Source organism: Marinobacterium ramblicola (genome assembly GCF_019084545.1).
GTDB lineage: Bacteria > Pseudomonadota > Gammaproteobacteria > Pseudomonadales > Balneatricaceae > Marinobacterium_D > Marinobacterium_D ramblicola.
On sequence record NZ_JAHREP010000007.1, the window covers coordinates 113,705 to 170,316 of the forward strand.

At 61.2% G+C, this 56,612-nt stretch carries 51 protein-coding genes and 1 other RNA gene (2 of these 52 running past the window's edge); 25 read left to right on the forward strand and 27 right to left on the reverse strand.

What is annotated here, in order from left to right; genetic code table 11:
• A protein-coding gene (gene bamJ / locus KQ940_RS07220; RefSeq protein ID WP_217412762.1) for a BamJ family beta-barrel-assembly machinery protein crosses the window boundary here: on the forward strand, positions 1-250 show its 3' end. 485 nt of this gene lie to the left of the window's left edge; the window shows 250 of its 735 coding nt (coding positions 486-735); its start codon lies beyond the left edge, outside the window; it ends in the stop codon at positions 248-250.
• 90 nt (positions 251-340) lie between these two features.
• Here the strand turns inward: bamJ and KQ940_RS07225 are convergent, their stop codons facing one another.
• The gene (locus tag KQ940_RS07225) at positions 341-1,321 is read right to left on the reverse strand and encodes a WD40 repeat domain-containing protein (RefSeq protein ID WP_217412763.1); all 981 of its coding nucleotides are present in this window, start codon (positions 1,319-1,321) and stop codon (positions 341-343) included.
• Complete coding sequence (gene rsd / locus KQ940_RS07230; RefSeq protein WP_217412764.1) at positions 1,318-1,791, reverse strand: sigma D regulator; 474 nt, start codon at positions 1,789-1,791, stop codon at positions 1,318-1,320. The genes KQ940_RS07225 and rsd overlap by 4 nt, the downstream gene beginning before the upstream one ends.
• Before the next feature lie 152 nt (positions 1,792-1,943).
• On the opposite strand from rsd, the gene KQ940_RS07235 reads away from it, so the two are divergent.
• The gene (locus KQ940_RS07235; protein ID WP_217412765.1) at positions 1,944-2,348 is read left to right on the forward strand and encodes a flagellar basal body-associated FliL family protein; all 405 of its coding nucleotides are present in this window, start codon (positions 1,944-1,946) and stop codon (positions 2,346-2,348) included.
• 54 nt (positions 2,349-2,402) lie between these two features.
• Here KQ940_RS07235 and gshA read toward each other — a convergent pair whose 3' ends face one another.
• The 3 genes from gshA to pyk all read right to left on the reverse strand — a co-directional run bounded on the left by gshA (position 2,403) and on the right by pyk (position 7,781).
• Positions 2,403-3,968, reverse strand: coding sequence for a glutamate--cysteine ligase (gene gshA, locus KQ940_RS07240; protein WP_217412766.1), 1,566 nt, complete (start codon positions 3,966-3,968; stop codon positions 2,403-2,405).
• A gap of 75 nt (positions 3,969-4,043) precedes the next feature.
• Positions 4,044-6,305, reverse strand: coding sequence for a Tex family protein (locus KQ940_RS07245; RefSeq protein ID WP_217412767.1), 2,262 nt, complete (start codon positions 6,303-6,305; stop codon positions 4,044-4,046).
• Between the two features lie 39 nt (positions 6,306-6,344).
• Positions 6,345-7,781, reverse strand: a complete 1,437-nt coding sequence (gene pyk, locus KQ940_RS07250) for a pyruvate kinase (protein ID WP_217412768.1) — start codon at positions 7,779-7,781, stop codon at positions 6,345-6,347.
• Between the two features lie 178 nt (positions 7,782-7,959).
• Here pyk and KQ940_RS07255 point away from each other — a divergent pair, with 178 nt between their 5' ends.
• Positions 7,960-10,254 carry an ATP-binding protein gene (locus KQ940_RS07255; RefSeq protein ID WP_217412769.1) on the forward strand — a complete coding sequence of 765 codons (2,295 nt, stop codon included), beginning with the start codon at positions 7,960-7,962 and terminating at the stop codon, positions 10,252-10,254.
• Positions 10,241-11,617 (forward strand): sigma-54-dependent transcriptional regulator, encoded by a 1,377-nt coding sequence (locus KQ940_RS07260; protein ID WP_217412770.1) that lies wholly within the window; start codon positions 10,241-10,243, stop codon positions 11,615-11,617. The genes KQ940_RS07255 and KQ940_RS07260 overlap by 14 nt, the downstream gene beginning before the upstream one ends.
• Positions 11,618-11,719: 102 nt before the next feature.
• Here the strand turns inward: KQ940_RS07260 and KQ940_RS07265 are convergent, their stop codons facing one another.
• The gene (locus tag KQ940_RS07265) at positions 11,720-13,327 is read right to left on the reverse strand and encodes a methyl-accepting chemotaxis protein (RefSeq protein ID WP_217412771.1); all 1,608 of its coding nucleotides are present in this window, start codon (positions 13,325-13,327) and stop codon (positions 11,720-11,722) included.
• A gap of 384 nt (positions 13,328-13,711) precedes the next feature.
• On the opposite strand from KQ940_RS07265, the gene KQ940_RS07270 reads away from it, so the two are divergent.
• From KQ940_RS07270 to KQ940_RS07285, 4 genes are all read left to right on the forward strand, one after another.
• On the forward strand, positions 13,712-14,698 hold the full coding sequence (locus KQ940_RS07270; RefSeq protein ID WP_217412772.1) for a TRAP transporter substrate-binding protein: 987 nt from the start codon (positions 13,712-13,714) through the stop codon (positions 14,696-14,698).
• A 135-nt stretch (positions 14,699-14,833) separates the two neighbouring features.
• The gene (locus KQ940_RS07275) at positions 14,834-15,391 is read left to right on the forward strand and encodes a TRAP transporter small permease (RefSeq protein WP_217412773.1); all 558 of its coding nucleotides are present in this window, start codon (positions 14,834-14,836) and stop codon (positions 15,389-15,391) included.
• Positions 15,388-16,785: a TRAP transporter large permease gene (locus tag KQ940_RS07280; RefSeq protein WP_217412774.1), complete on the forward strand. Its 1,398-nt coding sequence runs from the start codon at positions 15,388-15,390 to the stop codon at positions 16,783-16,785. The genes KQ940_RS07275 and KQ940_RS07280 overlap by 4 nt, the downstream gene beginning before the upstream one ends.
• A 235-nt stretch (positions 16,786-17,020) precedes the next feature.
• Positions 17,021-17,521, forward strand: a complete 501-nt coding sequence (locus tag KQ940_RS07285) for a hypothetical protein (protein WP_217412775.1) — start codon at positions 17,021-17,023, stop codon at positions 17,519-17,521.
• Here the strand turns inward: KQ940_RS07285 and KQ940_RS23060 are convergent.
• The 3 genes from KQ940_RS23060 to ilvA form a co-directional block, all read right to left on the reverse strand.
• On the reverse strand, positions 17,500-17,952 hold the full coding sequence (locus KQ940_RS23060) for a hypothetical protein (RefSeq protein ID WP_343222629.1): 453 nt from the start codon (positions 17,950-17,952) through the stop codon (positions 17,500-17,502). The genes KQ940_RS07285 and KQ940_RS23060 overlap by 22 nt on opposite strands.
• Positions 17,953-17,988: 36 nt before the next feature.
• Positions 17,989-19,278, reverse strand: a complete 1,290-nt coding sequence (locus KQ940_RS07295) for an NAD(P)/FAD-dependent oxidoreductase (protein ID WP_217412776.1) — start codon at positions 19,276-19,278, stop codon at positions 17,989-17,991.
• A 207-nt stretch (positions 19,279-19,485) separates the two neighbouring features.
• On the reverse strand, positions 19,486-21,030 hold the full coding sequence (gene ilvA / locus KQ940_RS07300; RefSeq protein WP_343222631.1) for a threonine ammonia-lyase, biosynthetic: 1,545 nt from the start codon (positions 21,028-21,030) through the stop codon (positions 19,486-19,488).
• Positions 21,031-21,155: 125 nt separating this feature from the next.
• On the opposite strand from ilvA, the gene rpiA reads away from it, so the two are divergent.
• Entirely contained in the window at positions 21,156-21,833 is a 678-nt protein-coding gene (gene rpiA, locus KQ940_RS07305) for a ribose-5-phosphate isomerase RpiA (protein ID WP_217412778.1), read from the forward strand.
• A gap of 106 nt (positions 21,834-21,939) precedes the next feature.
• Here rpiA and KQ940_RS23195 read toward each other — a convergent pair whose 3' ends face one another.
• Positions 21,940-22,056 (reverse strand): MerR family DNA-binding transcriptional regulator, encoded by a 117-nt coding sequence (locus KQ940_RS23195; protein ID WP_217412779.1) that lies wholly within the window; start codon positions 22,054-22,056, stop codon positions 21,940-21,942.
• Positions 22,057-22,086: 30 nt separating this feature from the next.
• The gene (locus tag KQ940_RS22935) at positions 22,087-22,209 is read right to left on the reverse strand and encodes a hypothetical protein (RefSeq protein ID WP_281419220.1); all 123 of its coding nucleotides are present in this window, start codon (positions 22,207-22,209) and stop codon (positions 22,087-22,089) included.
• Positions 22,210-22,441: 232 nt separating this feature from the next.
• On the opposite strand from KQ940_RS22935, the gene KQ940_RS07315 reads away from it, so the two are divergent.
• Complete coding sequence (locus tag KQ940_RS07315) at positions 22,442-25,333, forward strand: DUF748 domain-containing protein (protein WP_217412780.1); 2,892 nt, start codon at positions 22,442-22,444, stop codon at positions 25,331-25,333.
• Positions 25,334-25,375: 42 nt separating this feature from the next.
• Here KQ940_RS07315 and KQ940_RS07320 read toward each other — a convergent pair whose 3' ends face one another.
• From KQ940_RS07320 to KQ940_RS07335, 4 genes are all read right to left on the reverse strand, one after another.
• Positions 25,376-26,845 (reverse strand): sensor domain-containing diguanylate cyclase, encoded by a 1,470-nt coding sequence (locus KQ940_RS07320; protein ID WP_217412781.1) that lies wholly within the window; start codon positions 26,843-26,845, stop codon positions 25,376-25,378.
• 15 nt (positions 26,846-26,860) lie between these two features.
• Positions 26,861-28,120: a WD40 repeat domain-containing protein gene (locus tag KQ940_RS07325; protein WP_217412782.1), complete on the reverse strand. Its 1,260-nt coding sequence runs from the start codon at positions 28,118-28,120 to the stop codon at positions 26,861-26,863.
• 90 nt (positions 28,121-28,210) lie between these two features.
• Positions 28,211-30,694: an ABC transporter permease gene (locus KQ940_RS07330; protein WP_217412783.1), complete on the reverse strand. Its 2,484-nt coding sequence runs from the start codon at positions 30,692-30,694 to the stop codon at positions 28,211-28,213.
• Between the two features lie 2 nt (positions 30,695-30,696).
• Positions 30,697-31,386, reverse strand: coding sequence for an ABC transporter ATP-binding protein (locus KQ940_RS07335; protein WP_217412784.1), 690 nt, complete (start codon positions 31,384-31,386; stop codon positions 30,697-30,699).
• Positions 31,387-31,535: 149 nt separating this feature from the next.
• On the opposite strand from KQ940_RS07335, the gene KQ940_RS07340 reads away from it, so the two are divergent.
• The gene (locus KQ940_RS07340) at positions 31,536-32,159 is read left to right on the forward strand and encodes an arylesterase (protein WP_246589828.1); all 624 of its coding nucleotides are present in this window, start codon (positions 31,536-31,538) and stop codon (positions 32,157-32,159) included.
• 29 nt (positions 32,160-32,188) lie between these two features.
• Here KQ940_RS07340 and KQ940_RS07345 read toward each other — a convergent pair whose 3' ends face one another.
• Positions 32,189-32,770 carry a superoxide dismutase gene (locus tag KQ940_RS07345; protein ID WP_217412785.1) on the reverse strand — a complete coding sequence of 194 codons (582 nt, stop codon included), beginning with the start codon at positions 32,768-32,770 and terminating at the stop codon, positions 32,189-32,191.
• 251 nt (positions 32,771-33,021) lie between these two features.
• Here KQ940_RS07345 and KQ940_RS07350 point away from each other — a divergent pair, with 251 nt between their 5' ends.
• Complete coding sequence (locus KQ940_RS07350) at positions 33,022-33,306, forward strand: hypothetical protein (RefSeq protein ID WP_217412786.1); 285 nt, start codon at positions 33,022-33,024, stop codon at positions 33,304-33,306.
• Here the strand turns inward: KQ940_RS07350 and nudE are convergent.
• Entirely contained in the window at positions 33,303-33,866 is a 564-nt protein-coding gene (gene nudE / locus KQ940_RS07355; RefSeq protein ID WP_217412787.1) for an ADP compounds hydrolase NudE, read from the reverse strand. The genes KQ940_RS07350 and nudE overlap by 4 nt on opposite strands.
• A 46-nt stretch (positions 33,867-33,912) precedes the next feature.
• On the opposite strand from nudE, the gene yrfG reads away from it, so the two are divergent.
• A complete protein-coding gene (gene yrfG / locus KQ940_RS07360; protein WP_217412788.1) occupies positions 33,913-34,572 on the forward strand; it encodes a GMP/IMP nucleotidase in 660 nt (219 codons plus the stop codon).
• Positions 34,565-34,969, forward strand: coding sequence for a ribosome-associated heat shock protein Hsp15 (hslR, locus tag KQ940_RS07365; RefSeq protein ID WP_217412789.1), 405 nt, complete (start codon positions 34,565-34,567; stop codon positions 34,967-34,969). Before yrfG ends, hslR begins: the two co-directional genes overlap by 8 nt.
• On the opposite strand, the gene KQ940_RS07370 is transcribed toward hslR, so the two are convergent.
• Positions 34,970-35,761: a phosphatase PAP2 family protein gene (locus tag KQ940_RS07370; protein WP_217412790.1), complete on the reverse strand. Its 792-nt coding sequence runs from the start codon at positions 35,759-35,761 to the stop codon at positions 34,970-34,972.
• A gap of 134 nt (positions 35,762-35,895) precedes the next feature.
• Here KQ940_RS07370 and hslO point away from each other — a divergent pair, with 134 nt between their 5' ends.
• Positions 35,896-36,771 carry an Hsp33 family molecular chaperone HslO gene (gene hslO, locus KQ940_RS07375; RefSeq protein WP_217412791.1) on the forward strand — a complete coding sequence of 292 codons (876 nt, stop codon included), beginning with the start codon at positions 35,896-35,898 and terminating at the stop codon, positions 36,769-36,771.
• Between the two features lie 140 nt (positions 36,772-36,911).
• Complete coding sequence (locus KQ940_RS07380; RefSeq protein WP_281419221.1) at positions 36,912-38,486, forward strand: phosphoenolpyruvate carboxykinase; 1,575 nt, start codon at positions 36,912-36,914, stop codon at positions 38,484-38,486.
• A gap of 68 nt (positions 38,487-38,554) precedes the next feature.
• Here the strand turns inward: KQ940_RS07380 and ppx are convergent, their stop codons facing one another.
• Positions 38,555-40,024: an exopolyphosphatase gene (gene ppx / locus KQ940_RS07385; RefSeq protein WP_246589830.1), complete on the reverse strand. Its 1,470-nt coding sequence runs from the start codon at positions 40,022-40,024 to the stop codon at positions 38,555-38,557.
• A gap of 308 nt (positions 40,025-40,332) precedes the next feature.
• Between ppx and trxA the strand changes: the two genes are divergently transcribed.
• The 4 genes from trxA (at position 40,333) to KQ940_RS07405 (ending at position 44,019) form a co-directional block, all read left to right on the forward strand.
• Positions 40,333-40,659 carry a thioredoxin TrxA gene (trxA, locus tag KQ940_RS07390; protein ID WP_217412794.1) on the forward strand — a complete coding sequence of 109 codons (327 nt, stop codon included), beginning with the start codon at positions 40,333-40,335 and terminating at the stop codon, positions 40,657-40,659.
• A 221-nt stretch (positions 40,660-40,880) separates the two neighbouring features.
• Positions 40,881-42,140 carry a transcription termination factor Rho gene (rho, locus tag KQ940_RS07395; RefSeq protein ID WP_188751684.1) on the forward strand — a complete coding sequence of 420 codons (1,260 nt, stop codon included), beginning with the start codon at positions 40,881-40,883 and terminating at the stop codon, positions 42,138-42,140.
• A gap of 99 nt (positions 42,141-42,239) precedes the next feature.
• On the forward strand, positions 42,240-43,724 hold the full coding sequence (ubiD, locus tag KQ940_RS07400) for a 4-hydroxy-3-polyprenylbenzoate decarboxylase (protein ID WP_217412795.1): 1,485 nt from the start codon (positions 42,240-42,242) through the stop codon (positions 43,722-43,724).
• A complete protein-coding gene (locus tag KQ940_RS07405; RefSeq protein ID WP_217412796.1) occupies positions 43,714-44,019 on the forward strand; it encodes a 2Fe-2S iron-sulfur cluster-binding protein in 306 nt (101 codons plus the stop codon). Before ubiD ends, KQ940_RS07405 begins: the two co-directional genes overlap by 11 nt.
• Before the next feature lie 65 nt (positions 44,020-44,084).
• Here KQ940_RS07405 and KQ940_RS07410 read toward each other — a convergent pair whose 3' ends face one another.
• The 5 genes from KQ940_RS07410 to hemC all read right to left on the reverse strand — a co-directional run bounded on the left by KQ940_RS07410 (position 44,085) and on the right by hemC (position 48,989).
• Positions 44,085-44,579: a TIGR00645 family protein gene (locus KQ940_RS07410; protein ID WP_217412797.1), complete on the reverse strand. Its 495-nt coding sequence runs from the start codon at positions 44,577-44,579 to the stop codon at positions 44,085-44,087.
• A 70-nt stretch (positions 44,580-44,649) separates the two neighbouring features.
• Complete coding sequence (locus KQ940_RS07415) at positions 44,650-45,918, reverse strand: heme biosynthesis HemY N-terminal domain-containing protein (RefSeq protein WP_217412798.1); 1,269 nt, start codon at positions 45,916-45,918, stop codon at positions 44,650-44,652.
• Positions 45,915-47,258 (reverse strand): uroporphyrinogen-III C-methyltransferase, encoded by a 1,344-nt coding sequence (locus KQ940_RS07420; RefSeq protein WP_217412799.1) that lies wholly within the window; start codon positions 47,256-47,258, stop codon positions 45,915-45,917. Before KQ940_RS07420 ends, KQ940_RS07415 begins: the two co-directional genes overlap by 4 nt.
• Before the next feature lie 14 nt (positions 47,259-47,272).
• Complete coding sequence (locus tag KQ940_RS07425; protein WP_217412800.1) at positions 47,273-48,049, reverse strand: uroporphyrinogen-III synthase; 777 nt, start codon at positions 48,047-48,049, stop codon at positions 47,273-47,275.
• Positions 48,042-48,989, reverse strand: a complete 948-nt coding sequence (gene hemC, locus KQ940_RS07430; RefSeq protein ID WP_217412801.1) for a hydroxymethylbilane synthase — start codon at positions 48,987-48,989, stop codon at positions 48,042-48,044. The genes KQ940_RS07425 and hemC overlap by 8 nt, the downstream gene beginning before the upstream one ends.
• 184 nt (positions 48,990-49,173) lie before the next feature.
• Here hemC and argH point away from each other — a divergent pair, with 184 nt between their 5' ends.
• The gene (gene argH / locus KQ940_RS07435) at positions 49,174-50,571 is read left to right on the forward strand and encodes an argininosuccinate lyase (protein WP_217412802.1); all 1,398 of its coding nucleotides are present in this window, start codon (positions 49,174-49,176) and stop codon (positions 50,569-50,571) included.
• A 71-nt stretch (positions 50,572-50,642) separates the two neighbouring features.
• Positions 50,643-51,833, forward strand: a complete 1,191-nt coding sequence (locus KQ940_RS07440) for a YbfB/YjiJ family MFS transporter (RefSeq protein ID WP_217412803.1) — start codon at positions 50,643-50,645, stop codon at positions 51,831-51,833.
• An 8-nt stretch (positions 51,834-51,841) separates the two neighbouring features.
• Here the strand turns inward: KQ940_RS07440 and KQ940_RS07445 are convergent, their stop codons facing one another.
• Positions 51,842-52,354, reverse strand: a complete 513-nt coding sequence (locus KQ940_RS07445; RefSeq protein ID WP_217412804.1) for a glycine cleavage system transcriptional repressor — start codon at positions 52,352-52,354, stop codon at positions 51,842-51,844.
• 74 nt (positions 52,355-52,428) lie between these two features.
• Here KQ940_RS07445 and KQ940_RS07450 point away from each other — a divergent pair, with 74 nt between their 5' ends.
• The 3 genes from KQ940_RS07450 to KQ940_RS22940 all read left to right on the forward strand — a co-directional run bounded on the left by KQ940_RS07450 (position 52,429) and on the right by KQ940_RS22940 (position 55,948).
• Positions 52,429-53,340 carry an AEC family transporter gene (locus tag KQ940_RS07450; RefSeq protein WP_217412805.1) on the forward strand — a complete coding sequence of 304 codons (912 nt, stop codon included), beginning with the start codon at positions 52,429-52,431 and terminating at the stop codon, positions 53,338-53,340.
• Between the two features lie 83 nt (positions 53,341-53,423).
• On the forward strand, positions 53,424-55,718 hold the full coding sequence (locus KQ940_RS07455) for an ABC transporter substrate-binding protein (RefSeq protein WP_217412806.1): 2,295 nt from the start codon (positions 53,424-53,426) through the stop codon (positions 55,716-55,718).
• Positions 55,719-55,819: 101 nt separating this feature from the next.
• Entirely contained in the window at positions 55,820-55,948 is a 129-nt protein-coding gene (locus KQ940_RS22940; RefSeq protein WP_268235825.1) for a hypothetical protein, read from the forward strand.
• A 2-nt stretch (positions 55,949-55,950) separates the two neighbouring features.
• On the opposite strand, the gene KQ940_RS07460 is transcribed toward KQ940_RS22940, so the two are convergent.
• Both KQ940_RS07460 and ssrS read right to left on the reverse strand, forming a co-directional pair.
• Positions 55,951-56,583, reverse strand: a complete 633-nt coding sequence (locus KQ940_RS07460; protein ID WP_281419222.1) for a 5-formyltetrahydrofolate cyclo-ligase — start codon at positions 56,581-56,583, stop codon at positions 55,951-55,953.
• Positions 56,584-56,586: 3 nt separating this feature from the next.
• Positions 56,587-56,612: non-coding RNA, 6S RNA (gene ssrS, locus KQ940_RS07465), on the reverse strand; it runs 153 nt beyond the window's last position.

A 56,612-nucleotide genomic window follows, 5' to 3' on the forward strand; every position in this document is an offset into this window, starting at 1 on the left:
CTACTCGCGCAATCAGCCGGTTTCCTTCCCGCTTAACGGCGTGATTCCGGGCTGGACCGAAGGTCTGCAAATGATGAAAGAGGGCGGCAAGGCGCGCCTGGTGATCCCGGCGGATCTGGCCTACGGTCCCGGTGGCATGGGCAACGCCATCGGCCCCAACGAAACGCTGGTGTTCCAGGTCGAGCTGCTGGAGGTTAATCCTGCTGCAGAAGCTGCAGAAGCTGCAGAGGGTGAGGCCAAGGCCGAGTAATCTCGACACACCCCCTGATAGACTGAAAACGGCCGCAATGCGGCCGTTTTCAGTTGTTAACGTTTTCAGTGGCTATCGTTTTCAGTGGCTCTAGGGGGCTGAGCGCAGGACGTTAAGCAGGCCGTTGGTGCCGATCGCGTAGTAGCGACCCTCGCTGCCGAAGCCGACCGCTTCCACACCGGTGCTGGTCGGGCCGTACGCCTCCCGTTTGTCCACCCGCCAACGGCGCAGCTCCTCGCCGGTGCCCACATTCCACAGCTGCACCATGCCCGAGGCGGTGCCGGTCAGCAACTGTTGGCCATCCTCCGAGAAGCGCGCACTGATATAGCTGACCCGGCGTTTCCACAGGGCTTCGTCCCCGCTAAGGGTGTGCAGTACCTCGCCGCTGAGGGTATCCCAGATATAGGCCAGGTCCAGCGTGGCGGAACTGAAAGCGAAGCGACCGTCCTTGGACAGGGCGACGGTATCCACGGTATTACCGAACTCGATGCTGTGCAGCTCCTCCCCGGTGGCCAGGCTCCACAGGCGAGCCCTGTAATCGTCGGCGCCGGTCAGGGCGAGGCTGGCGCTGCCATCGAGGGCAACGCTGCGAATCCGAGCCGGGTGGAGCAGGCTGCGTCGGATGCCGCCGTTCTTGATATCGAAATAGACCGCCTGGTGGTTGGCGAGCCCAAGTAGTGCGAAGTCGCCGCCTGGCGAGAGTGCCGCCGAGAGTATCTCTGCCGGCGCGCGCCAGTACCAGACCGGCAGGCCGTTTTCGGTATCCCACAGTACCAGGTCCAGGCTGCTGGCGGTGACGGCAAAACGGTTGTCCGGTGAGAAGCTGGAGTCGACGATGCTGGTGTATTCGCCCTGCCGGTGATTCCAGTCATACAGCCGCTCATTGCGCTGGATATCCCACAAGCTGCCGCCGTGGCGGTTGGAGCCCAGCACGGCGTAGTGACTGTTGTATGACAGGGTTGCGCTGTACACGCCCTGGCTGGTGTAAACGTGCGAGCTTGCGGGCTCGTCGCCGCTGCTGCAGCCAATCAGCAGCAGCGCGGCGATCGGCGCGATAAACGCTCTGTTCACGCCTCGTTCGCCACCGGGCGGTGCGCGTTGTGGAGGATTTCGATCAGCTGGTCTTCGAGCTCGAAACGGTCTTCAAGCACCTCGCCGAGCTGTGACAGGTCCATCGCAAAATCGCGGATGTCACGCAGAGTGGGGGCTTCGAAGGCGCCGTACTTGTCGTTGAAATCCAGCGCCGTATCGGTGGTCGGCTGGATTTTCGGGAACAGATCCTGTACCTGCTCGACACTGCCGTCACCGAACTCACTGCCTTCGCGCAGCAGCTGTTCGTAAACCTCGAAATGGCCCGATGACAGGTAGTCCATCAACAGGTCGCAGAACAGGGTCAGCTGCGTGTTGAGTTGCTCACCGATCTCACAGTCGGACAGTGAAAACAGCGTCCGGATCAGCTGTTGGCGCTGTTCCAGCCAGTGGTCGATGATGTCGCTGACACCGCCCCAGCGCTCTTTCGCATCGCGGCATTTTTCCAGCATGGCGCATCCTCCCCTTGAAGTGTGGATCCATAGTAATGCCAAGCCCAATTGCGGTGCAACCGCCCTGGAGTAGCGCTATCGGTTGCCACTTCGAGTCGTTATACTCAAACGCTTGACGTCAGGAACAAAGTTAGGACCCAAGGGGAGAACGAATGCTCAGAGTGCTGTCTCTGGTTGTTGCTATCATGTCCGGCCTGCTATCCCCCACGCTTTGGGCGGCGGAGGGGGAGGGAAAGTCTGACTATATCAGCTATATCGAGCTCAAGCCGTTCGTCACCAACTTCGGCACGGCCGATAACCTGCGTTTCCTCAAGGCGGAGGTGACGATTCAGGTGGACTCGTCCGCTGCGCATCATGCGGTGAATGCCCATATGGCACAGATTCGTAACGATCTGGTGTTCCTGTTCAGTGCCCAGACCGAGGAGAGTGTGGGGACGGTGGCAGCCCAACAGGTACTGGCCGGCGACGCACTGAAGCTGATCCAGGATATGCTGCGCGAAGAGACCGGCGAGCCATACGTCACCGATCTGTTCTTCACCAGCCTTGTCGTTCAATAAGAGCGCAGTAAGAGTGCGCTAAGCGGGGAGTCCGTCAGGGCTCCCTGTAGTAGATTACTGGGCCAGGTATTGGGCCAGATACTGATCGAAGTCCAGCGTGTCGCCGGCTTCGATCTCGGCCTGCTCCTGCAGCGAGCGGGCCGATACCTCCTTGAACGCCAGCTGTTGCGCTTGTGACAGCGGTTCGGCACTCAGTGTGCTGCGGTGGCGGCGGCTTTGCGCCAGTGCCCAGGAGGTATAACCCTCGCCATGCTCATGAATCGCAGCCAGTACCTGGGCCGATGGCGTCAGATCCGGCTCCTCCAATTTGGCGTACTGGGCATCTACCGCACCGCGGTAGTGGCTGTTGGTGGTTACGCCATCCAGCACCTCGGCGGTCAGTCGAACCTGGTTGAGGATGATCCGACCCTGTTCGGCAACGCTGCGCTCGCCCTGTTCACCGAACAGGGTCAGGCCGGGCTCGCGGCCGCGATTGACGATCCGTTCGTGGTTGACGGCGATCCGTTCGCACTCGCTGTCGCCGACCAGCTCATCCGAGCAGAGCAGGCAGGTGAGCAGGAAGGCGTCCATGAAGCGGGCCTGCTCCAGATCGATACCCAGCGGCAGCAGCGGGTTGATGTCGGTGTTGCGTACCTCGATATACTCCACGCCCCTGGCGATCAGCGCCTGTACCGGCTTTTCGCCGGAACGGGTTACCCGTTTCGGACGGATGTCGCTGTAGTACTCGTTCTCGATCTGCAGCACGTTGGTGTTGAGCTGATTGTAGTGGCCGTCGACCCGCACGCCGATCCGCTCATAGGCCGGGTGCGGTGTACGGATCGCCTGGCTCAGCGAGTTGGCATAGGTACTCAGATGGTTGAAGCAGATGTTCAACGCCGATTGGGCGCGATTGGAGTAGCCCAGGTCGCTCATACGCAGTGAGGTCGCATGGGGCAGGAAGAGCGTATCCCGACCCAGCTGATGCAGTTGGTGCTGGCGACCCTGCAGGAAACTGGCGCTCAGTGCCGGCGAGGCGCCGAACAGATAGAGCAGCAGCCAGCTGTAGCGGCGGAAGTTGCGGATCAGCTTGAAATACCCGGCCGACTGGAACGCGTTGCTGTCGCCCTCGGCCCCGGTCAGGCTTTGATAGATCGGCCAGAATGCCTCGGACAACGAGAAGTTGTAGTGGATGCCGGCGATGGTCTGCATCATCTTGCCGTAGCGGTGTTCGAGCCCGACACGGTAGATATGTTTCAGTTGACCCACGTTGGAGCGGCCGTACTCGGCGATACGAATCTGGGCTTCCGAAGCGATATCACAGGGCATGCTGGCGGCCCAGAGCTCCTCGTCACCCAGGTTGTCGAAGGCGTAGCGATGCAGGTTCGCCAGCTGCTCCAGTGCCTGTGCCGGAGAGTCACAGACCGGGGTGATGAATTCGAGCAGGGCTTCCGAATAGTCGGTGGTAATCTGAGGGTGAGTCAGTGCCGAACCCAGTGCACGCGGGTGATCGGTCTGTGCCAGGTGACCCTGGGCATCGACCCGCAGCCCCTCCTTTTCGATACCGTGGTTAAGCTGGGTCAGTAGCTTGGCCTGGCCGTTGGCGACCAGGAGGTCCAGATGTTGTTCCAGGGTTGCCAGCACTGGTCAGATTCCTGTAAGTGGTGTTAAGGCCGGGGATTATACAGCCGCCGGGCGGCGCAGGGCCATGCTCTGCTGTCAGCGCTTGGTGTCGATACCCGCCGCACGCAGACGCTCAGCCAGGCTGCCCTCGCGTGCGGCCGGTTGTTCGCGCTGCACCGGTTTGCGGCTGTTGTCGGCTTTCCTCTGCGTATTGTCCTGCTGTTTCATACTCAGGCTTATCCGTTTGCGTCGTTCATCGACCTCCAGCACCCGCACCTGGACGATCTGGCCACTGGTCACCACCTCATGCGGGTCCTTGATAAATCGGTCGGCCAGCTCGGAGATATGCACCAGTCCATCCTGATGCACGCCGATATCGACGAAGGCGCCGAACTGGGTGACGTTGGTTACCACGCCCTCCAGCTGCATCCCCGGGCTGAGGTCGGCCAGTTTGGACACCCCCTCCCGATACTGTACGGAGCGAAACTCGGGGCGTGGGTCGCGGCCCGGCTTCTCCAGTTCGCTGAACACGTCACTGACGGTATAGCGGCCAAAGCGCTCACTGACAAACCGGCCCGGGTCGAGCTGGCGCAGCCGCTCGGGCTGATTCAGCAGTTGGCGCTGGTCCAGTCCTGCCGCCTGGGCGATCTGTTTCACCAACGGATAGGATTCGGGATGGACGGCGGAGTTATCCAGCGGCTCCTCACCGTCGCGGATACGCAGGAAACCGGCGCAGAGTTCAAACGCCTTGGGGCCCAGACGCTTCACCTTGAGCAGCTCGCGGCGGTTGTGGAAGGCGCCATGTTCGTCACGCCAGGCGATAATGCTGTCGGCAAGACCGGCATTGAGGCCGGAGACATGGCGCAGCAGGGCGCTGGACGCGGTATTGAGGTCGACACCGACATGGTTGACGCAGGTCTCGACCACCGCTTCCAGTGAGTTGGTCAACTGCTGCTGATCCACGTCGTGCTGGTACTGGCCGACCCCGATCGAGCGTGGGTCGATCTTGACCAGCTCCGCCAGCGGATCCTGCAGGCGACGGGCGATCGACACGGCGCCGCGGATGGTCACATCGAGATCCGGAAATTCGGCAGCGGCCAACTCCGAAGCGGAGTAGACCGATGCCCCCGCTTCGCTGACCAGTACCGGCTGCAGCTGCAGGCCGGTTTCGCGGCTGGCCAGCTCTCTGGCCAGCTGCTCGGTCTCCCGGGAGGCAGTGCCGTTGCCGATGGCGATCAGCTCGACCTGATGACGACGGCACAGCTGGGCCAGGGTGGCCAGCGACTGGTCCCACTGGTTACGCGGCGCGTGGGGGTATATTGCAGTATGTTCGAGCAGGCGTCCGGTGCGGTCGATCACTGCCACCTTGACCCCGGTGCGCAGGCCCGGATCCAGCCCCAGTGTCACCCGGGCTCCGGCCGGGGAGGCCAGCAGCAGATCGTGCAGGTTGCGGGCGAACACCTCGATAGCGGCGGTTTCGGACTGCTCGCGCAGGCGCTTGACCAGTTCGTTCTCCAGCTGCGGCTGTAGCTTGCGGCTCCAACACTGCTCCAGCGTCGCCTGCATCCAGGCCGACAGGTTGTGCGGACGCAGTCGCCAGTGGCGCTGGATCAGCTCCAGTCCCAGGTTCTCCTGCCCTTCGGGTAGCTCCAGCTTGTATTTGATCACCCCCTCCTGTTCGCCGCGCAGCAGGGCCAGGGCGCGATGGGAGGGGATACGGGCGATCGCTTCGGCGTAGTCGAAGTAGTCGCGAAACTTGCTGTCCGGATCCGCCTTGCCACGGGCGGCACGGGTGTGCAGCAGCCCCTGCTGCCAGAGCGCCTTGCGCAGCGCCTCCACCAGATCGGCGGACTCGGACAGCTGCTCGATCAGGATATGGCGGGCGCCCTCCAGTGCCGAGTCCACATTGGGGATACCCTTGTCGTCGGCGATAAAGGGCCGCGCCGCGCTCTCCGGATTCTGTGCCGGATTACTCAGCAGCGCCTCGGCCAACGGCGCCAGACCGGCCTCACGGGCCTCCTGCGCCTTGTTGCGCCGCTTCGGGCGGTAGGGCGCGTAGAGATCCTCCAGCCGGGCGCGACTGTCGGCGGCGAGCAGGCTGTTTTTCAACTCGTCGCTCAGTTGGCCGCTGTCGCCGAGCTGGCGCAGGATCGCCTCGCGGCGGCTCTCCAGCTCGCGCAGCTGGCCCAGCCGGGTGTGCAGCTCACGCAGTTGGGTGTCGTCCAGGGCGCCGGTGGCCTCTTTGCGGTAGCGGGCGATAAACGGCACGCTGGCGCCCTCGTCGAGCAGGGCGACGGCAGCGCGCACCCGGGCCGCGTCGACACCCAGGTCGGCGGCCAGTCGTTGTTCGATCTGCATCGGCAGTGGATATCCTCAGGCTATGGCTGAGGTGCCCGTTCAGGGCACCTGGATGATCTGCAGGGAGTTGGTGCCGCCATGCACGCCCAGTTGCTGTCCGCGGGTCAGCAGTACGGTATCGCCGCTGGCGATCTTGTCGGCGGCGACAAGCACCGCCAGCAGCTCGCGGTTGAGCGCCTGTTCGCTGACCGCGGTGGCGTCGAAGAACATCGCTTCCACACCGCGATAGAGCGCCACGCGGCGCATGGTCTGCTCGTTGCGGGTCAGCGCATAGATCGGCAGCCCGGAACGGATACGGGACATCCACAACGGCGTGGAGCCGGATTCGGTCAGGCAGATGATCGCCTTAACCGTCGGCAGGCTGTTGGCGGTGTACATCGCCGAGCGTGCGATTGCCTCGTCGGTGCTGCTGCAGGGGGTGTCCGGCTGGGTCGGTGCCGGCCGTGACAGCTGATGCTTCTCGGCACCCTGGCAGATCCGCGTCATCGCTTCGACCACCTCCACCGGGTAGCTGCCGGCGGCGGTTTCGGCCGACAGCATCACCGCGTCGGTGCCGTCCAGAATCGCGTTGGCCACGTCGAACACCTCGGCACGGGTGGGCATCGGGCTGGTGATCATCGTCTCCATCATCTGGGTCGCGGTGATCACCACCCGGTTCAGCTCGCGGGCGCGGCGGATGATATGTTTCTGCACGCCGATCAGTTCGGCGTCACCGATCTCCACGCCCAGGTCGCCGCGGGCGACCATGACGCCGTCGCAGGCAAGGATGATCTCATCCAGCGCTTCCGGCGTGGCCACGGTCTCGGCGCGTTCCACCTTGGCGATGATCTCGGCTCGACTACCTGCGGCATCCAGCAGCTGCCGCGCCTCTTCCAGGTCGGCGCCGGAGCGCGGGAAGGAGACCGCGACGTAGTCCAGGTCCAGTTCGGCCGCGACCTTGATGTCGGCCTTGTCCTTGTCGGTCAGTGCCGCTGCCGACAGGCCGCCGCCCTGGCGGTTGATCCCCTTGTTGTTGGACAGCTTGCCGCCGATGGTGACTTCGGTGTGGATGCGGCTGCCCTCGATAGCGGTGACACGCAGCTGCACCCGGCCATCGTCGAGCAGCAGGATATCGCCGGTGACACAATCCTGCGGCAGCGCCTTGTAGTCGATACCGACCGCCTGCTGGTCGCCGGCATGGGTATCGAGCGCGGCATCCAGGGTGAACGTGTCACCGATGCGGAGCTCGATCGGCCCCTGGGCAAAGCGGGCGATACGGATCTTCGGCCCCTGCAGGTCACCCAGGGTGGCGACCGAGATACCCAGTTTCCGGCTGGCGTCCCGTACCGCCTGTACGCGTTGGCGATGATCGTCGGCACTGCCGTGGGAGAAGTTCAGGCGCACGGTGTTGACGCCGGCGCGGATAAGCTGCTCCAGCACACCGGGTTTATCCGTGGCGGGTCCCAGGGTGGCTACGATCTTGGTACGTTTCTGCATCGGTCGGTCTCTGCTTGGAGGGAGAATCGCCTATTCGGCTAGGCGTGACTAAAGTAAAATCGAGTGTTTTCAATTTCAAGTCACTGCGCTTTCTAACGAATAGCCTAATAACTGCATGCCGTGTTAACTCTGAGATTCACGGCAGGTTTAATTTCTTCATGTTGGGAGATCCGGTTGCATGGCGGTTGAATCCGGCCACCCCCTGACCTCGCTCAGGGCGTACAGACCCCTGTTGGTCGTGCTGCTGCTGATGCTGTTTGTGCTGATGCTGGTCGAGACGGCTGTGCTCAGCCGTCAGCAGGCAATCGCCGAGCTTCAGCAGAATGCGGAGTCCCATCTTGACCGCTACCTGCAAAGCTTGCAACAGCGACTGGATCGCTACAAGGATCTGCCGCATCTGCTGGCGACCCACTCCGAACTGCTGTCGGCGCTCGACGAGCGACCGGATGAGCAGGCGATACAACGTGCCAACCTCTACCTGGAGCAGGTCAACAGCGTGATGGGCACCACCGATGCCTATCTGATGAACGCCAGAGGGGTGACGGTGGCGGCCAGCAACTGGCGCTCGGAGGCTACCTTCATCGGCCGTGACTTCAGTTTCCGGCCCTATTTCCAGGACGCACTGAAGGGGCAGGAGGGGCGCTATTTCGCCCTCGGCACCACCTCGAAACGGCGCGGATACTACTTCTCCTATCCGCTGCACGAGGCGGGTGAGATCGTCGGTGTGGTCGTGGTCAAGGTGGATCTGCATGACGTGGAGCAGCACTGGAGCAACTCGCAGATCGAGCTGCTGGTCACCGATCCGGATGGCGTCATCTTCATCTCCACCCGTCCGCAGTGGAAGTTTCGCGCCCTGCAGCCGCTGTCGACCCAGGATATGCAAAGGATCGTCGATAGCCTGCGCTACGGCGATGTTCAGCTCACCTCGCTGGATATCGTCAAGCGAGAGCAGCTTGAGCGCGATGGAGAACTGATCACCCTGCTCGACAGTCGGCAGATCGAGAACGAGGCGCTGGACGGGCTCAAGCCGCGCCAATTCCTGCATCAGCGAAAAGCGGTACCGGGGTTCGGGCTGTCGGTATCCGTGCTGGCCAGTCTCGAACCGGTCGAAGCGGCGATGTTCGAAACCCTGCTGCTGGTCGGATTCAGTACCGCGGCGATTGCGCTGCTGGTGCTGTTCCTGTTGGCGCGTCGGCGCATCGTCAAGGAGCGCGCCGGATTCCAGCAGCGCGAGATGCTGGCGCTGGAGGAGAATGAGGCCCGCGTGCGGGCGATCATCGACAATACCCATGCCGGGCTGGTGATGCTGGATGAGAGCGGTTGCATCGAGTCGATCAACCCCACCACCGAGCATCTGTTCGGTTACTCCCTGGCGCAGCTTCAGGGGCACTACTTCAGTCAGCTGCTGGCGCAGGAGGATCGCGCCGCCTGCTGGCGCCATATCCTCTCCGATGAGCCGGATCAGCCGGACCTGCTGGCGGTGGAGGCCACCGGTCTGCGCCACGACAGCTCCCAGATTCCGCTGGAGGTGTATATCAATCGGATGCGGCTGGCCAGCGCACGGCACTATATCGTCACCCTGCACGATCTGACCGAACGCAAGGCGCAGGAGCGTGCGCTGAAGGTGGCGCATGAAGAGCTGGAGAGCCGGGTGCAGGAGCGCACCGCCGATCTCAGCCATGCCAACAGCAAGCTGCTGGAGGAGATGAAGCAGCACAGCCAGACCCAGAACGAACTGATTCAGACCGCCAAGCTGGCAGTGATCGGGCAGATGTCAGCCGGTATCAACCATGAACTGAACCAGCCACTGACGGCGATCCGCAACTACTCCGACAATGCCCGTGCCTTCCTCAAACGCGGCAAGCTGGAGACGGTTGACGCCAATCTGGAGGAGATCAGCGGCCTGACCGAGCGCATGAGCCGTATTATCCATCCGCTCAAGGAGTTCGCCCGCAAGAGCAGCGGCAGCACCGATCTGGTCAACCTGCAGGCGGTGCGTGACGGCGCCATGTCGCTGATGTACGGCCATTTTGAAAAGGCGGGAGTCGAGGTCAGCTGGCCGTCGCGGTTGTCGGACTACTACGTATTGGGTGATATCCTGCGCCTGGAACAGGTATTGGTAAACCTGCTCTCCAACGCGGTGCAGGCGATGGAGCAGGTCGAAACGCGCCGGATCGATGTGGGCGTCGAGATCGAGGGCCAGTGGCTGCGCCTGTCGATACACGACCAGGGCCCCGGTATCGCCGAAGCCGATCTGGAGCGGATCTTCGAACCCTTTTTCACCACTAAGAAATCGGGGCAGGGGCTGGGCTTGGGACTGTCGATATCACACCGTATCATCGAGACATTGGGCGGGCGGCTCAGTGCCGCCAACCATCCCCAGGGCGGAGCGGTGTTCACCGTAGAGTTGCGCCGAGGCGCGCGCCCAGAACTGACCACCCATCCGTCGGAGAGAAGCGATGAACAGGAGTGAAAGCATCACCGCCGCGCCGGTGCTGCTGGTCGATGACGAGAAACATATCCGGCTGGCGGCGGGGCAGACGCTGGAGCTGGAGGGGTATGAGGTCGAGACGCTGGAGCGGGCCGAAGGGGTGCTGGAGCGGATCGACGAGAACTGGCCCGGGGTGGTGGTCACCGATATCAACCTGCCGGGGATCGATGGCCTGGAGCTGATGAAGCAGGTCCAGGGGGTGGACCCGGAGCTGCCGGTGATCCTGATTACCGGTCATGGCGATATCTCCATGGCGGTCACCGCCATCCGCGACGGTGCCTACGACTTTATCGAGAAGCCCTTCGCCTCCGAGTTTCTACTCGATACCGTGCGCCGTGCAGTGGACAAGCGCCGGCTGACGCTGGAAAACCGGCGCCTGCGCCAGGAGCTGGAGAGCCAGAACGCACCCGGACCGCGGCTGGTCGGCAACAACCCGCGGATGGTGGCGTTGCGCCGGTTGTGCAACACCGTGGCGGAGACCCCGGCCGATGTGCTGCTGTTGGCGGAAACCGGCTCCGGCAAGGACCTGGTCGCGCGCTACATCCATGAGCGCAGTCCAAGGCGGACAAAAAACTTCGTCGCCATCAACTGCGGCGCGGTGCCGGAAAACCTGATCGAAAGCGAACTGTTCGGGCATGAAGCGGGTGCGTTTACCGATGCCAAAACCAAGCGGATCGGCAAGTTCGAACATGCTCACGGCGGCACCCTGTTTCTCGATGAGATCGAGAGCATGCCGATGTCGCTGCAGATCAAACTGTTGCGCGTACTCGAGGAGCGTACCATCGAGCGGTTGGGGTCCAACAGGTTGATTCCGCTCGATATCCGTGTCATCGCCGCGGCCAAGGTTGATTTGAAGAAACTGGCCGAAGCGGGCGAGTTCCGTGAAGACCTCTATTACCGGCTCAATGTTGTGCGCATCGAGATTCCGCCGCTGCGCGAGCGGCGGGACGATATTCCGCTGCTGTTCCAGCACTTTATGCTGGTGGCGGCCGCCCTCTATGGCCGAGAGGTGGTCGAGCTGTCGGCGGAGCGGATGCACAGCCTGCTGCTACACGATTGGCCCGGCAACGTGCGTGAGCTGCGCAACCTGGCCGAGCGTTATGTGCTGCTTGGCGAGTCCTGTACCTTCGACTTCGATAACCGTCCGATCGTCGACAGCGGCGCCGGCAACGGCCTGACGCTGCCGGAGCAGGTGGAGCGCTTCGAGCGGATGCTGATCCATACCGAGCTGTCCAACCACGGCGGGTCGATCAAGGATACGCTGGAGGCGCTGGGTCTTCCGCGCAAGACCCTGTACGACAAGATGAGAAAGTACGGCCTGGACAAGAACGACTACAAGGCCTGAACCGGGTCCAGACAAGCGCAACCGAAATAGCAAACAGCCCGCTACGTAACGTGCGGGCTGTTTGCTGTTTTGCGGAAGTGGCGGATCTCCGCCACTCTTGGGTCAGACCTTGAAACGTTTGACCATCTGCTCGAGCTGCCCGGACAGATCGCTCAGGTGTTCGGCGACACGGGACAGCTCCTTCGAACGGGTCGAGGCCTGCTCGGTACCGGTATTGATGTCGAGGATGCTCTGCTCCACGCTGGCCGCCATCTGCGTCTGCTCGCGCACGGCGCCGGCCACGTGGTGGTTCATGTCGTTGATCACCCGTACCGCTTCGGTGATGTTGTTCAGCGCATTGGCGGTGCGCTGCACCTGCTCGACACTGTCGGTTGCCCCGTCCATGGCGGAGCGCATCGCGCCAACCGCGTTCTTGGCATCGATCTGCAGGTCGCTGATGATCGTATTGATCTCGACGGTGGAATCGTGGGTACGGCTGGCCAGGGTGCGGACCTCGTCGGCGACGACGGCAAATCCGCGCCCCTGCTCACCGGCGCGCGCGGCTTCGATGGCGGCGTTCAGGGCCAGCAGGTTGGTCTGCTCGGCGATCTTCTGGATCACCTCCAGCACCGTGCCCACCTTCTGGCTCTGGGAGTCCAGCCGTTCGATCACCTCCGTTGCCTGTTCGATACCGGACTTCAGGGACTCAATCGCGTGGATGGCGCTTTGCGTCACCTTGCTGCCTTCCTGACTCTCCTGCAGCGCGCTGTCCGATGCCGAGACGGTATTTTCGGCGCTGGATTCGACGCTCTTGGTCGCCGCTTCCATCTGCTCCATCGCCGTTGCCACCGAGCTTGTACGCATCTGCTGATCGCCGACCGCCTTCAGTGCCCGACCGGAGATGTCACTGATCTGCCTGCTGGAGTCGGTGAGCTTCAGCACCGTGTCGCCGACATGCTGGATGCTGCTCTGGAAGTTGCCCAGCATGGAGTTGAAGGCGGTGGACATCATGCCTATCTCGTCGCTGGAGTCGATCTTGATGCGGTGGCTCAGATCCGAGTTGCGCTCGACCAGATGCATGGTGTCGGACAGTGAGTTGATCGGCTTGATCACGATCCGGCGCAGGATCAGGCCGATCAGCAGCACGCCGCCGACGAACAGCGCCAACTCCACCAACGCCACGTTGCGCAGGTTGACCAGGATATCCCGGTCGATCTTGGCGAAATCGTAGGTCACGCGCACGGCACCGAGAACCGTGCCCTCTTCGACCTGGTGGCAGAGCAGACAGTTGGTGCCCTTGTACTCGCTCATCGCCTTCATCGGCGTGATCACGGTCAGGCGGTGACCCTGCTCGTCGTCGAACTCCTCGACGATATGCTCGCCCTTCATGGCGCGGCGATCGAGATCGTCCATCACCACTGCATCCTTGCTGCCTGGGCCGTATACCTGGGTCACGGCATCGCCACGGATGATGCGGGCTTCGGTCAGTGATTCATTGCTGAGGATCTTGTTCTGCAGGGCACCACGATTCTGCATGGCGCCGCTGAGCATCAGGATATTGGTGCTGTCGAAGTAGGAGTCGGCGGTGGCCAGGGTCGTGAACTCGGCTACATCGCGGCTGAGTGACGTCTGGCTTTGGTAGATTGCGGTCAGTGAACTGACAAATACAACCAGGAATACAACGACAAGGGAGAGATTGACTTTAGTCTGGATGGATAAGCTTCTATTCACTGCGCACCTGTTCCCTGTAATACGGGCTTCTTCTTCTGGATTAACGGCATGTTGCGCAAATTCTAAACATGAATCAACCGAATAAACGATGATCTGGTGCAAATCAACAACACTAATTGATCGGCATTCCCAGATTGGTTGGCGAAAATCCACTCATTTTCTCGTGATGGATGTGTGGATTTCCGCCGATTTTCAAACGAGCCTGAGAGATTGATACCGAGTGAGAGCCGATTGATGAATTTTAATTAACTGATTCTAAAGATTATTTTAACTATTTTTTCTGATGGATCCGGTGTTGGTATCAATTCTGCTTATCTAGGTTTGCCCACGGGTCGAAGACAGGCCCGAACGATAACTTTAAGAATGCAACACAGGAGAACTCCCATGCGTCTACTGACCGCTGCTATGGCAACCGTCGCGCTGACCTTCGGTGCCCAGGTCGTCACCGCTGCTCCAATCGAAATCAAGTTTTCCCACGTCGTGGCCGAGAATACCCCGAAAGGCAAGATGGCGATTCGCTTCAAGGAGCTCGTGGCCGAGCGCCTGGGCGACAAGGTTGTGGTCGAGGTGTTCCCGAACTCTCAGCTGTTCGGCGACGACAAGGTGCTGGAAGCGATGCTGCTCGGCGACGTGCAGATGGCGGCACCCTCCCTGTCCAAGTTCCAGAAGTACACCCCGGCGCTGCAGATCTTCGACCTGCCGTTCCTGTTCAATGACATGGCTGCCGTCGACCGCTTCCAGCAGAGCGAAACCGGTCAGGAGCTGCTGAACTCTCTGCAGAGCAAGGGCTACGTGGGCCTGGGTTACCTGCATAACGGCATGAAGCAGCTGTCCGCCAACGAGCCGCTGCGCGTACCGGCCGATGCGAACGGCAAGAAGTTCCGTATCCAGACCTCCGACGTGCTGGCTGCCCAGTTCGAGGCGGTCGGTGGCGTGCCGCTGAAGAAGCCGTTCTCCGAAGTGTTCACGCTGATGCAGACCAAGGCGATCGACGGTTCCGAGAACCCCTGGACCAACATCTACTCGAAGAAGTTCCACGAAGTGCAGTCCTACATCACCGAAACCGATCACGGCGTACTCGACTACATGGTGGTGACCTCGGCCGAGTTCTGGAACGGGCTGGACGACGACATTCGTGGCGAAGTGAAGAAAGCGCTGGATGAAGCGATCGCCTACGGTAACGAAGAGGCCGCCAAGCTGGCCGCCGATGCTCGCCAGAAGGTCATCGACTCCGGTCGTACCGAGGTGATCCAGATCACCGAAGCCGAGCGCGAGCAGTGGATCGAAGCGATGAAGCCGGTATGGAAGAAGTTCTCCGGCGATATCGGTCAGGAGCTGATCAACGAAGCACTCAAGGCCAACGCGAAATAATCACCGACCGGCGCTTATCCAGAGGGGGCGTGTCATCGCCCCCTTTCACCACCAGTGGGTACACTGGATGTACAGGAAAGGCCGGGGTCTCCCCTGTGCGTCTGACGCACGCCCAAGTCGGATAGAGGTTTCATCATGGCTCTACGTAATCTGGTCTCTCAGCTTGAGGAGGCGATCCTGTCGCTTCTACTGGTCGGTATGACCTTACTCGTATTCGCCGAAGTGGTTGCCCGCTTTGGTTTCAACGCCGGGATTCACTGGGCTCAGGAAGCCACGCTGCTGATGGCAGGGTGGTTCGTCCTGTTCGGTGCCTCCTACGGCGTCAAGGTGGGTGCGCATATCGGTGTCGATGTGTTTGTGCGCCTTTTGCCGCCTCCGGTGTACCGGGCGGTGACGCTGTTCGCCATTGCACTGTGTATCGGCTACTGCGTTCTGTTTCTGGTCGGCTCCTGGGAATATGTGATGAAGATGCGGATGATCGGCATCGAGCTGGAGGATATCCCGGTGCCGAAATGGACCGCGTCCACCATCCTGCTGATCGGTTTCGCGTTGCTGATCGTGCGTTTCGCGCAACTGGGCTGGAAGGTGTTCAAGGGCGAGTTCGAGGGTTTCCATTTTGCCGACGAAGCGAAGGAGAGCATGGAGATCGCCCGTGAGTTGAAAGAAGCGGAAGAGAAGGAGGCGCGCTCATGACCACGGCGATGCTGTTTATACTGTTGTTCGGCTGCATGCTGATGGGGATGCCGATCGCGATCGCGCTGGGCCTGTCCAGCGTGACCACGATCCTGCTGTTCTCCAACGACTCCCTGGCGTCGATCTCATTGAAACTGTTCGAGGCGACCACCTCGCACTACACGCTGCTGGCGATCCCGTTCTTTATCCTGTCGTCGGCGTTTCTATCTACCGGCGGTGTGGCCAAGCGGCTGATCAACTTTGCCGTCGACGCCATTGGTCATGTCCGCGGCGGCCTGGCGATGGCCTCGGTGATGGCCTGTATGCTGTTTGCGGCGGTCTCCGGCTCCTCACCGGCCACGGTGGCCGCGATCGGTTCCATCGTCATCGCCGGTATGGTGCGCTCGGGTTACCCGGAAGCCTTTGGCGCCGGCGTCATCGCCAACGCCGGTACCCTGGGGATCCTGATCCCGCCGTCGATCGTGATGCTGGTCTACTCGGCGGCGACCGAGGTCTCGGCGTCACGCATGTTCATGGCCGGTTTCATCCCCGGCATCATGATGGGGCTGCTGCTGATGATCGCGATCTATATCGCGGCGCGGATCATGAAACTGCCGGCCCAGCCTTTCCCGGGCTTCGGCGCCCTGGCCCGCTCCGGCGTGATCGCGCTTGGCGGTCTGATGCTGATCGTCATCGTGCTGGGCTCCATCTACGGCGGTATCGCCTCGCCGACCGAAGCTGCATCGGTGGCGGCGATCTACGCCTACCTGATCGCGGTACTCGGATACCGCGATATCGGCCCGCTCAAGGGCGTTGCCTGGCGTAATGGCAACGAAGGCATGGGCAGTGCAGTGGTGCGCAACGGCGTGCTGATGCTGCTGGCCTTCCCCCGTTCGGTCTGGCATCCGGAGGTACGTAAGGTGTTGGTCGATGCCGCCAAGGTATCGATGATGCTGCTGTTCATCATCGCCAACGCGATGCTGTTCGCTCACGTGCTGACCACTGAACGCATCCCGCACCAGATCGCCGAGGTGATCATTCAATGGGGGCTGCCGGCCTGGGGCTTCCTGATCGTGGTCAACATCCTGCTGCTGATCGCCGGTAACTTCATGGAGCCCTCGGCAATCCTGCTGATCATGGCGCCGATCCTGTTCCCGATCGCTATGCAGCTCGGTATCGATCCGATCCACCTTGGCATCATCATGGTGGTGAACATGGAGATCGGCATGTTGACGCCGCCGGTGGGGCTGAACCTGTTCGTTACCGCCGGGATCACCGGCCGCGACATGGTCTGGGTGATCAAGGCCTGTCTGCCCTGGCTCGGCCTGCTGCTGTTCTTCCTGATATTGATCACCTATATCCCGCAGATCTCGCTGTTCCTGCCGGAGTATATCGACAAGCTCCGGGGGTACTGATTCGTAACAGGAGATCCGGCACGAAGCGAAAGGATTCGCTTCGTGCCAGCTGCGACTCTGCTTCAGCCGCCACTCTCCCAGGGGTGGCGGTTTTTTGTGTGTGATCCTTGGTGGCGGGGACGTAATCCCGTTCCCTATTCAGGACAATACTGTACTCCGCTGGTCGGATACCCGATCCACCACCATGGCGGTATAATCGCCACGCTTGATGAGTTGGCCATCTGGAGTGGAGTGAATGTTGGGCGCTGTTGCTGCAATCTGGGGTTTTGTCGGTATCTGTCTGTTGTTCGGCAGTGCTATCTACAGGCTTGGACCCATGGCGCTGGATCTGTCTGTGCAGGGGTTCAGCTGGTACCACTGGGCGGCACTGATCTTCAGCATCCTGTTCATGGGCTTCGCCGAGGGCTACAGGGGCTTTCAACAGAATTTTTCGCCGCGGGTCGCCGCGCGTATCCGCTACCTGTCGCGCAATGTCACACCGATGCGGGTGATCCTGGCGCCGATCTTCTGCATGGGCTTCTTCCACGCCAAGCGCCGGCGACAGATCATCAGCTTCTGCCTGACCGGCGGTATTATCGTGCTGGTGCTGCTGGTGCGTCATCTCGACCAGCCCTGGCGCGGCATCATCGATGCGGGCGTCGTGCTCGGGTTGAGTTGGGGCGTTCTGTCGCTGGCGGTGTTCACTTACCAGGCGTTTACTCGTAGCGATTTTGATTATTCGCCGGAAACCCCCTGATCGAGACGAAAAATATCCCCATCCCAAGACGCGGACTGGGGACAAGTGTTGAACGCCAGAGGGATCAGGCGAGGACGTAGCCCAGGATCAGGAACAGGATGAAGGTGATCGCCGCCCCCAGTACCGCATAGGGGATCTAAGTCCAGGCGTGCTGCATCCACCGCCATTGGTAGCAGGAAGTTGATCAGGCCCACGGTGGGCGAGACCTTCTTGATTCTGGAGGTGTCGAAACCATCCATGATCGTCCCCGGCGCGGCGGTGGAGTCGACCAGGTAAGCCAGCTTCTCGCGGGAGATCCTGTACTTGTCGGTCAGCGTCTTCATCGACGCGGAGACCGCCAGCGAGTTGAGGTAATCGTCGATAAACACCAGGATGCCGAGCACACAGGTGGTCAGCATGGTGCCGCGCTTGCTCTTGATCCGGCGGGCCACAGCCCGTCGGGTTGGGCTGTGGGCCTGCCGGCCGGGTCAGATACCGAGTTTGTCCCGCAGGTTGTAGTAGGCGGCACCGATCGCGGTGTAGGGCACCCGCAACATCCGCCCGCCGGGGAAGGGGTACTGGGGCAGGGAAGCGAAGATGTCATAGCGCTCCGCCTGGCCCTGAATCGCATCCGCCAACACCTTGCCCGCCAGATGGGAGCAGGTGACGCCGTGGCCGCTGTAGCCCTGCGCGTAATAGATATTGGCCCGGGCGCTGACCCGGCCCAGCTGTGGCAGGCGCATCAAGGTGAGCAAGAAGTTGCCGGTCCAGGCAAAGTCGATCTTGACGCTGTTCAGCTGCGGGAAGGTCTTCAGCATCTTCGGCCGGATCAGCGATTCGATCTTGCCCGGTTCGCGGGCGCCGTAGGTGACACCACCGCCGTAGATCAGGCGGCCGTCACCCGACAGGCGGAAGTAGTCGAGCAGATAGTTGCAGTCCTCCACGCACTGATCCTGCGGCAGCAGTTCCCGCTGCTGCGCCGCGCTCAGGGGAGCGGTGGTAACTACCTGAGTGCCGCAGGGCATCGCCTTCGCCTGCAGCTTGGGTAGCAGATCGCCGAGATAGGCGTTACCGGCCACGACCAGGAAGTTGGCGGACACGCAGCCCTTTGGGGTATGGATCTTGACCCGGTCACCCTCGACCACTTTAACCGCGGGGGAACCTTCATAGATGGCGCCGCCGAGGGATTCGAACGCCTGCGCTTCGCCAAGGACCAGGTTCAGCGGGTGGAAGTGACCGCCGGAACGGTCCAGCAGCGCGCCCTTGTAGCGGTTGGTACCGATATAGCGGCGGGTTTCGCTGGCGCTGAGCAGCTCGAGATCTTTGTGACCGTGGCTCTGCCACAGCGCCTGCTTCTCCTTCAGTTCGTCAAACTGCTTGTTGTTGCATGCGGCGAAAATGCCGCCATCCTTCAGATCGCACTGGATGTCGTAGTCCTTGACCAGGCGGCGGATGATGCGGCCGCCCTCGAACGCCATGGCGCCCATCGCCCTGCCCGTGGCCTGGCCATAGTGGCGCTCGATAAAATCGATATCGCGGCTGTAGCTGTGTACGATCTGGCCGCCGTTGCGTCCAGAGGCGCCGAAACCGATGCGGGTTGCTTCAAGCACGACAACCTTGAACCCCTGCTCGGCCAGATGCAAAGCCGTGGAGAGCCCGGTAAAGCCTGCGCCGATGATGCAGACATCGGCCTCAACCTGATCCTTCAGCGGCGGGCGAATGCGCTTGTCGTTGGCAGACGCCGCGTAATACGAAGTGGTATGTGAAAGCGCGGACATGATCTTTTCGAAACCTCACCTACCGGCCCAGCGTCCGGAGATTGATGGAGTTTGCAACCGTCGGCGACGATTGCCCTTGCTCGCACACAATAGGTTTCAGGCGAGCAGTCGCGATATACCCTTCCGGGGATATTTTTCATGGCCTGGCGCTGTGGTGTGACGCGGAGGAGGAGTCCCCGAGGCGTTGCCCCGGGGGGAGGGCGGAATCTAGCCCAGAAACAGCTTGTACGCGGTGTTGTCGGTCTCCTCGAAGTAGGTGTAACCGATCTCCTCGAGGAACTGTCCGACCTGGTCGTGCTCGTCGCTGGGTACCTGCAGGCCGACCAGTACACGGCCGTAGGCGGCGCCGTGGTTGCGGTAGTGGAACATGGAGATGTTCCAGCGTCCGCCCAGTTTGTTGAGGAACTTCATCAACGCGCCCGGCCGTTCCGGGAACTCGAAGCGGTAGACCACCTCGTTGTCCACGCTGGCGGGGGCGTGTCCGCCGACCATGTAACGTACATGCAGCTTGGCGGTTTCGTTGTCGGTGAGGTCGACCACATCCTCGATATGCTCGTGCAGTTCGGCCAACAGCTCTTCCCGGCCGCCGTTGTTGGGGCGGATCTGCACCCCGGCAAACACGATCGCCTGGCTGTCATTGGCGTAGCGGTAGTTGAACTCGGTGATGTTGCGCTTGCCCAGTGCCGAGCAGAACTGCTTGAAACTGCCGGGACGCTCCGGGATGCGCGCGGCGATGATCGCCTCGCGCTGTTCGCCCAGCTCCGAGCGCTCGGCGATGTGGCGCAGGCGGTCGAAGTTGACGTTGGCGCCGGAGTCGATGGCGATCAGCGTTGTGCCTTCGACCTGCTCGCGGGCGACATACTTCTTCATGCCGGCCACGCCGAGGGCGCCGGCCGGCTCGCACACCGAGCGGGTGTCGTCGAAGATATCCTTGATCGCGGCGCAGATCTCGTCGGTGCTGACGGTGATCACCTCGTCGACGTAGTCCTTGGCCACCTCCCAGGTGTATTCGCCGATCTGCGCGACGGCGACGCCGTCGGCGAAGATGCCGACCTGATCCAGCTTGTCGCGGAACCCCTTCTCCATCGCCAGCGCCAGGCAGGCGGATTCATTGGATTCGACGCCGATCACCTTGGTTTCCGGACGCAGGTATTTGACATAGGAGGCGATACCGGCGATCAGGCCGCCGCCGCCGACCGGCACGAAGATCGCGTCGATCGGGCCGCTCTCCTGGCGCAGGATCTCCATCGCGATGGTACCCTGGCCGGCGATCACGTCCGGATCGTCATAGGGGTGTACGTAGACCAGTCCCTTCTCCGCCATCAGCTTCTCGGAGTGCGCGCGCGCCTCGTCGAAGGTGTCGCCGTGCAGCACCGCCCTGCCGCCGAGCCGGCGGACGTTGGATACCTTCACGTCCGGCGTGGTCTTGGGCATGACGATGGTGGCCTTGATCCCCAGGTGCCGTGCAGACGCCGCCACGCCCTGGGCGTGGTTGCCCGCCGAGGCGGTAATCACCCCACGCGCCTTCTCCTCGTCACTCAACTGCGACATCTTGTTGTAGGCGCCGCGAATCTTGAATGAGAACACCGGCTGCTCGTCTTCCCGCTTGAGGAGGACGCGGTTACCAAGGCGTTCGGACAGACCACGCGCTTCCTCCATCGGCGTTTCGACGGCGATGTCGTAGACACGGGCTTCGAGGATTTTCTTGATGTAACGCTGCATGGGGCCTTCTGAGTCTGCTGTGACAGAAATTGGCGCGAAATTCGCGCAGAGTGAGGGGAGAGATGGTATCGGCTATGCCGCGTAGCGTCTATAAGGATGGTGTAGTGTTGCGTATAATCGCGCCATCCCAGAACCCTATCAGATCAGGACAGGCGATGACCCAGGACGAGATGAAACAGGCCGTGGCAGAAGCGGCCGTCGCACGAATCCGCCCCTTGCTGCAAGACGACACCATTGTCGGTGTCGGTACCGGCTCCACCGCTAACTTGTTTATCGATGCCTTGGCCAGCGTCAAACACCTCTTTGCGGCAGCGGTGGCCAGCTCTGAAGCTACCGCCGAGCGCCTGCGCGGGCACGGCATCGATGTAGTGGACCTCAACAGCGTCAGTGAACTAGCGGTGTATGTCGATGGCGCCGACGAGTTCGACTCCCACTTAAACCTGATCAAGGGTGGCGGCGCAGCGTTGACCCGCGAGAAGATCGTTGCCGCCGTGGCCAGGGAGTTTGTCTGCATCGTCGACAGCACGAAACGGGTCGATCTGCTCGGCGAGTTTCCGCTCCCGGTGGAGGTGATCCCGATGGCACGCTCCTATGTGGCGCGTGAACTGGCCAAACTGGGCGGTATGCCGATTTACCGTGAAGGTGTGGTGACCGACAATGGCAACGTGATCTTGGATGTCCACGATATGGAGATCCTCGATCCCAAGGCGCTGGAACAGCAGATCAACAACATCGTCGGGGTGGTGACCAATGGCCTGTTTGCGCGGCGCCCGGCCGATGTGGTGCTGATGGGAACTCCGGACGGGGTTGAGGTACTACGCGACACCCACTGACCAGCTGTTGCCGGATCCTCAGGGTGGATGCGGCCGTTGACGCAGCTATTGTTGAACAGTCCCAGCATCGGGCAGTCGGATCGGCTGCCTGTGAGGGGAGGTGGCGCTAGCCGGAGGCGAGGTGTTCGGGGAAGGGGGGCAGGCCTCTACGTTCACAATACCTTAGGGTTTCGACGCTGAGGCCCTGGCGCTTGGCGAGTTCACCATTCCTGAGTCTTGTCATGCGTCTCAGTCGGGCAAACCCTTAGCGCTTTTACCACTGTACGACCTGGGTCAGTACCAGGGATACCGGCATGGTCACCCACGCCAGCGCCACCAGGTTGATCAGAATCCAGCCGAAGCCGCTGTCGTCGCGGAAGTTTTCATTGTGAGCCATCGAATATTCACCCTTGATTAGAGATAAAACTAAGCAAAATTTTATATGCTGTTGTTATCGTTGGAATTTCAAATGAACAGCATAGAGCGGGACAGAATTCTACCAGAGCTTCGGGATTCTGAGTATCAGCCTTCCGACGCAAGCAGTAACGGAAACGCCCCAGCCGGGGGGCTACACTGAGGGACGTGCCAAGCCTCTGGCACAGCGACAGGCAGAACGGGGAGAGTGCGTAGTGACTAGATGGATGAAATGGAGTGCGGCTGCCTTGCTGCTGGTGATACTGGTGCTGTTTAGCGCTCCCTACATCGCTCGCGATCAGCTGGTCATCTGGCTCTATCAACAGGGGGCCGACGACGCCCGCCTGGACGCCCTGAAGGTCAACTGGCTGACCGGCCGGGTGCAGATAAGAGGTTTGCGGGCGGAGCGTGAAGGCTACTATCCGCTGCAGCTGGACCGTTTGCAGCTGGCGCTGGATTATCGCTCGCTGCTGCAGCAACAGATCCGCATTCTCGCCCTGGAGCTGGACGGGCTCCGCGGAGGCCTGGCATTGCGCGACGGCGATCAGTGGCTGGGGCCGATCAACCTCAGCGCGCTGACCGGCGGACCGGCACCGGAGCAGCTCGCGGCCGACGATGACGTGGCGAGCCCCTGGAGCTTCGGGGTCGACAAGCTGCAGTTGAGTGCCATCGACTGGCATCTGGCGCTGGCGCGGCAGGAGCATCGGTTGGAGTTGGATAATCTCCACCTCGGGGCGATCTATCTCTGGGCACCGGAGCTCGAGACCGCACTGAACCTCAGTGGCCGCATCAACGGCGCCCCCTTTGCGCTCGACTCTACCTCCGTGCCGTTGCCGGCACAGAAACACGGCAAACTGAAGCTCAGTATCGACCAACTGCCGCTCAAACCTATCCTGGGCGAGTGGCTGCCTCAGTTGGATGCCAGGCTGACCACCGATCTGAGCCTCAGCGCCCAACTCGACGGACAGCGGATCAGCCTGCTGCCAGAAGGTTCGATCTCCATCGGCGCCCTGACCTGGCAGGACACCGGGCTGAGCTTCGCCGCTGAGCGCATCGATTGGCAGGGGGCGGCGGCCCTGGGCCTGGACGCACTGCGCCCGGACCGTATCGAGGTCAACGGCAAGCTGGATCTGCCCAGGGGTGTTGCCCTGGGACAGCCAACACTGAACCTCAGCCTGGCGCAGCTGGGCTGGCAGGGTGGGCTGGTGCTGCAGATGCCCGAGCAGTCACCGATGACACTGAGCCTGGAGGGTGCCTTGGGTAGTGACCGGCTCGATGTTGTGCAGCAAGGCGAGCAGGCGCTGGCCTTGAGTCTGGCGGATGTGGCCTGGCGGGGTAACAGTCGGCTGAGCTTTGCCGAGGGGGAGCAGACGGGGATCGACCTGTCCGGACAGCACGCGCTGCGCCTCGGCGCACTGGCGCTGAGCCAGGGTGACAGCCTCGCTCTGCAGCTGGACAGCCTGAGCCTCGATACCGCGTTGACTGGCGAAGCGTTGCAGCGTTGGCAGCTGGAGAATACCCAACTGGCATTGGGGCCGTTGACGCTGCGCCAGGGCAAGGCGCTAGAGCTGTCGCTGGCGAGCCTGAATGGCAGGCTGAGTGGCCGATATGACCAGAGCTCCAATCAGCTTGGGTTGCAGGCACCGGCGCTCTCCACCGGTGCGGCGGTCGTCCGGCTGGCGCAGAAGCCGCTGGCCGCGCTCGACTCGCTAAGCCTGGCACAACTGAATCTGGCGCTGCCACTTGAGCTGGAGCTCTCCGGTGCGCAGGTCAAGGGGGTGACGCTGGCGCGAACGGAACAGAACGGACCGCTGCTGGCGCTGGCCGGTGTGGATCTGAAAAGCCTGGTACTGGATCGACAGCAGCTGCAGATCGATCGTATCGATCTGAACGGATTGGATAGTGCGCTGACCCTGAACGAGGAGATGGTGCCGGTGGATATTCAGGCCCTGCAGCATCAGCTCGACGCCCTGGGCAGCGAGGAGCCCGGGGGGCGGTCGGTGGCTGGGGAGAAAACCACCGAACAAGCGAACGAAACGCCGCTCAGAGTACGGATCGGTGAGCTGGCGCTGGCCGGTGACAGCCGGTTCCGCTTTACCGACCGCTCCACCAAACCGGCGTTCAACGCCCTGCTGGCGATCGATCATGCCAGTATCAAGGCGATCGACACCGCAGGCGATACCCAGAGCGACTTTACCCTGTCGGCTCAGGTCAACCGCTTTGCCAAGCTCACAGCGGAGGGCGCGGTCAACCTGGTCGGTTCGCCGCGCAGCGGGCACTGGAACGCGGAACTCGCCGGCATGGATCTGCCCAGTCTGAGTCCCTACAGCATCAAGTACACCGGTTACTTCCTCAAGAACGGTCAGCTCAACCTGAAGCTCGACGGCTCGCTGGAGCAGGACCAGCTCGATGGCAGCAACCATATCCGGCTCAACCGGCTCGAGGTCGATCCCGTTGATCAGGACCAGGTCGGCAAGTTCCAGCAGCAGATCTCGATGCCGCTGGGCACCGCGGTGGCGGTGTTGCAGGACGGTGATGACAATATCGACCTGGACGTGCCGATCAGTGGCTCACTGGACGACCCCGAGTTCGATTATCAGAGCATCATCAGGCGTATCGCCGGCAAAGGGGTGAAGCAGGGGGTGATGAGTTATCTGCTCCAGGCGATGCAGCCCTATGGCGCGCTGATCTCGCTGGCGCAGACGGCGATCGAGGCGAGCCAAACCGGCGCGTTCATTTCTCTGGAGCCGGTGCTGTTTGAACCCGGTACGGCTACGCCAAAGGGTGAGGTGGATGGCTATCTGGCCAAGCTGGCGGAGCTGATGAACGCGCGTGATGGGTTGCGGTTGAACCTGTGCGGGATCAGCGTGGCGCAGGACCGTGGCTTGCTGGATAGGGCCTTGGTCGAGGAGAACGCCAAGCGGGACAAGCCGCTGGAGGGCGAGGCGTTGGCGGCAGAGCTTGACGGCCGCCTGCAGCAGCTGGCCAATGGCCGTGCCGAACAGCTCAAGCAGCGGCTGCAAGCGAGCGTTGCGGCCGATCGCCTGTTTCTCTGTTATCCCCAGATCGACAAGGAGGGACAGCCGCGGGTGGAACCGGCACTTTAACCGGCCGGTTTTCTACTACAGCATCTGGTCTGGGAGTAGAGGTCAAACAGAGGCGACCTGGTTCCGTCCACGGGATTTGGCGAGGTACAGGTTTTTATCCGCCCGGTTAAACAGCGTCGCAAAATCATCCTCGGGCTTGGCCTCTGCAACACCGAAACTGCAGGAGATCTTCAGCCCGGCTTTCAGCCTGAGTCTCAGTACGTCGGCGCGAATACGCTCCGCTGTTTCAATGGCACCCTGCAAGGGGGTGGCCGGTAGCAGGATAACAAACTCGTCGCCGCCAAACCGTCCGATAGTGTCGGTTGCACGCAGGCTTGTGCGTACCGTATCGCACACGCTGATCAGTGCCTTGTCACCAATGACGTGGCCAAATTGGTCGTTGATCGTCTTGAAGTTGTCGATATCCAGCACGATCAGCGAAAAGGGTTGTCTGCTCCGTACGCAACGCTGTAACTCTATTGCGGACTGATTCAGCAGCATGTGACGTGACGCGGCCCCGGTCAGGGCATCCTCCAACACCCTTTTACGCAGCTGCTGGTTGTCGGCGATCAGGGTCGGCACGGAGAGGCCGAAGAAGGCGCTGGCGGCAATCACGCTAATGGCAAACTGATAGACCATCACATAGTCCATCAAGCCAAACAGGTTGACGCCGAGGGCGATCAAAAAGCTGCCCAGCGCGACGCTGATGGCGGTGCGAACCGGGCTCTCGGTATAGGTGATCCACATCTGTGGCACGATCAGGAAGAACACCGCAAAGGCACTCTCCTGGGTACGGACGACCGACGCCAAAATCAGGGTGGCCAGCAGTAAAACCGAGTTCAAGGCCAATTTATAGCCGAAGCGGTTGGTCGCATGCTCGCGGGCAAAGCTGTACAGGTCGCCGACCCAGAATTTCGGCGTGGGGTAGATACGGGTCAGCAGACTGATGAACAGTGGGCTCATGACGAGCACGCCGGCCATGTCACCGATCCAGAACGGGAACCAGGTGCTCGCCAGATCCTCCGCCGGCATCATATCGGTCAGTATCAGGCCCTGCAGCACGGCAAACACCGTCAGTAGCGAGGATAGCGCGGCAATCAGCAGGAAACTGATGATCAGGTGGTAGAGCTGAAGCGAGCGGTGGTTGGCCAGGTAGCGCAATAGGCGCGCACCCAGATAGTAGGGGGTAATATGGGTGACGCCGAACACCAGTCCTGCTGCCAGCAGCTCACCAGGCGGCAGGTTGAGCTGATACTGGTAGTCGGTCCAGATGGTGCTGATGACGGCACAGAGCATGATATGGGGAATGACCCGGCTGCCGACTACCAGCAACCCGGCGAAGGTCATGCCCGCTGCCGGAAACCAGACGCTGGCGTGGCTGGTGTACTCGACCAGCAGCCCCAGCGCCCAGACCGCCAACCAAGCGCCGACAAAACCCAAAGACAGCCGCCAGCGGCCGAAATCGAATCGATTCGCTATCAGTTGAGAGTCCCCGGTATGGGATGGCGTTGCCGGTTTCATGTCATTGTGCATGTCATATGTCGGCTGTCAGCCGGTCGCTCCCCAGAAAAACAGTTCACCGGTGTCACTGCCGCCGATTATGGCAGCTCCGTTTGCCGATATCATCATGGGCCAGTTCATGATCTTCGTTGGATATTGCCATAGCTGTGCCTTCGCCGGGATATCGAACAGGTAGAAATTGCCCGGGCTCTCATCGGTGTTGCCCCCTGAATGTTCATCGGCCGGCTTGCCATCTGTTGCAGTGACATAGTTTGCATCGGTATCGAGGCTGACCCCTGGATTGGGCGAGTATTCGATATCGGCGATCATCAGCAGTTCTGGAGCTTCGTGTGCTGACGTTTTAACGGATTCGACCAAATATAGTCTACCCAGCGGATCTTGGGATGAGGCATTGCCATTTTCCGCAAGGTTGACGCCGACCGCCAATATCACCTTACCGGCGGCTGTTTTGGTGATATCGAAACCGTAGGCCAGGCTTAGATCCAGGTCTGGCGGCTGATAGGTCCACAGGGGTGAGTCCGGCGTCGTGCTGCTGTCGGTAAACAGTGCACAGCTGCCGTCATGCAGGGAGGCGCCCCAATAACTGCCGTCGGCTACCACAGCAACGCGCATGGAGCCAGCCGACAGGGCTGCATCACTCTGCCGGTAAAGTTTGCCGTTATCGACATTGAACGCGATCACTTTGCCATCGGTCTTGTCGTCATCGGTGTAGGCGATGGCCGAGACCGCAGCGCGAGTGCCGTTGGTCGAGATTTCGCAGCTGTTGAAACCGTATCCGGCCAGGCTGAAGTGGTCGGTCAGTTGATACGCGGTTTTTTCGTTGTCGAGTTGATAGAGCTGAAGCACACCGGATTCGATGTTATCCAGGTATTCGGTGAAGGTGGCCAACAGGTAGGTGCCGTCTGCAGACAGGCTGACCTGATTGACCCGGCCCGGCAGGGTTTCGTTCAGCAGACAGGGTGCGCCGGTCGTGACCGCGTACGCCTGAAGGAAACCATTATTGGGGCCGGATTTGCTGGTTTCGCCTCCTGCAGCGGCAATACCGCCCTGTTCGCTGACCGCAACCCAGAATACACCCTGGTAGCAGCTTTGCTTGCTGATGGGGACGGCAAATATGTTTTGTCCTTCGGCATTGCAGGCATAGAAGGTGAAGTTACCGGAGTCGAACTCGCTTGAAGTGCCGTAGACTACGATGGAACCGTCGCCATTGATTGCCGTACTGTTGATCTGTAGTCCCTTCTCGGACTGGTGGGTCCAGGTCGGTGTTTTATCGATTATTGCCGTCATCTTCCATGTTCCTTGACGCTTGGGGGCGGGTCTTCTGGGATCATACGACCGCCTTACAGCCCTGTCATCCGTCATATCGGGCTGATCTCCCTAGCTCTGCGCCTTGAGTAGCCGGTAGCACTGATCCAGTTGCAGTGGGCGGCGGATCAGGAATCCGGTGACGACAAAGAACAGCGATGAGAGTGCAGGTAGCGTAATCCACAGCCAGGGGTGCAGTTTGGGCTCCACGTGCAGCAGCGCCAGGTGTAGCCCGGCCAGGGTCAGCTCGGCACTCAAGCCGGCCAGCAGGCCGCAGACCAGTCCCAGCAGCAGAAACTCGAGTAGATCCAGCCGCCGGGTCTGCTCGCCGCTGGCGCCCAGTGTCTGCATCAGCGCTGCTTCGAAACGGCGCTGTTCCAGCGCTTGTAGCAGGGTCACCGCCATCAGGATCAGCCCGCAGACCAGGGTCAGGCCCAGCACCATGGCCGAGCTGTCACCGAGCCGTTTCAGCCAGGTGGCGAGTTGGCTCAGCAGCTGGTCGATATCGATCAGGGTCAGCGATGGAAACTGCTGCAGCATCTCGGTGGCCAGGCGCTTGCGCTCGCCGTCGAGGCGGAAGCTGGTGATCCAGGTGGAGGGGTAGGACTCCAGCGCACCGGGGCTGAAGATGACATAGAAGTTGGGTCTAAAGGAGGTCCATTCGACGCCGCGGATGCTGGTGATCTCGGCGTCCACCTGCTGGCCGCCGATATCGAAGCCGAGGCGGTCGCCCAGCTTGAGCCCCAGGTCGTCCATCATATCCTGCTCCACCGAGATCTGCGCCAGCTCCGGCGCGTCGTCCCACCAGTGACCGGCCAGCAGCTCGTTGTGCTCCGGTTGATCCAGTGCCCAGCTCAGGTTCAGCTCGCGTCTTAGCGTATTGTCGCCGAGCTGGTCCGGTGTCAGCTGGGGGCGGATCGGCTTGCCGTTCAACTGCGTGAGGCGGCCGCGGATCATCGGGTAGAGGGCGCTGTCGATGGCGTTGGCCTGCATGAAGCGATCCAGGTCGGACTTCTGCCAGGGCTGAATATTGATCACGAAGTAGTTGGGTGTGTCGGTCGGAAACTTCGCGCGCCACTCGCTCAGCAGATCGGCACGGCTGATCCAGACCACGGCGAGCAGGGTCAACAGCAGCACGATCACCGCCGACTGCAGGCGGTGCCAGCGCCGTTGCTGACGCAGTCTCAGCCGCAGCAGACGTCCCAGCAGCAGGCGCCGGGCCAGGGGTTCCGCAACCCGGACCAGCATCGCCTGGGCGATATAGCCGAACAGCACGCCACCCACCAGCAGCAGTGCCAGCAGGATCAACGCCGCAACCGGTGCGCGCAGGAACAGCAGCAGCGTCAGCGCCAGCAGCACCAGGCAGCTGATCTGCAGCAGGCGGGCGCGCCGATCCTGTGGCGGCGTATCGCCGCGCAGCAGGTGGGCCACCGGAACGCGTGCCAGCGACAGGATCGGCGGTAACCCGAGCAGAATCAGCATCACCAGTCCCAGCGCCGGGCCACTGAGCCAGGCGAGCGCTGCCGCCTGGGGTAGCTGCTGCGGCAGTAGCCTGGACAACCAGCTCTGCACCGCCGAGTCGAGGCTTGCCGCGGTGGCCAGGCCAAGCAGGGCGAGTACGACCCAGGCGATCAGCAGCTGGTACAGGTAGATACGCAGCAACTGTCCGGGGTTGAGTCCCAGGTTGAGCAGCAGCGCGCTGCGTGTGTACTGCTGCTGACTGAAGCGACGCAGGCTGAGCAGGATGGTCAATGCCGACAGCAGCAGCGCGGTCAGTGCCGCGAGCTTCAAGTAGGCCAGGGCATTGCCCAGGGTATCGCCGGTGAGCGGTTGGTCCAGTTGCAGCGAGAGCAGACGTTCATGCTCTGCCAGTGTCGGCTGCAACTGCGCCTCCAAGGCGCCGATCTCTTCCGCCGTGCCGGCGATCAGCAGGCGGAAGTTGGCGCGGCTGCCGGGGGCCAGCACGCCGCTGGCCTCCAGGTCGCTGCGGTTGATCAGCAATTGGGGGCTGAAGCTGCGGAAGCCGCTGCCGCGGTCGGGTGAGCTGATCAGCTCGGCGGTGATCCTGAACTGGCTGTAGCCCAGCTGCAGTTGATCACCGATCCCCAGCCCCAGTTGCTCCAGTATTCGCGCTTCTACCCAGGCCTCACCCTTGCCGGGCAGCGCCTGGCCCTGTGCCGGTTGGGTGAGGATCTCGCCGCGCAACGGGTAGGGGGACTCGACGGCACGTACCGACGTCAGCATCGGCGGTGTCTCGGTGGCTGCCGGGTTGGATATCATACTCGGGAACTGGACCACCGGTGTCGTCTGTACGTCGTGTGCGCTGATACTGTCGAGCCGCTCATTGCTCAGCGGACGGCTGCTGCTCAATACCAGGTCGGCGCCCAGCAGGTTGGCGCTCTCGCGCAGCAGTCCGCGCTCCAGGCGATCGCCGAGCAGGGTCAGCAGGGTGGTCAGGGTGATCGCGATCCAGGTCGCCAACAACAGTGCGCGCCACTCGGTGGTGCGTAGCTGGCTGCGCAGCTGACGCAGCGCCAGACGAGGTAAGAGGGGCATCGTTAGACCTCCGTCAACACACCATTATGCAGGCGCAGACGACGCCGGCAGCGCATCGCCAGTTCCTGATCGTGGGTGATCAGAATCAGTGTCGTCTCCTGTTGGGCGTTGAGCCGAAACAGCTGATCGATGATCGCGCCGCCGGTATCCTCGTCCAGGTTGCCGGTGGGCTCGTCGGCAAACAGCAGGCTGGGCCGGGTGGCGAAGGCGCGGGCGATGGCAACGCGCTGCTGTTCGCCGCCCGACAGCTGTGAAGGATAATGCCCAGTGCGTTCACCAAGGCCCACTTCGGCCAGCCATTGGCGAGCGTCCTGCTCAGGGTTGTCGGTGCCGCGTATCTCCAGCGGCAGGCGCACGTTGTCCAGCGCGGTGAGTTCAGGCAATAGATGAAACGATTGGAAGATGAAGCTGATCTTGCGCGCACGCAGCTCGGCCCGCTGTTGATCATCCAGCGCTTCGATCCGGTGGCCGTCGATGCTGACGCTGCCGCTGCTCGGGGTATCGAGACCGGCGAGCAGACTGAGCAGGGTGGATTTGCCGGCGCCGGAGCGGCCGATGATGGCCAGGCTCTCGCCGCGGGCGATCTCCAGGTCGAGCCCGGTGAACAGTTCCACACGACCCGCTTCGGTATCGAAATGCTTGCTGAGTGCCCGTGCTTCGATCATTGTCGGACTGAGGGTAGACTGATCCATATCGCTCCTTGCTGGCCTTATAGGTAGATCTACGCGAAACGCGCTCGTTCGGATCACCGCTCTTGGTAGGAACGTGGCGGCGTCGAAAGGTTCTAAACGATGTTGTCCAGGGATGCATACTCTAATTTAGTAATAACAGGACACCAACGATGCGAATAGTGATCTTTATGCTGGTACTGCTGTCGAGTCCCGCGTTTGCCGGTTCCGTGCTGGTGCTGGGCGACAGCCTGTCGGCTGCCTACGGCATACCGCTTGAGCAGGGTTGGGTGAACCTGTTGCGTCAGCGGGTGGAGCAGGAGCGTCTGGACGTCGAAGTGGTGAATGCCAGCGTCAGCGGCGAAACCACCAGCGGCGGCCTCTCCCGCCTGCCGGGGCTGCTGGCTACGCATCAACCGACGATTGTCATGATTGAGCTGGGCGCCAATGATGGTTTACGCGGCACCCCATTGGATATCGTACGTCGGAATCTGCAGCAGATGGTCGATCACGCGCAGCAGGCGGGCGCGCGCGTGGTGTTGATCGGTAATCGTCTGCCGCCCAACTATGGGCCACAGTATACCCAGGCGTTTTTCGATCTGTTCGCCGAGGTGGGGGGAGAGAAGCGGGTGGCGCTGGTACCCTTTCTACTCGACGGAGTCGCCGAGGATTGGGAGCTGATGCAGGATGATGGCTACCACCCGCGGGCGGAGGCGCAGGAGTACCTGCTGGATACCGTCTGGTCTGGCCTGCAACCGATACTTGAGCAGACGACAGGACCGAAAAAGGCGCCTTGAGGCGCCTTTTATATGGATATAAACCGAACTTACGCGAAGTTCTGGTTCACGAAATCCCAGTTCACCAGTGCCCAGAACCCTTTCAGGTAGTCCGGACGCACGTTGCGGTAGTCGATGTAGTAGGCGTGTTCCCACAGATCGACGGTCAGCAGTGCAGTCTGGCCGCTGGTCATCGGGGTACCGGCGTTGCTGGTGTTGACGATCTCGATGGAACCGTCGGCATTCTTGACCAGCCAGGTCCAGCAGGAGGCGAAGTTGTTCACCGCCTTATCGTTGAACTCCTCCTGGAACTTCTCGAAAGAACCCCACTTGGCGTTGATCGCATCAGCGATGGCACCGGTCGGCGCACCGCCGGCGTTCGGTGCCAGGCAGTTGAAGTAGAAGGTGTGGTTCCAGATCTGGGCGGCGTTGTTGAATACGGGGCCTGCCGGAGCGGTCTTGATGATCTCTTCCAGAGACTTGCCTTCGAACTCGGTGCCGGGAACCATACCGTTCAGCTTCACCACGTAGGTGTTGTGGTGCTTGCCGTGGTGATATTCCAGGGTTTCGGTGGAGATGTGCGGCTCCAGTGCATCCTTTGCGTAAGGCAGTGCTGGCAGTTCAAAGCTCATAGTAATTCACCTTATATGTTTGACAGGTTTCGAAAGCCCTCGGACTCTAAGTGCCTTGGCTTTCAAGCATAAAACCGGGTTTATCGTTCGCTCACCCTCGGCGGTTCGCAAATCATAGCACCCTTTATGGGTCAGAATCATGGCACAGACTGTAGTGTTATTACGGTCTCGTCTGCTACTAAAGTTAGCTGAAACAGTGCCTGAGTCTACATAGAATGGGGGCCTCGATAACAATTACAAGGTTCCAACCTATGGGTAAGGTGTTTCTGTGGATGGGTGTGGTGTTGCTGGCCATCTATCTGGTTAAATCCCAGTTCTTGAGTTCCAAGACCTGGACCCCCTTCCGCGATGGCTGCGTTGCCTCCGGCAACGCCAGTGAGGCACAGTGTGACTGCCTGTCCGATTATGTTCACGAGCGCTTCAGCGATCAGGAGGTGCAGCGGATCATGGATACCCGGATCACTGACCCGGTGTTTGCCGACAAGGTCAATCGGACGGTGGTGGCGGGCACACTGGCCTGCCGTAATCCCGATTAAGAACCTGCCGCTTCCGACTCCTGGTTGAGCCAGTGGCGCGCCAGGTAGAGGGCGGCGATCGCCCGACCCTCGGAAAAGTCGTCGCGCACGATCAGCTCTTCGATATCGTCGAACGGCCAGGGCACCCGCTCCAGCGGTTCCGGTTCGTCGCCTTCAAGTTTGCTCGGGTAGAGGTCGCGGGCCAGGATTACGTTCATGCTGTGGCCCATGTAGTTGGGCGCGGATGACAGGTTCTTCAGCAATACCATTTGACGGGCGCCGAAGCCAACCTCCTCCTGCAGCTCGCGGTTGGCCGCTTCCAGAGGCGTTTCGCCGGCGTCGATCAGCCCCTTGGGCAGGGTCAGGACATAGTCATGCAGGCCGGCGGCGTATTCGCGGATCAGCTGGATATTGTTGTCAGCATCGATGGCGACCACCATCACCGCACCGTGACCGCGCAGGGCCAGTCGCTCGAAGCGCCGCTCGACGCCGTTGCTGAACTTCAGGTCCAGCGCTTCGACCTGGAACAGCCGACTCTCCGAGACCGGTGTTACCTTCAAAATTTCGGGCTTTGTCGGCATACTCGTATTCCGTTGATCTCTATCCACATCTGAGTGTTCCCTGATTATGCTGGATTGGCAAGCCGTGGATACCGTTCTGCTCGACATGGACGGTACTCTGCTCGACCTGCACTTCGATTCCCACTTCTGGCTCGAGTTTCTGCCCCAACGCTACGCCGAACGTCACGGTCTCGACCCGGAGCGGGCGCGCGGGCCGCTGATCGAGCGGATCATGGCCGAGCGTGGCTCGCTGAACTGGTACTGCCTCGACTACTGGAGTCGCGAACTCGACCTGCCCGTGGCCGAGCTGAAGCGGGAGGTGGCGGACCGTATCGGTTACCGCCCCGGGGTTGAAGAGTTCCTCGCCGCGTTGCGCCTGAACGGCCGGCGGACGCTGATCGTGACCAATGCGCACCGCGACAGCCTGAGCCTGAAGGTGGAGAAAACCGGTATCGATCAACTGGTCGATCTGGTGATCTGTTCCCACGACTTCGGCCTGCCCAAGGAGGATGTCCTCTTCTGGACTAAGCTACAGGAAGTGGAGCCGTTCAATCCGAAACGTACGCTGCTGGTCGATGATAGTCTGCCGGTACTGGAGTCGGCCAAACGCTTCGGTATCGCGCATCTGCTCTGCATCGCGCAACCGGATAGCCGGCAGCCGGCGCGGGCGATAACCGAATTCAATGCTGTAACCGATTTTGCCGAGGTAATGCCGCCGAATGAGTAAACACGCGGACAAGCACGAGGAGCACGAGCATAAGATACGTCTGGATAAATGGCTTTGGGTCGCACGCTTCTACAAGACCCGGGCGATCGCCAAGGCGATGATCGAGGGCGGTAAGGTGCACTACGACGGTCAGCGCACCAAATGCAGCAAAGTCGTCGAGATCGGCGCCAAGTTGCAGATCCGCCAAGGCAACGAAGAGAAGACCGTCGAAGTGATCGCGCTATCCGATCAGCGGCGCGGTGCGCCGGAAGCGCAGAAGCTCTACCGCGAAACCGAAGAGAGCATCCGCGCCCGCGAGCAGTGGGCCGCCGAACGCAAACAGCTGGGCAGCGGTCCCGATCACCGCCCGGACAAGAAGAGCCGGCGTGAGATACTGCGCATCAAAGGACACTTCTAATCAGCGGCTGGCGGCAAAAAAGGGCAGCCGGCCGAGCAGTGGAATACGGCCGCACAGTCTGAACAGCGGTGTCATCAGCTTCTGGATACCGCGGTTCAACCAGAACGCCAGCGGTGAGGCGAAGGCCCAGCTCAGCGTGACCAGTGCCATCACCAGGCCGCCTACCGCCACGTCGGCAAACCAGTGGGCACCGCCGATCAGTCGCGGCAGGATCAGCCACAGGGTGATCGCGCCCAGGATCAGCCCCTTGATCCAGTGACGGCTGTTGAAGGCCAGAAAGCCGAACCAGATCAGCAGGACGCTGGCATGATCGCCCGGGAAACTGGCCGATGCACTATCCTTGGCCGGTATCCCGGGGCGCAGCTCCGAGAACAGGTAGGCCGGCTGCAGTACACGCGTCGGACTGGGGCCGCTCAGCCCGTAATGCTGGGTGACCTCGCTGAGCAGTTCGCGGGCCGGCAGCATCAGGATCATCAGACTCAGAAAGCCGCAAAGGGCGGCCTGTAGGCGCTCCCTGGGTATTACCAGCGGAAAGGTCAGGAACAGCAACAGCAGCAATCCCGATGCGGCGTCCACCTCGCGGGTGTTCATCCAGGCCCAGAACCAGGTCCATGAGCCGTTGCTCTCTAACGTGCCGTTCAATGTGTAGAACAGGCTGGCACCCATCGACTGCCAGACGTTGTGTCCGGTCGGCAGTGCGTAGCTCAGCAGCAGCAGGAGGGCGGCGATATGGCCAAAAACGAGGCCGGGCCAGTGCCAGCGAGTGGAAAATAGAGTCGGCGGGGTGATCATCGAATGCTCAATCGGTTAAAATCGGTCCCTTATTCTAAACACCCCCGAGTTTCGGCTCCAGCGTCTAATCCGACTGGCCGGGTCCGGATCCCTTGCAACAGCCCCCTTTTGACAGGCCTTTTTGTAGGTGAGATGTGAGTAACAGCGATCAGATCCAGCGTATTCTTTTTGACCAGATCGATGTCCGTGGCGTGGTGGCACGGGTGGAGGAGAGCTATCGCGAGGTGTTGTCCCGCGCCAGTTATCCACCGGTGATTCAGCGCGTGCTGGGTGAGATGCTGGCTGCCGTCAGTCTGCTCAGCTCCAATCTGAAGTTCGAAGGCCGGTTGCTGCTGCAGGCTCAGGGTGAGGGCGCACTGCGGGTGCTGATGGCGGAGTGTCGCCATCACCATGATCTGCGCGCCATAGCGCGCTTTGACGGTGAGATCGATGACGAAGCGGCGTTCAACGAACTGCTGGTCAACGGCCGTCTTGCGCTGACCATCGAGCCGGATGACGGTCAGCGCTATCAGGGCGTGGTGCCGCTTGAAGGCGCTACGCTGGCCGAGTGCCTGGAGAGCTATTTCCGGCAATCTGAGCAGCTTGGCACGACGATCAAGCTGGCCGCTGACGGGCGGCGTGCGGCCGGGATGCTGCTGCAGGTGCTGCCGGCTGCGGGCAGCGGCGATGAGGATTGGCAGCGGATCGCGATGCTGGCGTCGACGTTGAGCGACGAAGAACTGCTGACGCTGGATAACGAAACCATGCTGTTCCGTCTGTTCCATGAGGAGCAATGCCGTCTTTATGAACCCGAGCCGCTGCAGTTCAACTGTGATTGCACCCGCTCGCGCAGTGCCAATGCCCTGCAGATGATGACCGAAGAGGAGCTGCTCGCTTTGGCCCAGGAGCATGGCGGCGTGATCGAAGTGAGCTGCCATTTCTGCAACCAGCTATACCGCTTCGACTCGGCGGATATCCGGGCGCTATTCAGCAATGGTGGACCGCTGGAACCGCCGGAACAGGTGCATTGAGGCTGTCCGGCTCTTATCCGAAATGAGAAATCTTCCGGGTTATGCTGTCGGGCAAGATGTGCGATAATGCGCCTCCCCAGAATAACAATTAACGTGGGTCGGATCCGGCTCGCGAAAGAACTTATTGCTTTCAGGTAAATTTGGCGTGCAGCCAAGGGAATCAGGTAATGACCACAGAAAACGTCAATCGCGTACACGTGAATCCGACCCCGGCCGAACTGGTTGAGCAGGCGATCTCACGCAATGAGGGTGTTCTGGCGGACACCGGCGCATTAGTCGTCACCACCGGCAAGCGTACCGGTCGCTCTCCGATGGATCGCTATATCGTTGAAGAGCCGAGTACTGCCGATGCCATCGATTGGGGCAGCATCAACCGTCCGTTCGATGCGGACAAGTTCGACGCCCTGTGGGAGCGTGTTCAGGCGTATGTAGCCGACCAGGAACACTACGTGTCGCACGTTCACGTCGGTTCAGATCCCAGCCACTATCTGCCGGTCGAGATGACGACCCAGACTGCCTGGCAGAACCTGTTCGGTCAGAACCTGTTCATTCGTCCGCACGAGTACAACCCCAAAGGCAAGGAGGAGTGGCAGATCCTCAACGTATCCGGTTTCGAGTGCGTGCCGGAGCGCGACGGTACCAACTCCGATGGCTGTGTCATCCTGAACTTCGCCAAGCGCAAGGTGCTGATCGCCGGTATGCGCTACGCCGGCGAGATGAAGAAGGCGATGTTCTCGGTGCAGAACTTCCTGCTGCCGGAGAAAGATGTGCTGCCGATGCACTGCTCCGCCAACATCGGTGAAGATGGTTCCACCACCCTGTTCTTCGGTCTCTCCGGCACCGGTAAAACCACCCTCTCGGCTGACCCGACCCGTTACCTGATCGGTGACGACGAGCATGGCTGGGGCAAGGGCGTGGTGTTCAACCTGGAGGGTGGCTGCTACGCCAAGACCATCAACCTGAGCAAGAAAAACGAGCCGATCATCTGGGACGCCATCCGTTTCGGCGCCATCGTTGAAAACGTACACCTGGACGCCAAGCGCCATGCCGACTACAACGACACCCACCTGACCGAGAACGGCCGCTGCGCCTACCCGCTGGAGCATGTGGAGAAGCGTTCCGCAACCAATATGGGTGGCGAGCCCGACTCCATCGTATTCCTGACCTGCGACCTGACCGGTGTACTGCCGCCGGTTTCCGTGCTGACCAAGGAATCGGCGGCGTACCACTTCCTGTCCGGCTACACCGCGCTGGTCGGTTCCACCGAGATGGGCTCCGGCGGCGGTATCAAGTCCACCTTCTCCACCTGTTTCGGCGCGCCTTTCTTCCCGCGTCCGGCGCATGTCTATGCCGATCTGCTGATCAAGCGTATCGAAGAGTTCGGCTCCCGCGTCTACCTGGTCAACACCGGTTGGACCGGTGGTTCCTACGGTACCGGTGAGCGTTTCAGCATCCCGACCACGCGCGGCATCATCAGTGCCATTCAGAGCGGTGCGCTGAAGAACTGCGAAACCGAGCATCTGCCGGGTATCAACCTGTCGGTGCCGCTGGAGGTACCGGGTGTTGATTCTGCGCTGCTGAATCCGCGCAAAACCTGGGCCGATCCGACCGCCTACGACGCGGCGGCGGCGAAGCTGATCGAGCAGTTCGTCAACAACTTCAAGAAGTTCGACGGCGTCTCCGAAGCGATTGTTGCAGCGGGTCCGCAACTTTAAGCCACGCGAGCGAAATAAAAACGCCCCGTTTCGACGGGGCGTTTTTATTTGTGCTGTCGGTCGGGGTGTTACTGGATATTGAGTTCGAAGCCGATGGCGTGCAGGTAATCCGCTTCGTTATCGAGATCGGCACGGGTCAGCGGGTGATGCTCCAGCCAGTCGGCGGGAAAGCGCAGGTTGAGAGTTTTTTCATCCACCTTCAGCTCGATCGCCGGCAGCCGTGCCGAGCTGCGGCTGCGGTGCAAGATAACGGCCAGGCGCAGCAGCAGGCAGAGTTTGCGATAACCGCTCTGGCGCTGTTCCGGCAGCAGGCGGTACTCCTCCTTGGGGAACTTGCGCCGGTGGCCGCGGACCAGGAAGGCCAGCAGCTGCTGCTCGGTATTGGTGAAGCCCGGCAGGTCGGAGTGCTGCAGCAGGTAGGCACTGTGTTTGTGGAACTGAGTGTGGGCGATGGTCAGGCCGATTTCGTGGGTGCGCGCCGCCCAGCTCAGCATGTCGTGAAATTCGCTCTCCTCCAGCTCCCATACCTGGCGTACCTGGGCCAGCAGGTACAGCGCCGTGGCCTCGATCCGCTGTGAATGCCCGGCGTCGACATGGTAGCGTTTTTTCAGCGCCTTGATGGTGCGCTCGCGCACATCCTCATGGCGCAGTCGACCGGCCATGTCGTACAGCAACCCCTCGCGCAGGGCGCCGTCGGAGTAATCCATCGCCTCGATACCGAGCAGTTCGAAGATGGCGAGCAGTATCGCGACGCCTGCGGGCAGTACCGCGCTGCGTGTCGGCTTGACCCCTTCGATGGCGATCTTGTCGGTATGGCCGAAGCCGATCAGGTGCTCCTTGAGCGCGACCAATCCCCTGTAGGTGATCTGGTCGCCCTGATTCAGGGTGATGCAGGCCTGGCGTATCGCCTTGGCAGTACCGGAGGAACCGATCGTGTTGTCCCAGCTCAAGCGGCGATAATCGCGTCGGATGGCCAACAGCTCGCGGGCCGCCGCGGTACGTGCCGAATCAAACGCCTTCTGGTTGATACTGCCGTTGGGGAAGAAGCGCTGGGTGTAGCTCACGCAGCCCATATGCAGGCTCTCCAGCTTCAGCGGTTCGAAGCGGGAGCCGATGATGAATTCGGTGCTGCCGCCGCCGATGTCGATCACCAGGCGGCGGTCATTGTCGTCGGCCAGGGTGTGGGCAACGCCGAGGTAGACCAGGCGCGCTTCCTCGCGGCCAGCGATCACCTCGATCGGTGTCCCCATCACCTGCTGGGCCCGGCTGATGAATTCATGGCGGTTTTTCGCCTCGCGCAGTGCGTTGGTGGCCACCGCACGGATGGCGCTGCGCGGCAGCTCCGATACCCGCTGTGCGAACCGGCGCAGGCACTCCAGCCCCCGCTGCTGAGCCTCCTCGCTAAGGTGGCTGTTGGCATCGAGCCCGGCGCCAAGCTGCACCTTTTCCGACAGCACATCGATCGGTTTGAGCTCGCCGTCGACAAGGCGGGCGACTACGATGTGGAAACTGTTGGAGCCCAGATCGATGGCAGCCATCAATTTGTCCTGTTGGCCGCTATCCGCAGTTCTGTCTTGTTCGAGCATGCTGTGGCGGATCTCCGTTTGCTACTTCATTCCACTCCGGTGTGTCGCCGGATTTCGATACAGACAGCAGCCCGGTGTGGCCGGCACCAATGACCGGCGCGGGGTGCGAGAGCGAAAGATTACCAGAACTTATTGACCGGTGCAGGCGCAAAAACCCTGCATTAGGCGTGATTATTGGGCTGTTCACATTGGTTTGATGCTGGTGGTATCATCACGGGTCAGATTTTTCAACGCACCAGGTGCACTGGAGAGCAGAGCCAATGAGCGAAAACATCGTAAGCGTCACCGATGCCAGCTTCGAAGAAGAGGTATTGAAAGCAGACGGCGCCGTCCTGGTTGATTATTGGGCTGAGTGGTGTGGTCCATGCAAAATGATCGCACCGGTACTGGAGGAGATCGCCAAGGAGTACGCCGGCCGTCTGAAGGTCTGCAAGCTCAATATCGATGAGAACAATGAGACACCGCCAAAATTCGGTATCCGTGGTATCCCCACCCTGATGTTGTTCAAGGGTGGCAACGTAGAAGCAACCAAGGTCGGCGCGCTGTCCAAGTCGCAGCTGGCTGCCTTTGTTGACGCCAACCTCTGATCCTTTGGCGAACTGACGCGATGAGCCGGATTCCGGCCATTGCGTTTTCTTGATTCGCGTGCTGGACAGCTCTTTCCTTAGGCTTTATAGTGTTTTTCACTTATCTGTCCGGCCTTAGGGCGCGCTTCAGGTGCTGGCACCTGGGCACTTAATTTTTCTTCCGACTAACCTTTCCGGTCTCCATCCCGACTATCGGCCAACTTTAGGCTGCTTCCAAAACTATGAATCTTACCGAACTTAAAACGAAAAGTGTTCCGGAACTTCTGGATATCGCCACTGAAATGGGTCTTGAAAACATGGCCCGCTCCCGCAAACAGGATGTGATCTTCGCGATACTGAAGAAACACGCCAAGAGCGGAGAGGATATCTATGGCGACGGTGTTCTCGAGATTCTGCAGGACGGCTTCGGTTTCCTCCGCTCCGCAGACTCCTCCTACCTCGCCGGTCCCGACGACATCTACGTTTCCCCCAGCCAGATCCGCCGCTTCAATCTCCGTACCGGGGATACCATCTCCGGCAAGATTCGCCCGCCGAAGGATGGTGAGCGCTACTTCGCGCTGCTCAAGGTCAACGAGATCAACTACGACCGGCCGGAGAACGCGAAGAACAAGATTCTGTTCGAGAACCTGACGCCGCTGTTCGCACAGAAGCGTCTGCGCATGGAGATCGGCAACGGCAGTACCGAGGATATCACCGCCCGTGTGATCGACCTGGTCTGCCCGATGGGTAAGGGTCAGCGCGCACTGATTGTGTCGCCGCCGAAGGCCGGTAAGACGCTGATGCTGCAGAACATCGCCAACAGCATCACCCGCAACAACCCGGAGTGCTACCTGATTGTACTGCTGATCGACGAACGCCCGGAGGAGGTGACCGACATGCAGCGCACCGTGCGCGGCGAAGTGGTTGCCTCCACCTTCGATGAGCCGCCGTCACGCCACGTGCAGGTCGCCGAGATGGTGCTGGAGAAGGCCAAGCGCCTGACCGAGCACAAGAAGGATGTGGTGATCCTGCTCGACTCCATCACCCGTCTGGCCCGTGCCTACAACACCGTGATTCCCTCCTCGGGCAAGGTGCTGACCGGTGGTGTCGATGCCCACGCGCTGGAGCGGCCGAAGCGTTTCTTCGGTGCCGCGCGTAACATCGAAGAGGGCGGCAGCCTGACGATCATCGCCACCGCGCTGGTAGACACCGGCTCGAAGATGGACGAGGTGATCTTCGAGGAGTTCAAGGGTACCGGTAACTCCGAGGTGCATCTGGATCGCAAGATCGCTGAACGCCGCGTGTTCCCGGCGATCAATATCCGCCGTTCCAGCACCCGTCGCGAGGATCTGCTCACCACCGAGGAGGAGCTGCAGCGGATGTGGATCCTGCGCAAGCTGCTCGACTCGATGGAGGATACGGCGGCGACCGAGTTCGTCATCGACAAGCTGAAGGACTTCAAGACCAACGACGAGTTCTTCATGTCGATGAAGCGCAAGTAACCGCGCGACCGTTTGGTAACAGGGTGAGTATGGGGAGCCTGGTTCAGCGCTTCGCTACTCACCCTTTTTATTTTCTACCGGCAAAGAGCCCGATTGCTGATGAGTAACCCCAAGTACAAGGATCTGCGCGACTTCATCAAGATGCTGGAAGCGCGCGGCGAACTGAAACGGATCAAGGTCGAGGTCGACCCCTACCTGGAGATGACCGAGATCAGCGACCGCACCCTGCGTGCCGGGGGGCCTGCGTTGCTGTTCGAAAATCCCAAAGGCTACCGATACCCGGTACTGACCAACCTGTTCGGTACCCCCGAGCGGGTGGCACTGGGGATGGGCGAGGAGTCGGTCACCGCGCTGCGTGAGGTGGGCAAGCTGCTGGCCCAGCTCAAGGAGCCTGAACCGCCAAAGGGGATGAGGGACGCTTGGGAGAAGCTGCCGATCTTCAAGCAGGTGCTGAACATGGGGCCGAAGGTGGTCAAGAACGCGCCCTGCCAGCACACCTTGATCGAAGGTGATGACGTCGACCTGTACAAGCTACCGATCCAGACCTGCTGGCCCGGTGACGCTGGTCCTCTGGTGACCTGGCCGCTGGTGGTAACCAGGGGCCCCGAGAAGCCGCGACAGAATCTGGGGATCTACCGTCAGCAGCTGATCGGGCGCAACAAGTTGATCATGCGCTGGCTCTCACACCGTGGTGGGGCGCTGGATTTTCGTGAGTGGAAACTCAAGCACCCCGGTGAGCGCTTTCCGGTGGCGGTGGCGCTCGGCGCCGATCCAGCGACCATTCTCGGCGCCGTGACGCCGGTGCCCGACACCCTGTCCGAATACGCCTTTGCCGGGCTGCTGCGGGGCGGCAAGACCGAGGTGGTCAAGTGCCTGGGCAACGACCTGCAGGTGCCGGCCAGTGCCGAGATCATCCTCGAGGGCTATATCGATCCCGAGGAGATGGCCGACGAGGGTCCATTCGGCGACCATACCGGCTACTACAACGAGGTCGATCGCTTCCCGGTGTTCACCGTGGAACGGATTACCCAGCGCGAGGTGCCGATTTACCACAGCACCTACACCGGTCGTCCCCCGGATGAGCCGGCGGTGCTCGGGGTAGCGCTTAACGAGGTGTTTGTGCCGATCCTGCAGAAGCAGTTCCCGGAGATCGTCGACTTCTACCTGCCGCCGGAGGGCTGCTCCTACCGCATGGCGGTGGTGACGATGAAGAAGCAGTACCCCGGCCACGCCAAGCGGGTGATGATGGGGGTCTGGTCCTTCCTGCGTCAGTTCATGTACACCAAGTTCGTCATCGTCTGCGACGACGACGTCAACGCCCGCGACTGGAACGACGTGATCTGGGCGATCACCACGCGGATGGATCCGAGCCGCGACACCCTGCTGATCGACAACACGCCGATCGATTACCTCGATTTCGCGTCGCCGGTGTCCGGGCTAGGTTCAAAAATGGGTATGGACGCGACCAACAAGTGGCCGGGCGAAACTGACCGTGAATGGGGCGTGCCGATCGAGATGGACGCCGCGGTGAAGGAACGTGTCGACCGGCTCTGGGATGAGCTGGGCATCTTCGATGAGCGCTGAGAGCTGGCGAGTTGCGCTGCCGGAAGATGGCTTGGTGCTGCCCCTGGCGGCGGATATCACCCTGCTGGAGGGGCTGCGCGACGCCGGGCTGGCCCTGCGTCACGCCTGTTGCAACGGCGTGTGCGAGATCTGTGCGGCCGAGCTGCTCAGCGGCGAGGTCGATCAGCGTTATCCACAGGGGCGGATTCGCGGCGCAGAGCTGAATCCGCCGCTGATCCAGCTCTGCACCTCGAAACCTCGTTCTGACCTGATTTTACGCCTGGCTCCTTACGCGCGTCGTCGCTGCGACTCATAGACGCGGCTCATAGACGCGACTAGGCAGCGCGGCGCTGACTCGGATTCGATGGTGTTAGGTCGGGCTCAGTGCGGCTTTTTGGTCAGTTTGTCCAGAATGCCCATGGCAAAGGCGGACACTACGAAGGTCAGATGGATAATGACATACCACATCAGTTGGTCACTATCGTAGTTTTTGGCGTCCATGAAGATCTTCAGCAGATGGATCGACGAGATCGCCACGATCGACGCGGCGACCTTGTTCTTCAGGCTGTTGGTGTCCAGTGTGCCCAGCCAGCTCAGCTTCTCGGCGCCCTCGTCGAGGTCGATGCGGGAGACGAAGTTCTCGTAGCCGGAAAACATCACCATCACCAGCAGGCCGCCGACCAGGGTCAGATCGACCAGCGACAGCACCACCAGTACGAGATCCGCTTCCCCGATCTCCAGTACGTGGGGTAGCAGATGGAACACCTCCTGGAAGAACTTGATACCCAGAGCGACCAGCGCCAGGCTGAGTCCCAGATAGATCGGAGCCAGTATCCAGCGCGACAGATACATCAGGCGCTCAAGCTGTTTTTCCATGTGTCGTAAACCTCGTCCCCTTGCCTATGGATCAGCCGATATGAGGTTGATCCAGCCGAATTTCAATCCCTTAGTCGCTGCTGTTGTGCAAAGGTTCCGACTTGGCCGCGGGCAGGGGCAGGCTGGGCAAAGAGCCGTTGACCAGCTCGAAGCCTCGAGTCGCGACCGCTGCCGCACGCTCCCGCTCGCCCAGGTGATTCAGCAGGCGCCCCAGTTCCGCATAGGCGTCGGCGCCGGGTTGCAGCTCGATGCTACGCTCGAAGTGCTTGATGGCGGCACCCCAGTGCTGATTCTGCATCGACAGGCGGCCGAGTGTCAGCTCCAGCGCCGGACTCTCTTCATGCTTTTTCAGCCAGCCCTTGGCGGTTTCCAGCTGTTTGTGCGGTGTGCTGGTGATGATGCGGCCGTAGAGTGCGACCAGCTTCTCGTCCCAGTTGCGCCTGATCTGTTCGCGCAGCATCTTCTCTGCCTCGTCGCTGCTGCCCGCCTCGATCATCAGCGCGCTGTACTGCTCGATCAGCTGCTGATCGTGGGTGCAGTCTGGGGGCAGGGATTGCCAGGTGTGCGCCACCGCTTGCAGGCGGGTTTTGCTGTCCGCTTCCGCAGGCTGGTTGCTCAGACTCTGTTTGAGCAGGTTCTGGGCGGCCAGGTTTTCCAGTTTGCGGATCTGTTCGGTCGGTAGCGCCTGGTGTCGTTTAATCTCCGGCAGCAGCTGATTCAGACCCGGCCAGTCGTTCAGGCGCAGGTAGGTCTCCTTGAGCAGCTTGAGCACGTAGCTGTGCTTGGGTGCCAGCTGTTTCAGATGCAGCAGTGTCGCCAACGCTGGTTCATTCTGGCCCCGAGCGAGCTGGATCTGCGCCTGTACGATACCGATGGCGACCTCGGCTTTGGGTGTGGCCTCCCGCGCCTTCTGCAGCAGATTATCGGCGGCGGATGCGTCGCCCTGTTCATGGGCCGCTTTGGCGGCGGCAAGGTAGTTGATCAGCGGCTGTTCACTGCGCTCTGCAGCGCGGGTCAGGTAGCGCTGTGCTTTCCACCAGTTGCCCTCGGACAGGGCCATCAGCCCCTTGAGTGTCTTGTTCTGGGCGATGCGCTGATTGCGCTGTCCGCGCCAGCTGCGCATGCGGCGGGCCGGGGTGCGGGCGCGGGCGATCAGGTTGATCAATGTGTGCAGCACAGCGAAGGCGATAATCGCCATCAACAGCAGTACCCAGAGGCTGGTCTCGATGGTGGTCTCTTTGTAGGCCAGCAGGACGTAGCCAGGATCCTGTACCATCAGCTGACCGAGCCAGGCGCCGGCCAGCAGCAGGATCAGCAGCAGGATAAAGAAGCGCTTCATTGCCCGGCCTCCTGTTTCAGCCGTGCCATTTCACGCAGATGCTCCTTGAGCGCCTTCAGCGATCCGGAGATGTCGGGCAGCTCGGGGGCGATATTCAGCGCCGACATCTCCTCCAGTGCACGCAACAGCGCCTGGCTGGTGGCGTCCTTCTGGTCAAAGTAGGTGGAGATCCAGTTCTCGGCCTTGTCCAGGCTGGCGTCGAACGCCTGCTGCTTGCGCTGCAGCAGCGCAAGCTGCGCCTGCTCCAGCATCAGGTGCAGATTTTGTTGCAGGTAGTAGGTCTGCTCCGGCGACATCAGCGGCTCAACCGGCTCGTCGCGATGCTGGATCACCACCAGTTTCTCGAACTTGTCCACCGCCTTGTTCCAAGCCGCTGCTGCGCCTTCGGTCCAGCTTTGCTCGACCGCTTCGGGGGTGATCTCCTCCAGCATCGAGGGCAGCTTGCGCTTATCGGTGACCGGCGTGACGCGCAGGTCGTCGACCTGTCGGTTGATTGCGGCCAGTTTCAGGTAGGTGCCCTCGGTATCCAGTACCGGCACCGCTTCCAGTGCGGCGATATCCTCGGCCAGGGCCTGACGCACGTTGTACAGTGCGACATCGTCGCTTTCACGCAGGATGTTGTCGGTGGCCTTGAGCAGGGTCAGTGCACCGTTGGCGGTCTGCTCCATCAGCACGCGCTGGTTGGCCAGGCGCAGCAGGTATTCGGCCTCAGCCAGCAACCAGTCCTCACGCGAGGTATCGCGGGTGGCGTTGACCTGCTTGATGGCATCGGTCAGGCGCTGCTGCAGTTGGTCGATGTTCTGCTTCTCGGCCTGAGCCTGAGCCTGCAGGCTGCCCAGCTGCTGGGACACACCGCCGACACGGTCGGCGACCTCGGCACGGGCATTGGCCAGCGCGGTTTCCACCTGCTGGTTCAGACTGGCCTGGGCGCTGCTGCTCTCCTGCTTGAGTTGCCAGCCCTGCCAATAGAGGTAGCCGACACCGCCCAGTGCAACCAGTGACAGCAGCAGGCCGAGCTTGCCGGGCCAGCCGGCCGGTTGCTTGCGGGTGGCTGCAGGCGATGAGGGCGGGGTAGAAGCCGCCGATGGCTGGGGTTGCTGCTGAGCCTGGGGCGTTTTCGATTGCTCGGTGGTCTGCTCCGCAGGCGTTGCGGCTGCGGCTTCGTTCTTGGCGTCGCTGGGGCTTTCGCTGCTCGCCTTTTCGGCCGCGTTGTCAGTGCTGGTGCTTCCGGCAACCTCCGGTTTTGCAGTCGTGCTGTTCCCTGCGTCATCGGTAACGGGGGGCTGCTGGTCGGGCGTGTTGTCCTTGGATTGCTCGTCGGGCTTGCGGGTATCGTTCATGCCATCGGTTCCAGTCAGTCGGCAGGTCGTAGTGCGCGGAGCATGGACGCGTCATCCGGTCCGTCCGCTATCCTGATTCGAGTAAAGCCCCTCGCCTTGGCGATTACCGCGATGCGCTGGCTCGGGACGATCAATTCTGTGCTCAATAGTTCCGGCTCAGTACCTGCAAGTTCCAGCAGGTTGTTCAGAGCCTCGCCGCTGGTTATCAGAATAGCGGATAACCCTTGGGCAAAAACAGTCCTTTTGATCTGCTCGCGGCTGTAGCGCGGGCAGGTGCGGCGATAAAGGTCGGCATAGTCGACCTGGGCACCGCGTGCGCGCAGGGTGTCGGCCAGCAGTTCGCGGCCGCCTTCGCCACGCATGATCAGGAAGCGCTGCTGCGCCACCTGTTGCAGCAGCGGATCCGCCAGCAGCGCTTCGGAATCGAAGCCGCCGGCCACATGCCGGGCCGGGATGCCACACTCTTCCAGAGTGCCTGCGGTGGCCGCACCGATCGCCAGCCAGTGCACGCCAACCGGTAGCTGCGGCCAGTACTCATCTATCCACTGTGCACCGATCCGGGCGGCGTTGGCACTGACGAAGATGATGCCGGTATACAGATCGAGATCGAGGATCCTGCTCTTGATGGCGTTGTACGCCTCGTGCTCCGCCTCGGTGACAGGCACTATCTCCAGTAACGGCAGGGCCAGCGCCTCGGCGCCGAGCGCGTGCAACTGTTCTACCTGGCGCTGGGACTGATGGGACGGGCGGGTCACCAGCACTCTGGCCCCCTGGAGCGGTTGCTCAGCCACGCTCGGCGTACACCTCTTGCAGAATCTTGTCGGCGCCGGCGGCGAGCAGGCGCTCGGCCAGAGTGATGCCGAGCTGTTCGGCCTGATCGACGGGGCCGCGAATCTCGTCGCGCAGCACCTCGGTACCGTCGGGACGGCCGACCAGGCCGCGCAGCCAGAGCTGGTCGCCGCTCTCGTTCAGGGTGGCGTAGCAGCCGATCGGCACCTGGCAACCGCCTTCAAGACGGCGGTTCATGGCACGCTCGGCCAGCACGCGGTAGGCGGTCTCGGTGTGGTTCAGGGGTTTGAGCAGCTCCAGCAGTTCGCTGTCGTCGGTGCGGCACTCGATGCCGACCGCGCCCTGACCGCCTGCGGGCAGGCTCTGTTCCGGCGGGATCTCCTGGCGAATCCGCTCGCCCAGCTCGAGCCGGACCAGCCCTGCTGTGGCGAGGATGATGGCGTCGTAGTCGCCGGCATCGAGCTTGCCCAAACGGGTCTGCACGTTGCCGCGCAGGAAACGTACCTGCAGGTCGGGACGACGCTCGCGGATCTGCACTTCACGGCGCAGCGAGGAGGTGCCGACCACGGCGCCCTGGGGCAACTCATCAAAGCTTGCGTAGGTGTTGCTGACAAAGGCATCGGTGGGTTTTTCACGTGGGCAGATCACGGCCAGGCCGAGACCGTTTGGAAACTCCATCGGCACATCCTTCATCGAGTGCACGGCGATATCGGCTTCGCCCTCGAGCATGGCGGTTTCCAGCTCCTTGACGAACAGGCCCTTGCCGCCGATCTTGGCCAGCGGCGTGTCGAGGATCTTGTCGCCCCTGGATTCGATCTTGACCAGCTCGACCTGCAGTCCGGGATGGAAGCGTTCCAGCTCCGCCTTGACGTACTCGGCCTGCCAGAGGGCGAGCAGGCTGCGGCGGGTGGCAATACGGATGGTTCTGTTGAATTCAGTCACTGGCGATCTCCAGGGGCGGTGGCCGGCCCCACATACTGTACGGAAATGGCGTTAAGTGTATCAGAAACTGGTGCCGGGTTTGGTGTCTGGATCTGACAAAGCGGGGCAAAAGGACTGTATAATCCCGGCATCGAATTTCACCGGTCCGCGTTGCGGGCCGATACAGCGTCAGTGAGGTAGAGGTATGAGCAAAGAGACCAATCAGCAGTGGGGTGGCCGTTTCAGTGAGCCGACAGATGCCTTCGTGGCGCGTTTTACCGCCTCTGTCGACTTCGATCGCCGCCTCTACAAGCAGGATATCCAGGGCTCGATCGCACACGCCAAGATGCTGACCAAGGTCGGTGTGCTCAGCGACAAGGAGCGTGACGACATTATCCGCGGCCTCAGCGAGATCCGGATCGAGATCGAACGCGGTGAGTTCGAGTGGTCGGTGGCGCTGGAAGATGTGCATATGAACATCGAGGCGGCGCTGACCAAGAAGATCGGTATCACCGGCAAGAAGCTGCACACCGGTCGCTCCCGCAACGACCAGGTGGCCACCGATATCCGCCTCTATATGCGTGATGAGATCGACCTGATCCTGTCCGAGATCAGCCGTTTGCAGCAGGGCCTGCTGGATCTGGCCGAGCGCGAATTCGACACCATCATGCCCGGCTTTACCCACCTGCAGACTGCGCAGCCGGTCACCTTCGGCCACCACCTGATGGCCTGGTTCGAGATGCTGTCGCGCGATTACGAGCGCTTTGCCGACTGCCGCAAGCGGGTCAATGTGATGCCGCTGGGCGCCGCGGCGCTGGCAGGCACCACCTATCCGATCGACCGTCACTACACCGCTGAACTGCTGCAGTTCGATGCCCCGGCCGGCAACTCGCTGGATGCGGTCTCCGATCGAGATTTCGCCATCGAGTTCTGCGCCGCGTCCAGCGTCCTGTTGATGCATATGACGCGGATGTCCGAGGAGCTGGTACTGTGGACCTCGGCTCAGTTCAACTTCATCAACCTGCCGGACCGCTTCTGCACCGGCTCGTCGATCATGCCGCAGAAGAAGAATCCGGATGTGCCGGAGCTGGTGCGCGGCAAGAGTGGTCGGGTCTACGGTCACCTGATCGCGCTGCTGACGCTGATGAAGTCACAGCCGCTGGCCTACAACAAGGACAATCAGGAGGACAAGGAGCCGCTGTTCGACGCCGTGGACACCGTCAAGGGCTGCCTGCGCGCCTTCGGCGACATGGTGCCGGCGATTGAATCACGCAAGGATCAGATGCGCGAGGCGGCCCGCCGAGGCTTCTCCACCGCCACCGACCTGGCCGACTACCTGGTGCGCAAGGGGGTGGCGTTCCGCGACGCGCACGAGATCGTCGGTCTTTCCGTGGCTTACGGCATCAAGAGCGGCAAGGATCTGTCCGAGATGTCGCTCGACGAGCTGCAGCAGTTCTCCGACGCCATCGGCGAGGACGTATTCGACGTTTTGACACTGGAAGGATCGGTCGCGGCGCGTAACCATATCGGCGGTACGGCTCCGGATCAGGTGCTCGCGGCAGTTGCCCGCGGTCGCGATCTGTTGGCGGCCCGCGGCGACTGAGAGTTTGGTAGAGGCTCCCGCATAACGCTTGCCGCGTCATTCATGCCCAGACGGGCAGACAAGGAGAGGGGATGGACAAGCGTTGGCAGGTGCTGGGGGCCGGTATTCTCAGCCTGATCGTGACCGTCGGCGTGGCGCGTTTTGCCTACACGCCGCTGCTGCCGGTCATGCTCTCCGAAACGCCGCTCGATACCGCCCTCGGCGGTTGGTTGGCCAGCTTCAACTATATCGGTTATCTCGGCGGTGCGCTGACGGCGGCAGGCGTGTCGGATCTGCGTCTCAAGGACAGGCTGTACCGCTTCTGTCTGCTGCTGGCGGTGGCCACCACCGCGGCCATGGCGTTGACCGAACACTATCTGCTCTGGTCGATACTGCGGCTGATTGCGGGTTTCAGCTCCGCAGGTGGCCTGCTGCTGGCCAGTGCACTGATCCTGAACTGGCTGATCCGCCATCAATACCGTTCCGAACTGGGTATCCATTTTATCGGCATGGGGGCGGGCATCGCACTCTGCTCATTGATCGTCGAGCTGTTCGCGGCTTTATCGTTTGACTGGCGTGGTCAGTGGCTCGGCTTTGCATTACTGGCAGCGCTACTGGCGATTCCTGCCTGGCGCTGGATGCCGGCGCCCGATACCGGTGGGCGCACCCGGGCCGGTGAGGCGCTGGTCGATTGTCCACCGACACCGCTGTTCAATCGTCTGCTGCTGGCGGCTTACTTCTGTGCCGGTTGGGGCTACGTGATCAGTGCCACCTTCATCGTCGATATCGTGGCCCGCCAGCCGGGTCTGGCGGCGAGCGGCAACTGGGCGTTCCTGGTGTTGGGGCTGGCGGCGGCTCCGGCGGTGATCGTCTGGGACCGGATTGCGCGTCGAACCGGCTACGTACCGGCGCTGTTTCTCGCCTACCTGGTGCAGTTGCTGGGGATATTGCTGCCGGCGCTGTCGCCGACCCTGGCCGGGGCTCTGGCCGGGGCCGCCCTGTTCGGCGCCACCTTCATCGGCTGCGTGGGCCTGGTGTTGACCATGGCCGGGCGCTTCTATCCCACCAAACCGGCCAAACTGATGGGGCGGATGACGCTGTCATACGGGGTGGCACAGATTCTGGCACCGGCGCTGACCGGGATGCTGGCCAAGGAACTGGGCAACTATGATCTGGGGCTCTATATCGCTGCGGTGGTGGTGGCAGTCGGTGCGCTGTTGATGACGCTGCTTTGGCGTCTGGAGCAGCATGAGCCGGCACTGGTGCGCAGTGCCGGCCGATAAATGGTGGATCAGTTCAGCGTGATGTCCACCATCAGGTCGGAGGCGATCGCCTCCAGCTTTTCCTGGAGCTCATCGAGATCCACCGGTGTCGGTACCTGCAGTTCGGCGCTGGCCTTGAACAGCAGCTCACCGGACATGGAGCCCGAGGTTAGTTCGGTCTGCATCTTGTGCACGTTAATCTGCATCTCGGCCAGGGCACGGGAGATGTCGCGCACGATCCCGGGTTTATCGTGACCGATCAGGTCGAGGGTGACGGCGCGAACCGAAGCCTCGGTTTCCGCTTGCTCGCTGCGTTCGACACTGACCTTGAGGCCCTGACTCTCCAAGCCTCTCAGTGCCTGGATCAGTGCCTCCTGCTCCTCCACCGGGACCTGGATCACCAGGATACCGGCAAACTGCCCGCCCAGCCGGGACATGCCCGATTCCAGCCAGTTGCCCTTGTGCTCGGCGACGGTCTTGGAAAGCAGGCCAACCAGACCCGGTTTGTCGCGGCCGATAAAACTCATTACCAGAGATGTCATTGTTAGGGGCTCCGTGTAGGCTAAATACACCCTGTGAAGGTGTTGTCGTCATTGTTCCCTGAGTATAAACAACTATGGACAGTATTCTCACTGCGCTTTGGCCCCTGTTTGCACTGCTGATCATCGGCTACCTGGCGCGGCGGTTCGATTTTCCTGGCGCCGCATTCTGGCCGCCGGCGGAGCGCGCCACCTACTACGTCCTGTTTCCTTCGCTGCTGGTCAGCCGTCTCAGTCGTGCCGAGTTCGGCGGTGAGCAGACACTGCAGATGGTGCTGTCGGTACTGGCGTTGTTGCTGATCATTACCCTGTTACTGCTGTTGCTGCGGCCGCTGCTGCGGCTGAAAAACGCCCAGTTCACCTCGGTCTACCAGGGCAGTCTGAGGTTCAATACCTATGTAGCGCTGGCAGCCAGCGCGGCGCTGATACCCGGTCAGGGGGTGGCGTTGGCGGCGGTGGTGACAGCGGTGATGATTCCGACGCTGAACCTGCTCTGCGTACTGATATTCGCCTGGTTCGGCGCCGCCCGCCCGACCCTGCGCGGCGTAATGTGGACCCTGATCACCAATCCGCTGATTCTCGCCTGCCTGCTGGGGATCCTGCTCAACCTGTCGGGACTCGGGTTGCCATCGCCGGTCCGTTCGGTGCTCGACCTGCTCGGCTCTATGGCGCTGCCACTCGGCCTGTTGGCTGTAGGCGCTGCGATCGACCTGCGCATGCTGAGAGGGAGTGGTCGAGGCGTGCTCATCACCATTGTCGTTAAGCTGCTACTCTTTCCTGTACTGGCGGTTTTGCTGGCACGTGTGAGTGGTCTGGATCTGGCGGCGAGTCAGGTTCTCCTGGTATTTGCGTCGGTACCGACGGCGACAGCCTCCTATATCCTGGCGCGTCAGCTGGGCGGTGATGCGCCGATGATGGCCAACATTATTACCGCACAAACACTGGCTGCGCTGTTGACGATGCCGCTGATGTTGAGACTGTTGATCTAGGTAAGACGAGTAGGTTGCAGGTTAGCTTGCGCGCTGAAGAAACGGTGCATACTTAACTGAGTGTGGTTTTATGGAGCGACGGCATGCGTGCCAGCCTTAGCCTGTTGGTTGGACTGTTGATTCTGTTTATCGCGAAGCCGGGTCAGGCTGAGGATCAGCTTGAGCAGGTGCGTCTGCAGCTTGTATGGAAGCACCAGTTCCAGTTCGCCGGTTACTACATGGCCAAGGAGAAGGGGTTTTACCGCGATGCCGGGCTGGATGTGGAGCTGGTGGAGGTCGAAAACGGGATCCTGCCCATCGATGAGGTAATGAGCGGTCGCGCCCAGTTCGGCGTCGGTCGTTCCTCACTTTTGCTCGACAGGCTCAAAGGCCTGGATGTGGTCGCGTTGATGGCGGCGTTTCAGCAGTCGCCATTGATGCTGTTGACGCGCGCCGACAGTGGTATCAGCAGCCCCGGGGATCTGCGCGGCAAGCGGATCATGGTCACCGATGATGCGGTGCAGGTGTCGGAGATCATCGCCATGCTGCTGAAGTTCGGTATATCGGTCGACGACGTACTGATCCAGCAGCCTACCTATAGCGTTCAGGATCTAATTGATGGGCGCACCGATGCGGTAGCCTCCTATGTATCCAACGAGCCGTTCCAGATGCAGCAGCGAGGGGTGGACTACCATGTAATCCACCCGCAGGATTACGGCTTCCCGATGTATTCCGATATCCTCTTTACCAGCGGCCAACTGGCGGACAACCGCTTCGACATGGTGCTCAGGTTTCGCGACGCCTCCATGCGCGGCTGGCGCTACGCCCTCGATCATATCGAGGAGAGCGTCGATACCATCTTGGCTCACTACAACTCCCAGCGGCGCAGTCGTGAGGCGTTGCTGCACGAGGCAAAAGCTTTGCGGGAGCTGGCTTTCGATGACCTTGGCCGATTCGGTACGCTGGACGCGGAGCGTTTCGAATCGATGGCGAATGTCTATCGCATCGCCAGCAATGTGGAGCCGTTGGCCGGGCTGCAGGGCCTGATGTTCTGCTGCGCGGCCAGTGCCGAGCTGGCGCTCAGCCCCGCCCAGCGGCACTACTTGCGCAGTCTCGATCCGGTTCGGCTCTGCAGCAGCACGGAGTGGGAGCCACTGCAGTGGATGAGCGACGAGCAGCCCATGGGGTTGGTCGTCGACTACGTGGAACATATTTTCGCTCATCTCGGCCTGGAGCATCGGTTCGTTGCCAGCGACTCCTGGAGCGCAGCGCGAAGCATGCTAGGGGGGAAGCGGTGCGATCTTATCGCCGGCATCATGCCGGTGGTGCCATCGGGCGATCCGTTACACTATTCACGCCCCTTTATCACCATTCCGATTGTGGCAGCGGTGAAAGAGGGGGCGGATATCAGTCAGCCGCGTCGCTTGTCGCAGCCGATCGGGGTGTTGCGTCAACACGATCTCGATCGCCTGTTACTCAGACGCTACCCGGAGTTAAAAGTACTCCGGGTGGATTCGGTGTCCGATGGACTGGCCATGGTGCTGCGTGGCGAACTTTCCGCTTTTGTCGATACTCGTCTCTCGCTGGAGCAGGCGATAGCCAGCTCTGCGCTGTCTGGATTGAGGCTTGATGCGTCGCTCAGTGACAGCTTCGATCTGGAGTTCGCGGCTCACTCCCGTCAGGCGCCGTTGATCAGGCTGTTGGACCTGGCGCTGGCCGATCTTGGGCAGGATGAGCGTGATCGGATTCGTGCACGCTGGGAGCCCGTCACCCTTAAAAAAGGTGTGGATGAGGCGGTTGTGCGCAATGTGCTGATCGCGATCGCAGTACTGGCGCTTCTGGCCGGCTATCGCTTCTACCTGGTCAGCGCCACCAACCGACGGCTGGCACGTATGGCGCGGGAGGATGGTTTAACCGGAATCAGTAATCGCCGTCATCTGGCCGAACAGATCGATACCGCCGTCGAACTCGCCGAGCGCAGCGGGATTCCGCTGACGCTGATCTTCTTCGATATCGATGACTTCAAACGGGTTAACGACCGGTTTGGCCATGCTGCCGGTGATGAGGTGTTGAGAAAGGTGGTTGACACCGTGCTCGACCATATACGTCGGATCGACAGTTTTGGCCGCTGGGGAGGCGAGGAGTTTCTGGTGCTGCTGCAGGATACCGATATCGAGGGAGGTCAGAGGTTGGCGGAGAAACTGCGCCAGGCCATTGCCGACGAGGTCGATATCGGTGGCGAGCGCATATCCTGTAGCTTTGGCGTCGCGCAGCTGCGATCCGGCGAGGGCGCGGAGCCGTTGATCAGCCGTGCCGATTCGGCCCTGTATCAGGCCAAAAGCCGGGGGAAAAACCGGGTGGAGATTGATGAAAAACAGGCTGTTGTCGAAAAAAGTTGATTTTTTGCTCGATTATGGAACACTTCCGCCGATTATATGTCTATGTCGAACAAGCGTTAGAACATCCACCCTCTAATTAGATCGACGGAAGTGTTCCATTAATGAAAAAAAGCCCTGATCTCGTGCTGGTGTTGGTCCTGGTATTCGTTGTCGGTGCAGTGATGACCGGCGTATCGCAAACCGATCTGCAACTGACGGCACTGGTACAGCAGGTTTTCAATAATAGTTGAGGTTAGCGCTGGCAGAGGTAAGCCGCCCTATCCGTTACTATTCCGAATAGCGGTACATCCCAGGGCTGTACCGGTAGCTCTCCGACTCTCTGAAAATCATGGGCCAGCCCGATCAGTCTCGCGCCCTTGATCCCCTTCTCCGCAAATTTATAACTGAATGTGCGGTCATAGAAGCCTCCGCCCATCCCCATGCGGTTGCCCGCGGCATCGAACGCCACCAGTGGCAGCATCACCAGATCCATCGCCCAGCCGGGGCGACGCGGGTGGTACTTCAGTTTCGGTTCGAGAATGCGGAACCGGTTCCTGCACATCCGGGTACTGGGTGTGTAAGGCAGAAACCAGAGGCGGTTATGCCGTATAGGGTGCAGCACCGGCAGGTAGACCCGTTTCTTCATCTTCCAGCACAGCTGAATCAGCGGCGACGGATCGATCTCGCCATCGTTGGGCAGGTAGAGCGCAACGTGGCGCGCCTTCAGAAACCAGAGTCTGTGGCGGACCTGCCCCAGCAGGTTGTGTGCAGCGGATCGCTGTTGTGCTGGCGTTAACGCACGGCGCGCGCGACGCATCTGCTGGCGCAGGGAGCGGCGCTGTTTTTCCAGTGTGGTTGTGGCAGTCGGAGTTGGAATTGAACTCAAGATGGGCCTCCCAGGATGCCGGCGTCGGT

Excerpts from the sequence above, each read along its gene's own strand:
- KQ940_RS07450 (WP_217412805.1), top strand. The coding sequence starts at position 52,429 with ATGGACAGTATTCTCACTGCGCTTTGGCCCCTGTTTGCACTGCTGATC.
- KQ940_RS07245 (WP_217412767.1), bottom strand. The coding sequence starts at position 6,305 with ATGCAGATCGAACAACGACTGGCCGCCGACCTGGGTGTCGACGCGGCC.
- pyk (WP_217412768.1), bottom strand. The coding sequence starts at position 7,781 with ATGCAGAAACGTACCAAGATCGTAGCCACCCTGGGACCCGCCACGGAT.
- KQ940_RS07270 (WP_217412772.1), top strand. The coding sequence starts at position 13,712 with ATGCGTCTACTGACCGCTGCTATGGCAACCGTCGCGCTGACCTTCGGT.
- KQ940_RS07255 (WP_217412769.1), top strand. The coding sequence starts at position 7,960 with ATGGCGGTTGAATCCGGCCACCCCCTGACCTCGCTCAGGGCGTACAGA.
- KQ940_RS07440 (WP_217412803.1), top strand. The coding sequence starts at position 50,643 with ATGGACAAGCGTTGGCAGGTGCTGGGGGCCGGTATTCTCAGCCTGATC.
- KQ940_RS23195 (WP_217412779.1), bottom strand. The coding sequence starts at position 22,056 with ATGACAAGACTCAGGAATGGTGAACTCGCCAAGCGCCAGGGCCTCAGC.
- rho (WP_188751684.1), top strand. The coding sequence starts at position 40,881 with ATGAATCTTACCGAACTTAAAACGAAAAGTGTTCCGGAACTTCTGGAT.
- trxA (WP_217412794.1), top strand. The coding sequence starts at position 40,333 with ATGAGCGAAAACATCGTAAGCGTCACCGATGCCAGCTTCGAAGAAGAG.
- hslR (WP_217412789.1), top strand. The coding sequence starts at position 34,565 with ATGAGTAAACACGCGGACAAGCACGAGGAGCACGAGCATAAGATACGT.
- KQ940_RS07335 (WP_217412784.1), bottom strand. The coding sequence starts at position 31,386 with ATGGATCAGTCTACCCTCAGTCCGACAATGATCGAAGCACGGGCACTC.
- KQ940_RS07285 (WP_217412775.1), top strand. The coding sequence starts at position 17,021 with ATGTTGGGCGCTGTTGCTGCAATCTGGGGTTTTGTCGGTATCTGTCTG.
- rpiA (WP_217412778.1), top strand. The coding sequence starts at position 21,156 with ATGACCCAGGACGAGATGAAACAGGCCGTGGCAGAAGCGGCCGTCGCA.
- yrfG (WP_217412788.1), top strand. The coding sequence starts at position 33,913 with ATGCTGGATTGGCAAGCCGTGGATACCGTTCTGCTCGACATGGACGGT.
- KQ940_RS07260 (WP_217412770.1), top strand. The coding sequence starts at position 10,241 with ATGAACAGGAGTGAAAGCATCACCGCCGCGCCGGTGCTGCTGGTCGAT.
- KQ940_RS07295 (WP_217412776.1), bottom strand. The coding sequence starts at position 19,278 with ATGTCCGCGCTTTCACATACCACTTCGTATTACGCGGCGTCTGCCAAC.
- KQ940_RS07410 (WP_217412797.1), bottom strand. The coding sequence starts at position 44,579 with ATGGAAAAACAGCTTGAGCGCCTGATGTATCTGTCGCGCTGGATACTG.
- KQ940_RS07340 (WP_246589828.1), top strand. The coding sequence starts at position 31,536 with ATGCGAATAGTGATCTTTATGCTGGTACTGCTGTCGAGTCCCGCGTTT.
- KQ940_RS07415 (WP_217412798.1), bottom strand. The coding sequence starts at position 45,918 with ATGAAGCGCTTCTTTATCCTGCTGCTGATCCTGCTGCTGGCCGGCGCC.
- KQ940_RS07330 (WP_217412783.1), bottom strand. The coding sequence starts at position 30,694 with ATGCCCCTCTTACCTCGTCTGGCGCTGCGTCAGCTGCGCAGCCAGCTA.
- nudE (WP_217412787.1), bottom strand. The coding sequence starts at position 33,866 with ATGCCGACAAAGCCCGAAATTTTGAAGGTAACACCGGTCTCGGAGAGT.
- KQ940_RS07420 (WP_217412799.1), bottom strand. The coding sequence starts at position 47,258 with ATGAACGATACCCGCAAGCCCGACGAGCAATCCAAGGACAACACGCCC.
- KQ940_RS07280 (WP_217412774.1), top strand. The coding sequence starts at position 15,388 with ATGACCACGGCGATGCTGTTTATACTGTTGTTCGGCTGCATGCTGATG.
- KQ940_RS07445 (WP_217412804.1), bottom strand. The coding sequence starts at position 52,354 with ATGACATCTCTGGTAATGAGTTTTATCGGCCGCGACAAACCGGGTCTG.
- KQ940_RS07345 (WP_217412785.1), bottom strand. The coding sequence starts at position 32,770 with ATGAGCTTTGAACTGCCAGCACTGCCTTACGCAAAGGATGCACTGGAG.
- KQ940_RS07350 (WP_217412786.1), top strand. The coding sequence starts at position 33,022 with ATGGGTAAGGTGTTTCTGTGGATGGGTGTGGTGTTGCTGGCCATCTAT.
- KQ940_RS22940 (WP_268235825.1), top strand. The coding sequence starts at position 55,820 with ATGAAAAAAAGCCCTGATCTCGTGCTGGTGTTGGTCCTGGTATTCGTT.
- KQ940_RS07235 (WP_217412765.1), top strand. The coding sequence starts at position 1,944 with ATGCTCAGAGTGCTGTCTCTGGTTGTTGCTATCATGTCCGGCCTGCTA.
- KQ940_RS22935 (WP_281419220.1), bottom strand. The coding sequence starts at position 22,209 with ATGGCTCACAATGAAAACTTCCGCGACGACAGCGGCTTCGGCTGGATT.
- ubiD (WP_217412795.1), top strand. The coding sequence starts at position 42,240 with ATGAGTAACCCCAAGTACAAGGATCTGCGCGACTTCATCAAGATGCTG.
- KQ940_RS07405 (WP_217412796.1), top strand. The coding sequence starts at position 43,714 with ATGAGCGCTGAGAGCTGGCGAGTTGCGCTGCCGGAAGATGGCTTGGTG.
- KQ940_RS07325 (WP_217412782.1), bottom strand. The coding sequence starts at position 28,120 with ATGACGGCAATAATCGATAAAACACCGACCTGGACCCACCAGTCCGAG.
- KQ940_RS07370 (WP_217412790.1), bottom strand. The coding sequence starts at position 35,761 with ATGATCACCCCGCCGACTCTATTTTCCACTCGCTGGCACTGGCCCGGC.
- argH (WP_217412802.1), top strand. The coding sequence starts at position 49,174 with ATGAGCAAAGAGACCAATCAGCAGTGGGGTGGCCGTTTCAGTGAGCCG.
- KQ940_RS07455 (WP_217412806.1), top strand. The coding sequence starts at position 53,424 with ATGCGTGCCAGCCTTAGCCTGTTGGTTGGACTGTTGATTCTGTTTATC.
- ppx (WP_246589830.1), bottom strand. The coding sequence starts at position 40,024 with ATGGCTGCCATCGATCTGGGCTCCAACAGTTTCCACATCGTAGTCGCC.
- KQ940_RS07320 (WP_217412781.1), bottom strand. The coding sequence starts at position 26,845 with ATGCACAATGACATGAAACCGGCAACGCCATCCCATACCGGGGACTCT.
- KQ940_RS07275 (WP_217412773.1), top strand. The coding sequence starts at position 14,834 with ATGGCTCTACGTAATCTGGTCTCTCAGCTTGAGGAGGCGATCCTGTCG.
- rsd (WP_217412764.1), bottom strand. The coding sequence starts at position 1,791 with ATGCTGGAAAAATGCCGCGATGCGAAAGAGCGCTGGGGCGGTGTCAGC.